Annotated in this window: 50 protein-coding genes and 2 tRNA genes (2 of these 52 only partly in view); 36 read left to right on the top strand and 16 right to left on the bottom strand. The window is 46.8% G+C overall.

All coding sequences use genetic code 11. From position 1 onward, the window contains the following. The 3 genes in view from ESB13_RS03745 to dapF are tightly spaced (at most 1 nt apart) and all read right to left on the bottom strand, a layout consistent with a single transcriptional unit that may run on beyond the window. Nucleotides 1-163 carry the 5' portion of an NUDIX domain-containing protein gene (locus ESB13_RS03745; RefSeq protein WP_129001686.1) on the bottom strand. 323 nt of this gene lie to the left of the window's left edge, so only the first 163 of its 486 coding nucleotides appear in the window; its start codon is at nt 161-163; its stop codon lies beyond the left edge, outside the window. Nucleotide 164: 1 nt separating this feature from the next. Continuing rightward, nucleotides 165-1,103, bottom strand: a complete 939-nt coding sequence (locus ESB13_RS03750) for a magnesium transporter CorA family protein (protein WP_129001687.1) — start codon at nt 1,101-1,103, stop codon at nt 165-167. After that, the gene (dapF, locus tag ESB13_RS03755; RefSeq protein WP_129001688.1) at nt 1,104-1,883 is read right to left on the bottom strand and encodes a diaminopimelate epimerase; all 780 of its coding nucleotides are present in this window, start codon (nt 1,881-1,883) and stop codon (nt 1,104-1,106) included. Between the two features lie 155 nt (nt 1,884-2,038). Between dapF and acnA the strand changes: the two genes are divergently transcribed. From acnA to ESB13_RS03805, 10 genes are all read left to right on the top strand, one after another. After that, complete coding sequence (gene acnA, locus ESB13_RS03760) at nt 2,039-4,762, top strand: aconitate hydratase AcnA (RefSeq protein ID WP_129001689.1); 2,724 nt, start codon at nt 2,039-2,041, stop codon at nt 4,760-4,762. Nucleotides 4,763-4,992: 230 nt separating this feature from the next. Further along, a complete protein-coding gene (locus ESB13_RS03765; RefSeq protein WP_129001690.1) occupies nt 4,993-5,565 on the top strand; it encodes a TetR/AcrR family transcriptional regulator in 573 nt (190 codons plus the stop codon). An 81-nt stretch (nt 5,566-5,646) separates the two neighbouring features. Continuing rightward, the gene (locus ESB13_RS03770; RefSeq protein ID WP_246022434.1) at nt 5,647-6,990 is read left to right on the top strand and encodes a TolC family protein; all 1,344 of its coding nucleotides are present in this window, start codon (nt 5,647-5,649) and stop codon (nt 6,988-6,990) included. Between the two features lie 30 nt (nt 6,991-7,020). Continuing rightward, on the top strand, nt 7,021-8,124 hold the full coding sequence (locus ESB13_RS03775) for an HlyD family secretion protein (protein WP_129001691.1): 1,104 nt from the start codon (nt 7,021-7,023) through the stop codon (nt 8,122-8,124). A gap of 21 nt (nt 8,125-8,145) precedes the next feature. Beyond that, nucleotides 8,146-9,726, top strand: a complete 1,581-nt coding sequence (locus ESB13_RS03780) for a DHA2 family efflux MFS transporter permease subunit (RefSeq protein WP_129001692.1) — start codon at nt 8,146-8,148, stop codon at nt 9,724-9,726. A gap of 11 nt (nt 9,727-9,737) precedes the next feature. Continuing rightward, entirely contained in the window at nt 9,738-10,565 is an 828-nt protein-coding gene (locus ESB13_RS03785) for a universal stress protein (protein ID WP_129001693.1), read from the top strand. Nucleotides 10,566-10,704: 139 nt separating this feature from the next. Next, nucleotides 10,705-11,958 carry a DUF4861 domain-containing protein gene (locus ESB13_RS03790; protein ID WP_129001694.1) on the top strand — a complete coding sequence of 418 codons (1,254 nt, stop codon included), beginning with the start codon at nt 10,705-10,707 and terminating at the stop codon, nt 11,956-11,958. 177 nt (nt 11,959-12,135) lie between these two features. Next, on the top strand, nt 12,136-12,870 hold the full coding sequence (locus tag ESB13_RS03795; protein ID WP_129001695.1) for an ImuA family protein: 735 nt from the start codon (nt 12,136-12,138) through the stop codon (nt 12,868-12,870). Between the two features lie 2 nt (nt 12,871-12,872). Next, the gene (locus tag ESB13_RS03800) at nt 12,873-14,375 is read left to right on the top strand and encodes a Y-family DNA polymerase (RefSeq protein ID WP_129001696.1); all 1,503 of its coding nucleotides are present in this window, start codon (nt 12,873-12,875) and stop codon (nt 14,373-14,375) included. 17 nt (nt 14,376-14,392) lie between these two features. Then, nucleotides 14,393-17,662, top strand: a complete 3,270-nt coding sequence (locus ESB13_RS03805) for an error-prone DNA polymerase (protein ID WP_129001697.1) — start codon at nt 14,393-14,395, stop codon at nt 17,660-17,662. Between the two features lie 43 nt (nt 17,663-17,705). Here ESB13_RS03805 and ESB13_RS03810 read toward each other — a convergent pair whose 3' ends face one another. Next, complete coding sequence (locus ESB13_RS03810) at nt 17,706-18,494, bottom strand: glycoside hydrolase domain-containing protein (RefSeq protein ID WP_129001698.1); 789 nt, start codon at nt 18,492-18,494, stop codon at nt 17,706-17,708. Nucleotides 18,495-18,937: 443 nt separating this feature from the next. On the opposite strand from ESB13_RS03810, the gene ESB13_RS03815 reads away from it, so the two are divergent. From ESB13_RS03815 to ESB13_RS03825, 3 genes are all read left to right on the top strand, one after another. Further along, nucleotides 18,938-19,008 (top strand) — tRNA-Cys (locus ESB13_RS03815). 166 nt (nt 19,009-19,174) lie between these two features. Continuing rightward, on the top strand, nt 19,175-20,230 hold the full coding sequence (locus tag ESB13_RS03820) for a pyocin knob domain-containing protein (RefSeq protein WP_129001699.1): 1,056 nt from the start codon (nt 19,175-19,177) through the stop codon (nt 20,228-20,230). Between the two features lie 156 nt (nt 20,231-20,386). Continuing rightward, a tRNA-Met gene (locus tag ESB13_RS03825) sits at nt 20,387-20,458 on the top strand. A 265-nt stretch (nt 20,459-20,723) separates the two neighbouring features. Here the strand turns inward: ESB13_RS03825 and ESB13_RS03830 are convergent. Beyond that, nucleotides 20,724-21,464 carry a hypothetical protein gene (locus tag ESB13_RS03830; protein ID WP_129001700.1) on the bottom strand — a complete coding sequence of 247 codons (741 nt, stop codon included), beginning with the start codon at nt 21,462-21,464 and terminating at the stop codon, nt 20,724-20,726. Nucleotides 21,465-21,635: 171 nt separating this feature from the next. Between ESB13_RS03830 and ESB13_RS03835 the strand changes: the two genes are divergently transcribed. The 6 genes from ESB13_RS03835 to ESB13_RS03860 all read left to right on the top strand — a co-directional run bounded on the left by ESB13_RS03835 (nt 21,636) and on the right by ESB13_RS03860 (nt 29,538). Then, nucleotides 21,636-23,363: a TMF family protein gene (locus tag ESB13_RS03835; RefSeq protein ID WP_129001701.1), complete on the top strand. Its 1,728-nt coding sequence runs from the start codon at nt 21,636-21,638 to the stop codon at nt 23,361-23,363. A 107-nt stretch (nt 23,364-23,470) separates the two neighbouring features. Further along, entirely contained in the window at nt 23,471-24,538 is a 1,068-nt protein-coding gene (locus tag ESB13_RS03840; RefSeq protein WP_129001702.1) for a pyocin knob domain-containing protein, read from the top strand. A 96-nt stretch (nt 24,539-24,634) separates the two neighbouring features. After that, the gene (locus tag ESB13_RS03845; RefSeq protein ID WP_129001703.1) at nt 24,635-25,924 is read left to right on the top strand and encodes a hypothetical protein; all 1,290 of its coding nucleotides are present in this window, start codon (nt 24,635-24,637) and stop codon (nt 25,922-25,924) included. Between the two features lie 114 nt (nt 25,925-26,038). Continuing rightward, nucleotides 26,039-27,274 carry a hypothetical protein gene (locus ESB13_RS03850; RefSeq protein ID WP_129001704.1) on the top strand — a complete coding sequence of 412 codons (1,236 nt, stop codon included), beginning with the start codon at nt 26,039-26,041 and terminating at the stop codon, nt 27,272-27,274. 121 nt (nt 27,275-27,395) lie between these two features. After that, nucleotides 27,396-28,565 (top strand): hypothetical protein, encoded by a 1,170-nt coding sequence (locus ESB13_RS03855; RefSeq protein WP_129001705.1) that lies wholly within the window; start codon nt 27,396-27,398, stop codon nt 28,563-28,565. A gap of 97 nt (nt 28,566-28,662) precedes the next feature. Then, the gene (locus tag ESB13_RS03860) at nt 28,663-29,538 is read left to right on the top strand and encodes a nucleoside phosphorylase (protein ID WP_129001706.1); all 876 of its coding nucleotides are present in this window, start codon (nt 28,663-28,665) and stop codon (nt 29,536-29,538) included. Here ESB13_RS03860 and ESB13_RS03865 read toward each other — a convergent pair. The 4 genes from ESB13_RS03865 to ESB13_RS03880 form a co-directional block, all read right to left on the bottom strand. Continuing rightward, nucleotides 29,535-29,948 carry a response regulator gene (locus ESB13_RS03865; protein WP_164974086.1) on the bottom strand — a complete coding sequence of 138 codons (414 nt, stop codon included), beginning with the start codon at nt 29,946-29,948 and terminating at the stop codon, nt 29,535-29,537. The two genes, ESB13_RS03860 and ESB13_RS03865, sit on opposite strands and share 4 nt — an antisense overlap. A 314-nt stretch (nt 29,949-30,262) precedes the next feature. Continuing rightward, nucleotides 30,263-31,375 (bottom strand): M42 family metallopeptidase, encoded by a 1,113-nt coding sequence (locus tag ESB13_RS03870; protein ID WP_129001708.1) that lies wholly within the window; start codon nt 31,373-31,375, stop codon nt 30,263-30,265. 6 nt (nt 31,376-31,381) lie between these two features. Then, the gene (locus ESB13_RS03875; protein WP_129001709.1) at nt 31,382-32,293 is read right to left on the bottom strand and encodes a UbiA prenyltransferase family protein; all 912 of its coding nucleotides are present in this window, start codon (nt 32,291-32,293) and stop codon (nt 31,382-31,384) included. A gap of 11 nt (nt 32,294-32,304) precedes the next feature. Beyond that, nucleotides 32,305-32,784 carry a hypothetical protein gene (locus ESB13_RS03880; protein WP_129001710.1) on the bottom strand — a complete coding sequence of 160 codons (480 nt, stop codon included), beginning with the start codon at nt 32,782-32,784 and terminating at the stop codon, nt 32,305-32,307. Between ESB13_RS03880 and ESB13_RS03885 the strand changes: the two genes are divergently transcribed. Further along, a complete protein-coding gene (locus ESB13_RS03885; protein ID WP_129001711.1) occupies nt 32,783-33,796 on the top strand; it encodes a long-chain-fatty-acid--protein ligase in 1,014 nt (337 codons plus the stop codon). The genes ESB13_RS03880 and ESB13_RS03885 overlap by 2 nt on opposite strands. Here ESB13_RS03885 and ESB13_RS03890 read toward each other — a convergent pair. Beyond that, complete coding sequence (locus ESB13_RS03890) at nt 33,793-33,987, bottom strand: hypothetical protein (RefSeq protein WP_129001712.1); 195 nt, start codon at nt 33,985-33,987, stop codon at nt 33,793-33,795. The genes ESB13_RS03885 and ESB13_RS03890 overlap by 4 nt on opposite strands. Before the next feature lie 106 nt (nt 33,988-34,093). Here ESB13_RS03890 and ESB13_RS03895 point away from each other — a divergent pair, with 106 nt between their 5' ends. Both ESB13_RS03895 and ESB13_RS03900 read left to right on the top strand, forming a co-directional pair. Next, a complete protein-coding gene (locus tag ESB13_RS03895; protein WP_129001713.1) occupies nt 34,094-34,789 on the top strand; it encodes an aspartyl/asparaginyl beta-hydroxylase domain-containing protein in 696 nt (231 codons plus the stop codon). Nucleotides 34,790-34,811: 22 nt separating this feature from the next. Further along, entirely contained in the window at nt 34,812-35,789 is a 978-nt protein-coding gene (locus tag ESB13_RS03900) for a sulfotransferase family protein (protein ID WP_129001714.1), read from the top strand. On the opposite strand, the gene cysC is transcribed toward ESB13_RS03900, so the two are convergent. Next, nucleotides 35,770-36,291, bottom strand: a complete 522-nt coding sequence (cysC, locus tag ESB13_RS03905) for an adenylyl-sulfate kinase (RefSeq protein WP_129001715.1) — start codon at nt 36,289-36,291, stop codon at nt 35,770-35,772. The two genes, ESB13_RS03900 and cysC, sit on opposite strands and share 20 nt — an antisense overlap. A 246-nt stretch (nt 36,292-36,537) precedes the next feature. Between cysC and ESB13_RS03910 the strand changes: the two genes are divergently transcribed. From ESB13_RS03910 to ESB13_RS03965, 12 genes are all read left to right on the top strand, one after another. After that, nucleotides 36,538-37,626, top strand: coding sequence for an ABC transporter substrate-binding protein (locus ESB13_RS03910; RefSeq protein WP_129001716.1), 1,089 nt, complete (start codon nt 36,538-36,540; stop codon nt 37,624-37,626). Between the two features lies 1 nt (nt 37,627). After that, nucleotides 37,628-38,557, top strand: coding sequence for a methionyl-tRNA formyltransferase (locus tag ESB13_RS03915; RefSeq protein ID WP_129001717.1), 930 nt, complete (start codon nt 37,628-37,630; stop codon nt 38,555-38,557). 34 nt (nt 38,558-38,591) lie between these two features. Further along, entirely contained in the window at nt 38,592-39,197 is a 606-nt protein-coding gene (locus ESB13_RS03920; protein ID WP_129001718.1) for a phage tail protein, read from the top strand. 31 nt (nt 39,198-39,228) lie between these two features. Continuing rightward, on the top strand, nt 39,229-39,855 hold the full coding sequence (locus tag ESB13_RS03925; protein ID WP_129001719.1) for a phage tail protein: 627 nt from the start codon (nt 39,229-39,231) through the stop codon (nt 39,853-39,855). Between the two features lie 30 nt (nt 39,856-39,885). Further along, nucleotides 39,886-40,491 carry a phage tail protein gene (locus tag ESB13_RS03930; RefSeq protein ID WP_129001720.1) on the top strand — a complete coding sequence of 202 codons (606 nt, stop codon included), beginning with the start codon at nt 39,886-39,888 and terminating at the stop codon, nt 40,489-40,491. Between the two features lie 49 nt (nt 40,492-40,540). Continuing rightward, entirely contained in the window at nt 40,541-41,194 is a 654-nt protein-coding gene (locus ESB13_RS03935) for a hypothetical protein (RefSeq protein WP_129001721.1), read from the top strand. Nucleotides 41,195-41,331: 137 nt separating this feature from the next. Then, nucleotides 41,332-42,909 (top strand): pyridoxal phosphate-dependent decarboxylase family protein, encoded by a 1,578-nt coding sequence (locus tag ESB13_RS03940; RefSeq protein ID WP_129001722.1) that lies wholly within the window; start codon nt 41,332-41,334, stop codon nt 42,907-42,909. A gap of 11 nt (nt 42,910-42,920) precedes the next feature. Next, complete coding sequence (locus ESB13_RS03945; RefSeq protein ID WP_129001723.1) at nt 42,921-44,465, top strand: phenylacetate--CoA ligase family protein; 1,545 nt, start codon at nt 42,921-42,923, stop codon at nt 44,463-44,465. 6 nt (nt 44,466-44,471) lie between these two features. After that, nucleotides 44,472-44,912 (top strand): hypothetical protein, encoded by a 441-nt coding sequence (locus ESB13_RS03950; RefSeq protein ID WP_129001724.1) that lies wholly within the window; start codon nt 44,472-44,474, stop codon nt 44,910-44,912. A 24-nt stretch (nt 44,913-44,936) separates the two neighbouring features. Then, entirely contained in the window at nt 44,937-45,776 is an 840-nt protein-coding gene (locus ESB13_RS03955; RefSeq protein WP_129001725.1) for a hypothetical protein, read from the top strand. Between the two features lie 17 nt (nt 45,777-45,793). Further along, nucleotides 45,794-46,192, top strand: a complete 399-nt coding sequence (locus ESB13_RS03960; RefSeq protein ID WP_129001726.1) for a hypothetical protein — start codon at nt 45,794-45,796, stop codon at nt 46,190-46,192. Between the two features lie 29 nt (nt 46,193-46,221). Next, entirely contained in the window at nt 46,222-46,758 is a 537-nt protein-coding gene (locus tag ESB13_RS03965) for a hypothetical protein (RefSeq protein WP_129001727.1), read from the top strand. A 68-nt stretch (nt 46,759-46,826) separates the two neighbouring features. On the opposite strand, the gene ESB13_RS24160 is transcribed toward ESB13_RS03965, so the two are convergent. Continuing rightward, entirely contained in the window at nt 46,827-48,794 is a 1,968-nt protein-coding gene (locus ESB13_RS24160) for a DUF7151 family protein (RefSeq protein ID WP_164974087.1), read from the bottom strand. 27 nt (nt 48,795-48,821) lie between these two features. Then, nucleotides 48,822-50,198: a T9SS type A sorting domain-containing protein gene (locus tag ESB13_RS03975; RefSeq protein WP_129001728.1), complete on the bottom strand. Its 1,377-nt coding sequence runs from the start codon at nt 50,196-50,198 to the stop codon at nt 48,822-48,824. A gap of 387 nt (nt 50,199-50,585) precedes the next feature. Between ESB13_RS03975 and ESB13_RS03980 the strand changes: the two genes are divergently transcribed. Beyond that, nucleotides 50,586-53,126, top strand: coding sequence for a helix-turn-helix domain-containing protein (locus ESB13_RS03980; protein ID WP_129001729.1), 2,541 nt, complete (start codon nt 50,586-50,588; stop codon nt 53,124-53,126). Between the two features lie 210 nt (nt 53,127-53,336). Here the strand turns inward: ESB13_RS03980 and ESB13_RS03985 are convergent, their stop codons facing one another. Further along, complete coding sequence (locus tag ESB13_RS03985) at nt 53,337-54,089, bottom strand: LytR/AlgR family response regulator transcription factor (RefSeq protein ID WP_129001730.1); 753 nt, start codon at nt 54,087-54,089, stop codon at nt 53,337-53,339. 2 nt (nt 54,090-54,091) lie between these two features. Next, entirely contained in the window at nt 54,092-55,117 is a 1,026-nt protein-coding gene (locus tag ESB13_RS03990) for a sensor histidine kinase (RefSeq protein ID WP_129001731.1), read from the bottom strand. Nucleotides 55,118-55,317: 200 nt separating this feature from the next. Here ESB13_RS03990 and ESB13_RS03995 point away from each other — a divergent pair, with 200 nt between their 5' ends. Continuing rightward, nucleotides 55,318-56,220, top strand: a complete 903-nt coding sequence (locus ESB13_RS03995) for a DUF6268 family outer membrane beta-barrel protein (RefSeq protein WP_129001732.1) — start codon at nt 55,318-55,320, stop codon at nt 56,218-56,220. A gap of 87 nt (nt 56,221-56,307) precedes the next feature. Here the strand turns inward: ESB13_RS03995 and ESB13_RS23900 are convergent, their stop codons facing one another. Further along, nucleotides 56,308-57,671, bottom strand: partial view of an endonuclease/exonuclease/phosphatase family protein gene (locus ESB13_RS23900; protein ID WP_220399541.1) — the 3' portion only. The gene runs 82 nt beyond the window's last position; only the last 1,364 of its 1,446 coding nucleotides appear in the window; its start codon lies beyond the right edge, outside the window; its stop codon occupies nt 56,308-56,310.

Consider the following 57,671-nt stretch of genomic DNA (forward strand, 5'->3'; position numbering starts at 1 on the left):
CTCTTTTTAAACAATCCCGCGTACCCTCGCCAAATTCAAGCCCGCCACCCGGGAACTTAGTGAAATAAGCACCCCGGATAAATTCATCCGAAACCAATACCCGCCTGGCACTGTCTATGAGCAAACCATAAACCCGTACGTTGAACTGTGGCGCACGCTCCATCTTAAAACCATTTCTTTTTCATGAAATAACCACTGATGATAATAGATACTACCAGCGATAATATAACAGGTATATAAAACGCATGCGGCGAATGCTGGTAAGGAATATCCACGTTCATCCCGTAAATGCTTGCCACCAATGCCGGCAATGATAATATGATCGTGATAGAGGTCAAACGCTTCATCACATTATTCAGGTTATTGCTGATGATACTCGCAAACGCATCTAAAGTACTGCTCAGGATATTCGTATAAATATTCGCCATCTCCAGCGCCTGGCTGGTATCCACGATCAGGTCATTCAGCAACTCCCGCTCATCCTCGTTCAAACCCAGGAAATTCGTACGCTCCAGCTTCATCATCAGTAACTCATTACTGCGTAAAGCCGTTACAAAATATACAAGGCTTTTTTGTATCCGCATAAGGTTCAGCAACTCTTCGTTCCGGTTGCTGTCATATAACTTCTGCTCGTATAAATTGCGCTTCTGGTTAATCTCCTTCAGGTATTCCATGAAATTATGGACAATCTTCTCGAATACCTTTAAAACCATCATGTTACGCTTGTCTGGATGGCGCTTCTGAAAGGTGTTTAAAAACTTCTTGATCGCCCCGTTATCAAACGAGTTGACAGTAACGATCTGGTTATGGGTCAGGATAATGCAAATAGGGATCGTAATATAATAAGCATCACTGTCGTTGAACGAATTATTCTCGGTAGGTGTCTTGATAATAATGAAACGTACATTGCTGTCCAGCTCATAACGCGGCCGCTCATCTATATCCAGCGAATCCCGGAGAAACTCGATCGGAATATCCAGCCTTTCACTTACCTCTACAAACTCTTCCTCCTTGAAAGGAGGCACTAAGTTTACCCAGGCCCCGTTCTCTACCTTGTCGATCTCTACAGTATGGCCGTCTATATTCTTGAAGTACTGGATCATTTAATCGATATTAATGGTGCCGCTAAAAACAAAGTTTGCAGGCCCGCATAGCCATATATTCTCAAACTGCGCTTCTCCCTTCTTCTCAAATTCCACCGCTAACCTGCCCCCGGGCGTTTGTATCTCAACCCGGTTAAATCCATTTTCATTATGGGCAAATACCAGCGCAGATGCTGTTACGCCCGTACCGCAACTCAACGTTTCGTCCTCCACGCCACGCTCATAAGTGCGTACATAAATACCCTTAGCCTGCTCCTCCACGAAATTTACATTGATGCCTTCCTGCGCATAGGTCTCATTATAACGGATGGCCTTGCCTTCACCCACCACATCATAATGACGGATATCCGAAACAGGCTTCACATAGTGCGGCGACCCGGTATTTAAAATGGTATCGGTATAATTATGTTGAAGACCGTCTACATCCTTCATCTTCAGATGAACCCACCTGTTATCCTCGATGGTAGCGTCATGAGGCCCGTCAATAGCAATAAAATGATATTTATTACGGCTGATGCCGCGATGGTGCGCAAACTTTACCAGGCAACGCCCGCCATTACCGCACATCGTGCTCTCACGGCCGTCGGCATTATAATACTTCATCTCAAAATCATAACCCTCACGCGTATTCAGTAACATCAGCCCGTCGGCGCCAATGCCGAAACGCCTGTCACACATGTGCTTTACCTGCTCCGTGCTAAAATGTACCTTACCATCCCTGTTGTCTATTATGATAAAATCATTGCCCGTTCCCTGGTATTTGAAGAAATGAATGTCCATTTTGCTCCTTGAAATATTAGCTTATTAGGTTGAAATATCCGGAATAAGCAGTAAAGGTAAACAAATGGCATGGAAGCTGTAAAAGGGATTGTTTAATTTTAAGTTGTGTCCGCTATCCGGGCAAAAACCTATCGTTCACCCAAAATAAGCTCCACATGCCAGCACGTACCGCTTCGTTAACCCAATTACAGCAACAGGGTAAAGACATCGCCAGGCTGCCTTTCTCTATTCGTATCCTCCTCGAAAATGTCCTGCGCAACCACGATCAGTTCGCCATCACCGACGAACACCTCGATACCCTGGTAAACTGGAACCCCGAAGGTACCGACAAGGAAATCCCATTTAAACCGGCCCGCGTGCTCATGCAGGACTTCACCGGCGTCCCCGCAGTGGTCGATATCGCTTCCATCAGGGCCGAAGTCATCCGCAGGGGTAAAGATGGCAGCCGCATCAATCCCGCTATCCCCGTCGACCTTGTTGTCGACCACTCGGTTCAGGTCGATTTCTTCGGAACCGACTACGCCTATACAAAAAACGTGGTCTTCGAATACGAACGCAACCGCGAACGCTACCAGCTGCTGAAATGGGCCCAGCAGGCATTCGATAACTTTACCGTGGTCCCGCCCGGAATGGGCATCTGCCACCAGGTAAATCTCGAATACCTCGCAAAAGGTATTATCGAACGCGATGGCTGGCTTTTCCCCGATACGCTCGTGGGCACCGATTCTCATACGCCCATGGTCAACGGTATTGGCGTATTGGGATGGGGCGTTGGTGGCATCGAAGCGGAAGCAGCATTGCTCGGACAACCCATCTATTTTACCTGCCCCCAGGTGATCGGTCTCAAACTCACAGGCCAGCTGCAGGAAGGTATGACGGCTACCGATATGGTGCTTACCATCACGCAAATGCTCCGCAAATACGGCGTCGTAGGCAAATTCGTGGAAGTCTTCGGCGAAGGGCTCAACCATCTCACCGTTCCCGATAGGGCCACCATCTCTAATATGTCGCCCGAATTTGGCTGCACGGTTACTTATTTTCCCATCGACGATCAAACGCTCGAATACATGCGCCGTACCCACCGGAGCAAAGAACAGATTGCCCTGGTAGAAAGCTATTGTAAGGAAAACATGCTCTGGCGCGAACACGAAGACGCTATCACTTATTCCGATGTCCTGGAACTCGACCTGTCTACAGTTCAACCCTCGCTGGCAGGCCCAAAACGCCCGCAGGACAGGCTTAACGTAAATGAAGTGCATAATATGTTCGGCGAACTGCTGAATAAAGAATATAACCGCATCTACACCCCCGAAGGAAAACGCCGCGATAATGCATGGCTGTCCGAAGGCGGATCCGGAACTACCTTCTCGTACGAAACGCAAAAAACAAATGAAGAAGTAGCCGTAGAGGTCGATAGCCTGCAAACCGTACGCCTTCGCCTTCAAAACGAAGAATATGTGCTTAGCGATGGCTCTATCGTCATCGCCGCCATTACCAGTTGTACCAACACCTCCAACCCAAGTGTAATGATAGGAGCAGGGCTCCTGGCTAAAAAAGCGATCAAAAGGGGCCTCGACGTTAAACCCTGGGTAAAAACCAGCCTCGCACCCGGATCACGCGTGGTAACGCAATACCTCAAAAGAGCCGAACTGCTGGGCGATCTCGAAGCATTACGCTTCCATACCGTAGGTTATGGCTGCACCTCCTGTATCGGTAATAGCGGCCCGCTGCCGCCACACATCGCCGAAGCAGTCGACAAAGGCAAACTGGTTGTGGCCTCGGTCCTCTCAGGTAACCGCAACTTCGAGGCAAGGGTGCACCCCCAGGTAAAAATGAACTTCCTGGCATCCCCGCTGCTCGTAGTCGCCTATGCTATCGCCGGAAGGATCGACATCGATCTCTATGCCGATCCGCTCGGAAAAGACCCCAACGGCGAACCCGTCTTCCTGCGCGAAATATGGCCCACACAACAGGAAATAAATGAGGCTGTCTTAAAAGCGGTTCAGCAGGATGATTATGAGTCTGTTTACAAGGTCATCTTCGAAGGCGATGAACAATGGCAATCCCTGCAAGCCCCCGAAGGCAAAAATTACCAGTGGAGCACCGACTCTACCTACATTAAGGAGGCCTCTTTCTTCAAAGACCTCCCCGATAGTCCCGCCCCTCCACACGACATCGCAGCAGCCAGGGTATTGTTGAAACTGGGCGACTCTGTTACAACCGACCACATTTCTCCTGCCGGCTCCTTTAAAGCAGATACGCCTGCAGGCAAATACCTGCGCGACAAAGCCATAGATCCAAAAATGTTTAACTCCTACGGCTCCCGCCGGGGCAACGAAGAAATAATGGTCCGCGGCACTTTCGCCAACGTCCGCATCAAAAACCAGATCTCGTCGAAAGAAGGCGGCTTCACCACCTTCATACCCACCGGAACGGTCATGCCCATTTACGACGCCGCCATGGAATATGCCAAACGAAACACACCGCTTATCATCCTGGCAGGTAAAGAATACGGTAGCGGCTCCTCCCGCGATTGGGCCGCCAAAGGCACCAATCTCCTGGGCGTAAAAGCCGTCATTGCCGAAAGCTACGAACGCATTCACCGCAGCAACCTTGTAGGCATGGGCGTATTACCCCTGGAATATGTGAACGGCGAAAATGCCGGAACGCTCGGCCTTACAGGCCTGGAAACTTATTCCATAACCGGTATCGCCGAAGACCTCGCCCCGGGTAAATACATGACGGTAACGGTAAAACCTAAAGAAGGCCCCGAAATGACCTTCCAGGTCTGCGCCCGTCTCGATTCCGCCATAGAGGTCGAATACTACCGTCACGGCGGTATCCTGCAATATGTTCTTCGTAATTTCCTGAAAGAATAGATAGCCAGTTTGTCATCCCATACGTATGGCTAAGGAAGTGGGCAGTGTGTAGGAGAGTATAACCGCAGGAAGAGCCTGTTCAAAAACAGGAATTTGTCTTTAATACTAAAATATTTACCAGCAAAAACGGGGACTGACCAGATTCTGAAGGTCAGCCCCCGTCTTATTCGGATGACCGGTCTGTAAATATTTTTGTTAACTGAATAAATATTCATCTAACTTTGTGCGCAATGAAGCCAAGGGACGAGAACAAAGTGAACGAAATATATGCAGCTACGCTCCAGCTGGTAAAAGAGAACGGACTGTCGGGTATTACCATGAGTATGATCGCCCGCAAAGCCGGTTTTGCCACGGGAACCGTATATATCTATTTCGAAAACAAAGAGCAGCTTATCGTTCAGCTCTTCGAAAAATGTTTTCGCAATTACGCACAGGACTACTTCGCAGGCTTCGACCCCTCAGCACCCTTTAAAGTGGCTTTCCATACCATCTGGATGAACATGGTGAAACACTCTACAGCTAAATTCAATGAGCTCATCTTTATTGAACAATGCTTTCATTCGCCTTTTATCTCCGAAGAAACCAGGAAAACCTCTAAAGAAATGCTGAAACCCTGGCTCGACCTCATCGAAAAAGGAAAGAACGAAAAACTCATTAAACAGCTGGAAACTCCATGGTTAATGATCTATATACGCGGCCCCGTCAGGGAAATGATCAAATATGCAGAATACAACAAGGTTAAAATATCAAAGGAACTCATCGACAACATGTTTGAAATGTGTTGGAATGGGATAAGGGCCTGACCCCTTTTTTTGGCGATTTAAGTGAATAAATATTCACCAACGAAGCTTGCCGGCTGAAAATAATTCTAATTAAACCAATATATGAATAGGACGATGAAGCACGTCATCAGAACAGCGATGACCGGGCTGGCAATATTAAGCATAATGCTTACCCGCGCTCAGGATAAAATGCCGCTTACACTGCAGCAAACGATAACCCTCTGTCTACAGAACAGCAAACAACTGAAAATAGACAAGGCTAAGATCGAAGCCGCTACAGCGCAGCTCCGCGAGGCTATGGATAACAGGCTGCCCGATGTAGGTGTTAATGCCTCTTATCTCTTGCTCACCAAACCACACATCGACTTTAAATCCGATGGCGGCAGTGGCAGCGGTGGAAGTTCCATTGCCCAACCCTCACAGGCTACCTATGGCATGGCCACCGTCAATATCCCGATTTATGCAGGATTGAAAGTGCGCTATGGCATCGAATCAGCCCGCTACCTGCAACAGGCGGCCGAATCTGATGCCGGCTATAACAAAGAACAGGTGGTCTCCAACGCCGTAGCCGCCTTCTGCAACCTCTATAAATCAGGAACCGCAGTGCAACTGGTAAAAGAAAACCTCGGCCAGTCTCAGCAACGCGACCACGACTTCTCCAATATGGAAAAGAACGGCCTGCTCGCCAGGAACGACCTGCTGAAAGCGCAACTGCAAACAGCCAATATCGAAATGGCGCTCGTTAATGCCGAAAACAACCTGAAGCTTGCAATGGTAAGTCTTAACCTCCTCGCCGGCCTTCCGGAACAAACTACGCTGCAGCCCGATACTACAGGCTTCTACCTGCAGCAACAATTGCTGTCGGTCGACGCCTACGAACAACAGGCTTTTTTAAACCGCAAAGATCTCGAAGCCATCAACCTGCGCAAAAAAGCAACAGAAGCTTCCGTTAGATCAGCAAAAGGTGATTATTATCCTTCAGTTGGCTTAACCGGCGGGTATGTCGCAGCTTATATTCCCGATCTGCTTACTGCAACCAACGTCGTTAACGGCGGCATCGGCGTCCGCTACAATATCGACGCCCTGTGGAAAGCAAAAGCAAAAGTAGAGACCGCACAGGCCAGCGAACGGCAGATCGCAGCACAAAAGGAAATGCTGAACGATAATATAAGGCTCGGCATCAATAAAGCCTACCAGGATTACCTCTCTGCCGAAAAGAAGATCGAAGTTCAGCAGAAATCGGTCATCAACGCCACCGAGAACTATCGCATCACAAAAAACAAACACGATAACAACCTCGTTACAACAACCGAGCTGCTCGATGCCAATGTAGCCCTCCTGCAGGCTAAGATCAATCTCGAAGAAGCCCGGGCCGACAAGGTCCTCACTTATAATACCCTGCTCGAAAAAGCAGGCATCCTGGTAAATAACCAGCCAAAAAATTAATGATAACCCAAAGGAATAAAATAAAGTCGTATGTCAACAACAGGTACAGAAACCAATAACGGCAATAAAAAAAGAAATAAGAAATTCACCATCATCCTGGCCATAGTGGTTATCCTGGGTGGCTGGTTTGGTATTAGCAAATACCTGCACGCTTTGCATCACGAAGAAACCGATGATGCCCAGGTAGAAGCCAATATCAGCCCGGTAATACCCCGCGTTTCAGGATATGTTACCGCTGTAAGGGTAAAAGACCACCAGAGAGTCAAAAAAGGAGATACGCTTATCATCCTCGACGACAGGGAAATGAAGATCAGGCTCGAACAGGCCGAAGCAGCGCTCGCTACCGCAGAATCCAACCTGGCATCTGCACAATCCAGCGCAGGCGCAGCACACGCCAATATCGCTACCAGCGAAGCCTCCGTTTCTACCGCCGATGCCCAGATCGAAACAGCTAAGATCAATGTATGGAGAGCCACAGAAGATTTCAAACGTTACGAAAATCTGATAAAGGATCATTCTATCACGCAACAGCAGTACGAACAGGCCCTTGCTGCCAAACAAACCGCAGAAAAACAACTGCAGGTCTTACAACAGCAAAAGGCGCAGGCCGCTAAACAGGTGAATGCCGTCAGCTCTCAAAGTAATGCCGCTACATCTCAGATAGGGATCGCCGCAGCATCCATCAAACAAAGAAAAGTAGATGTCGATGATGCAAAGCTGAACCTCTCTTACACGGTGATAACCGCAGCCGAAGATGGGATCGTCTCCAAAGTAACCACCCAGGAAGGACAATTCGTGCAGGCCGGCGCAGCCCTCTTTAGCATCGTCCTCAACAATGAGCTTTGGATCGTCGCAAACTTCAAGGAAACGCAGGTAGAGAAAGTAAGGGAAGGGCAGAAGGTGCTGGTTGAAATAGATGCCTTCCCAGCCCATAAGTTCGAAGCCCGCGTAGGTTCATTTTCTCCTGCAACAGGCGCCCGCTTTGCGCTCCTGCCGCCCGATAACGCCAGCGGCAACTTCGTGAAAGTAGTGCAACGCCTTCCCATCAGGATCGAATTTACCAACCCGCAGGATTCCCTTATCAAAAACCTGCGCGCAGGCATGAACGCCGACGTGGATATTCACCTCGATTAGTTGAACTGATTATTATCGATTATGATAGAACAAAATTCGCTGGTAGAGTATGGCGCCAGGAGGGTGATTATTACCATCACCGCCGTCGTCTGTGCCCTGCTGGAGATCATTGATACTACCATCGTTAACGTAGCCATCAATGATATGAGAGGTAGCCTCGGCGCTACGCTCAACGAAGTGAGCTGGGTGATTACCGCATACGCCATCGCAAACGTGATCATCGTCCCCATGACCAGCTGGCTTTCCCAGCAGTTCGGACGTACCAACTACTTTGCCACCTCCATCATCCTGTTCACCGTATCCTCCTTCCTGTGCGGTAATGCTACCTCCATAGGCGAGCTCATTATCTTCCGCTTCATGCAGGGCCTGGGAGGAGGTGCACTGCTCGTAACATCTCAAACGATTATTACCGAGATCTATCCCCAGGAGAAACGCCCGATGGCGCAGGCCATCTATACCCTGGGGGTGATCGTCGGCCCCACGCTGGGCCCGCCCCTGGGAGGTTATATCATTGAACATTACGCATGGCCCTATATCTTCTACATCAATATCCCGGTAGGTATCATCGCTGCCCTGCTTACCATGGTATATGTGAAAAGCCCCAAATACGCCGAAAAACGGAAGGCAAGTGAAGTCGACTGGCTCGGCATCGGACTGCTGGCGCTTGCCGTAGGATCCCTGCAATACATCCTCGAAAAAGGACAGGAAGAAGACTGGTTCGCTAACAATACCATCGTAGTCCTCGCCATCCTTGCAGGCCTCGGTACTTTCTTCTTTATATGGCGCGAACTTACTTATAAATATCCCGTAGTAGAACTCCGTGTGCTAAAGAATAGTAACCTGCGCATAGGAGTGGTCTTGTCCTTTATCATGGGCTTTGGCCTCTATGGCTCTACGTTTGTAATTCCGTTGTATACCCAGTCCATCCTGGGCTGGAATGCACAGCAGGCAGGTCTGCTCATGGTGCCAAGTACGCTCGTGGTAGCGTTTATGATGCCTATAGTGGGACAGCTCATCCAGAAAGGGGTATCGCAAAAACTGCTCATCTCCGGCGGCATGCTCATCTTCTTTATCTACTGCCTGGGCTCCTATAAGATCATAACCCCGTCCACCGGGGGCGACAACTTTTTCTGGGTGCTCATGATCCGCGGCGTAGGCCTCGGATTCCTTTCCGTACCCGTGGCAGTAATGTCGCTGTCTACTTTAAAAGGTCCTCAGATAGGGCAGGGGGCCGCCTTCTCAGGTATGATGCGTCAGTTGGGCGGCTCCTTTGGCGTGGCGCTCATCTCAACATTTATCTCGAGGCAGAACATGAAACACCGAAGTAACCTGGTGTCGAAACTAAACATCTACGATCCCGATGTGCAGCATCGCATCGCCAGCCTCAAAGCAGGTTTTATGGCCAAAGGCATGCCGTCAAATACCGCAGAAGCTACAGCCTATAAACTGCTCGATGGAAGTATCTCTCTTCAGTCAACAGTCCTTTCCTATATGGATGTGTTCCTCTGGGTAGGTGTTATGTTCCTGGCCTGCGTACCTATCGTTATCTTCTTCGTTAAAAGCGCTAAAAACAAGGTCAGCCTCTCCGATGCTGCCCACTAAACCCAATAGCTATGATCCCAACCATCCTGGTCATAACCAATATTTCGCCATCTTCTCAGAATGCACTGAACTATACCTGCCAGCTTTTCCAGAACCAGCAGGCACGTATTATCGTGCTGCGCATATTTGCATTGACATCCGGTTTTGCAGGTGACGGACTGGCAATGGCCGCCATGGCCGAAACTGTGGCCAGCCACGAAAAATGGCTCGAAATAGAAAAGGCAAGTGTAATGGAAGCTTTCCCCGGCCTCGATATTGAAACCCGCATGGTCGCTGGCACATTCGATGAAACGCTGAGAGAACAGATAGCATTGGAAAACGCTGCCGCTGTTGTTTTTGGAGAAGAAGGTGATCATAATGCATTGCTCTCCTGGGATAACTATGTGTTGAATGCATTTATCGACCTGCCGGTACCTGTGCTGCTCGTGCCGGCAGGCGCCCGCTTCAAAACTGTCAGTCATATTGCATTCGCATGTAACTATAAAAGAGAAAACCTGCACGGACCTGTCGATACACTGAAAAAGATGATGACAAGGTTAAACTGCCAGTTACATTTTGTACATGTAACCCCCGAAAACAAAGGCCTTTCCGCCGAAGAACAAACCTGGAAACAACGCTGGCAGAACGAGCTGCACGAATATCCTGTATACTTCGATGAACTCGAAGATAACGATGTGGTGACAGCGCTCGATAGGTTTTGCGAAAGCAGGGAAGTCGACTTGCTTGCCATACGCCCGCATCGTGCGGGTATATGGGCCAGTATCTTTGATAAAAGCCAGACCAGGGAAATCGTAAACCTGAATAAACTGCCTGTACTCGCGCTTCGCTCAACGCCATAATAAACTTGTCCGCAGCCGGTATTTGATCTGCTATAACCTGCACATCCCGCTGCTATCTGCTATCTGTCTTCGCCATCTGTTTAAAATCCTTTAGCTTTATCCATCACAAAGCACCTGGCAGTGAACTAAAGAAAGTGGTATGAAAAAAGTCTGGATAATAATCGTAGCGGCATTGGCGGGAAGCGTCTCTTTCGCTCAGTCAAAAAAACTCACCTTAACAAATCGCCTCGCGCAGCAGCGCCCCGATGAACGCATCGTCTTAACACGCGATCAGGTGAACAGTAAAGTAAAACTCTCCGCCGAAAAACCTTATTGCATTATCACCACCGAAAGTGGTGTCCCCAAAGTAATACAGTTCGATGACCTCGATGGCGATGGCAACTGGGACGAAGCAGCATTCCTGGGTACCTTTGAACCCAAACAAAAACAGGTCTTCCTCATCTCCGCAAGTAAGTCGCCCGCAACAGTAAAAGCAGTAGTGCGCGCCCACGTCCGCCACCGTCATAAAAACGCGGATAATACTTTTGCCGATGCGGTAGATACCGACACCATGCCCTATAATAACCAGCCTACCGATTTCTCAAAGCAGAAACTCCCTCCATATCTTACCGAAGGCCCTGCATGGGAAAACGATAAAGTAGGCTTCCGCAAATATTTCGACGTCCGCAACGCCAACGATATCTGGGGTAAAACAACAGCAAAGATGGTCCTGGAAGAAGTAGGAGCAGACCCCTCCGTATCCTACCACCATTTCAACCCCGCATGGGGCATGGATATCCTCAGGGTAGGCAAAGCCCTGGGCGCCGGAGCCCTCGCCCTGCAAATGCCTGTCAATGGAAAAGACAGTGTCTTCCGCTTCGGCACCAACGTAAAACAAACCACCTATAAGAAACTGGCCGATGGCCCCGTACGCGCCATCTTCCGCATCAGCTACCAGTCATGGCAGGTCGCAGGCCAGTCAGTCGATGTTACGGAAGAGATCAGCATCTGGGGCGGTCAGTATTTCTTTGAGAATAAAGTAACACTACAAAACGCGCCGGCCGGCGCACGTCTCATCACAGGTACAATAGACTTTTATGAAACCGGCTTCCACCCCGTAAAAACAAAAGGGATAACCGGCCTCTATACATTCGGAATACAAAGCGAGAACCACGATAAATTGGGCCTCGCCATCCTGGCACCTGCAAAACAGGTCATCCATACAGCTCCGCTGAATGCAGGCGGCATCGCCAATACCTTTGGCGTTTGGCTCAACCCTCAAAAACAAAAAGCCGTCTATCGCTTTTACAGCTGCTGGGAAAAAACAGATCCCGTTTTCAGCAACGAAACCGCCTTCACAGCATTATTACAACAACAATCCGACGCATGGAATAACCCCATCCGCATAAAATAACCGGGAAACCAGTTCACAAAAGAACAGGGCTGATCAATTAAATGGTCAGCCCTGTTCTTTTTAATCTCCCCGCAGTACTTTACCCCCAAGCGCATAATCTTAACAGAAAAGAAGAATGTATTAGTCTTGTTTGCTAAAAATATTAGTATTTTCGTGTAGCAAAACCGTTCCTTATCCATGAAAGCAGAGATCATAGCACGGCTTCAGAGAGAAATTCTCCCGCTGCAGGGCTTCAAACCCGCGCAGGAGCCGGCTATTGATATGGGATGGAATGAATTGAATAACGCTTTCCCAAACGCCACCTTCCCGCTCGGGGCCGTCCATGAATTCCTGAGTAATACCTCCGAACAGGCCGCTGCAACAGCAGGATTTGTAAGTGGTATAACTGGTCATCTCATGGCACGCGGCGGAGCCTGCCTCTGGCTTACCTCCTCGCGGAATGTCTTTCCGCCCGCGCTCTCCAACTTTGGCATCGATCCCCATCGGGTCATCTTTGTCCATCCGCGTAACGAGAATGAATGCCACTGGGCCATGGAAGAAGCCCTCAAAACCGAAGGCCTCGCCGCTGTCATAGCCTCTTGCAGTAATATCAGCCTCACCGCCTCCAGGCGCCTGCAACTGGCTGTAGAACAATCCGGTAATACCGGTTTCCTGTTACGCCACCAGCCGGCAGGTTTAAACCCCGTCGCAACAATCGCCCGCTGGCGTATCAGCCCGCTGGCTACTCAAACAGATTACAATCTGCCCGGCGTAGGTTTCCCCCGCTGGAACGTCGAACTCCTTAAGATCCGTAACGGCAAACCGGGAACCTGGCAACTGGAATGGACCGCCACCGGCTTCCGTAACATCCCGTCACAACCCCAGGCAATCTCTGTACAGCAGCCCTGGTGGCAGCAGCAAAAAACTGGATGACCATGCAGCAACGCTTTTTATCCATATGGTTCAGGCATCTCTATGCCAATTGGTGCTGCCGTAAAAACCCGGCATTAAGCAGCCTCCCGCTGGTAATTGCAGAACCTCAGCAAGGCCGTATGGTCATCGTTGCCGTCAGCGCAGTCGCATCAGAACAGGGTATTGCCGAAAACATGACCGTTGCCGATGCCAGGGTCTTATGCCCCGCACTTCATGTCCACGACTTTCGGCCGGAACTGCCGCAGCAGTTGCTTACAGCCCTCGGCAAATGGTGTATCGGTTTTACGCCCGTAACGGCAATAGACCCGCCCAATGGCCTCATGCTCGACATCTCAGGATGCCCGCATCTCTGGAGAGGAGAGGGCAACTACCTCAAAACCATCGTCACACGTCTTAGCCACCTCGGCTACGATGTCCGCGCCGCCATCGCCGGCACGCCCGCCACAGCATGGGCTGTCGCCAGGTTCGGACAAACAACACCCATTATTCCACAGGAGCAACAGCTCCAGGCATTACTTCCCCTGCCACCGGCAGCCCTGCAACTCGAACAACCTGTGCTCGATAAAATGCTGAAACTGGGAATGTACCAGGTTGGCAGCTTCATTCATATGCCCCGCCCGGTCCTCCGCCGCCGCTTCGGCGAACACCTGTTACTGCGCATCGATCAGGCCCTGGGGTATAAACCCGACCCGTTACTGCCATTAATACCTCCCAACCCCTGGAGCGAACGCCTGCCATGTATTCAACCCATCGTAACTGCCAAAGGAATAGAAATAGCTATCCAACATCTCCTGGAACGTATTTGCCACCGCCTGCAACACGAAGGAAAAGGCCTCCGCACTGCCACCCTCAAAGCCTGGCGCGCCGATGGTCAGATCCGCCAGATCTCTATCGGCACCAGCCGCCCCGTGTCTGCCATCCAACACTTGTTCCGCCTTTTCGAACTCAAAATAGATACCCTCGAACCCGGTGAAGGAATAGAACGCTTCGTAATGGAAGCCCCCACGGTCGAAGACCTCCCGCCGGCACAGGAATGCCTCTGGGGAGGAACAGGCGCCTCAGCCGGTCAGCACCTGGCAGAACTGGTCGATAAACTCACCGGTAAACTTGGTATTAACAATGTCCGCCGCTTTCTCCCACAGGAACACCACTGGCCCGAACGCGCTGTCAAAAAAGCCTGCTCCCTGAACGAACTGCCCGCATCCACATGGAACCCGCAAAAACGCCGCCCCGTATTCCTGCTGCCCACACCCGAAAAAATTGAAGTGGCAGCCCCCGTACCCGACTACCCACCCATGCACTTCCGTTATAATAACCAGTTGCACAAGATCAAAAAAGCCGATGGCCCCGAACGTATCGAAAGAGAATGGTGGCTCGAAGAAGGCCCCCACCGCGATTATTATACCGTAGAAGACGACCAGGGCAACCGCTATTGGCTCTTCCGCTCCGGCTACTACTCCGCCGGTAAACCTCACAGCTGGTTTATCCACGGCTTCTTTGCTTAAAACAAAAACGAATACGTATGCCCACAGAACCAAACATTACGGAACATATAACTATAAATGATACGCATACCGCAATACAACCGGAACAAAAACAACCCTATGCCGAGCTGCAGGTAACAACAAACTTCAGCTTCCTGCGTGGCGCATCACATCCCGCCGAACTCGTAGAACAGGCTAAAAACCTGGGCTATACTAAAATCGCAATAACCGACAGAAATACACTGGCAGGAGTGGTGCGCGCCCATGCCGCCGCCAGGGAACACGGCATAACTATCATCCCGGCCTGTCGCCTCGACTTGCTTGATGGCCCATCCCTGCTCGCATATCCCACCTGTAAAACGGCCTATGAAAGTCTCTCTACCTTACTTACCAAAGGCAACCTGCGCACCGGAAAAGGCCAATGCGAACTCTATAAGGCCGATGCCTTCCAGCACGCAAAAGGACTGAAGTGGATCATATTACCACCAGGTTCACTCACCGCATCTTTCGAATGGGATCCCATATTCCTCGCTCAGCTGAAAGAATACAAAACCACCTTTGGCAACGACCTCTACCTCGCCGCTACCCGCTTTTACAACGACGATGACTTGAAAAAACTCCACCGCCTCTCTCTTCTGTCACAGGAATTTAACATCCCCCTGGTGGCCACTAACGATGTCTATTATCATATCCCCGATAGACGCCAGCTCCAGGACATCGTTACCTGCATCCGCGAAAAATGCACCATCGGCAAAGCCGGCTTCCGTCTCCAACAAAATGCAGAACGTTACCTGAAACCGGCAGAAGAAATGAACCGCCTCTTTCGTCATTACCCGCAGGCTATTACCAACGCAACCGCTATCGCAAACGCCTGCAACTTTTCCCTCGACTCCCTGAAATATGTCTACCCCGAAGAACTCACAACGGAAGGCCGCACGCCCCAGCAGGAACTAACCTTCCTCGCATGGCAGGGCGCCAGGGAAAAATTCGGAGAACATATCCCTGAAAAGATCAGTAGCGCTATTAATTACGAGCTACGTTTCATGGAAGAAATGAACTACGCCTCTTATTTTTTAACGGTCTACGATATCGTCCGCTTCGCCCGTAAACAAAACATCCTTTGCCAGGGGCGTGGTTCCGCAGCCAACTCTACCGTCTGTTATTGCCTCGGCATTACCGCCGTCAACCCCGATAAATTCGACCTGCTTTTCGAACGTTTCATCTCCTCTGCCCGTAATGAACCACCCGACATCGATGTCGATTTCGAACACGAACGCCGCGAAGAAGTCATGCAATACATCTATCAGAAGTATGGCCGCGACAGGGCTGCAATAGTAGCCACCGTTACACAACAACACAGCAAAGGCGCCATCCGTGATGTAGGAAAAGCAATGGGTTTATCCGTCGATGTCATCAACCGCATCTCCCGCGCCCTCGGTGAATTGAGAGACGATGAATTCGACGAAAAGCGCATGCGTGAACATGGCCTTGATATAAATGACCCATATCTCAAAAAAGTACTGTCACTCACCCAACAATTTAAAGGCTTCCCCCGTCAGTTGGGCCAGCACACCGGCGGTTTCGTCATTACCCAGGGCAAACTTTCCGATCTGTGCCCCATCCTCAATGCCCGTATGGAAAACCGTACCTGCATCGAATGGAATAAAGACGATATCGATACCCTTGGTTTCCTGAAAATAGATGTCCTGGCCCTCGGTATGCTCACCTGCATGCGCAAAGCCTTCGACCTCATGGCTAACCACCATCATAAAAAATATACGCTCGACACCATCCCCGGAGAAGACCCGAAGGTCTATGAAATGATCAGCAATGCCGACACCATCGGCGTCTTCCAGATAGAAAGCCGCGCCCAGCAATCGATGCTGCCAAGACTACGACCCCAGGAATTTTATGATCTGGTAATAGAAGTGGCCATCGTTCGCCCTGGTCCTATACAGGGCAATATGGTGCATCCTTATCTTAAGCGGAGAAATAAAGAAGAAACGGTGAGTTATCCTTCTGAAGAACTTAGAGAAATTTTACACAAAACCCTGGGAGTGCCGTTATTCCAGGAACAAGCCATGAAAATAGCCATCGTGGCCGCAGGATTCTCCCCCGCAGAAGCCGATGCCTTGCGCCGCAGCATGGCAACATTCAAAACTGAAGGCATGGTCGCAAAATTTAGAAAAAAGCTCGTCGACGGTATGCGCAGCAAAGGATATGAAGAAGAGTATGCATTGAGGATTTTCCGCCAGTTGGAAGGCTTCGGCAGCTACGGCTTCCCCGAAAGCCATGCCGCCAGCTTCGCACTCCTCGTTTACGCCTCCTCCTGGATCAAATACTATTATCCCGATGTCTTCGCCTGCTCCCTGTTGAACAGCATGCCCATGGGCTTTTACCAGCCCGCCCAAATTATTACCGATGCCCGTAAACACGGCGTCACCGTCCTCCCCGTCGACGTCAACCATTCCAGCTGGGATAATACGCTCGAAGAAAAACAAGGCGACTATTGCGCCCTCCGCCTCGGCTTCCGACAGGTCAAAGGATTACGCCAGGAAGAAATGCAGCTGCTGGCCTCCGCCCGCTCACAGATGAAAGAAAAGGCAGTAGCCTTCACCACCATTACCACCCTGCACGCCGCCGGCATCTCCCAGTCTGCCCTCGAATGCCTCGCCGGTGCCGATGCATTCACCTCACTCGGCCTCAACAGGCGGCAGGCCCTGTGGGAAGTCTCCGCCCTCCACGATCACCCCACAGGCGTTTTTACCGGGCAACCCTCCGAATCCGAAACAGAACAAAAAGTACCACTCCCCATCCTTACACCCGCCGAACACGTCCTGCTCGATTACAACGCAATCGACCTCTCCCTGAAAGGCCATCCCGTACAGTTCGTCCGACCACAATTGCAAATGCTGCAGGTCACGCCCACAGCCAACCTGGCAAAAATGAAAGACGGCGACTATGTTAAAGTAGCCGGGTTGATACTCGTGCGCCAGCGCCCGGGCACCGCAAAAAACGTATGTTTTATAACCATTGAAGATGAAACCGGCAACAGCAATCTCGTCGTTTTCGAAGAGCGCTTCATCTGTTACAGGAGAGAAATACTCCAGTCAAAATTGCTGATGGTAGAAGGAAAATTGCAACGCGAAGGCGACGTCATTCATGTAGTGGTAGAAGCCTGCTATAACCTGTCGCAGCTCTTACACAAACTGGCAGCCCCAACGCTGCCCGCTACGATAAACAAACGCGCCCAATCTCAAACCAGGCCTGAAGAATCAAAACTCCCCGCCTCAAGAGATTTCAAATAAACGGTCCCCGTCTGCGAATACCTGTTGAAACAAACCCAATGAATTATCGCTTATTGCCTGTAGTAGGTACTATTTTTAAATGATAGGTCCTGGTCTCGCCTGCATTGATAGGTTGCGCCCCGCTGTTATGTTCCAGTAACATCGACTTTCCTTTAATACCTATCCAGAAACCAGCCTTATCCGTTTGTTTCCACAACTCGGGTAATTGTAATTTCAAACCAGCTGTACTGTTACCTTGCCATAACGTAGCTTCCTTTGTGTCTGGATGATCCTGCCACTGCCAGCGCAAAGTATCTGTCTGCGCGCCATATTTTCTGCCCAGGCCTTCCAGCATATCAGCCCACTGAATACTGTAAGGCAGGTGTAACTTGATATCATCAAGCTGTATATCTTCCAACGCAGTAAAGGTAACCGTAAGCGATAGCTGCTTTTGCTTTTCCAGTGTCCCGCTTACCTTCATAGACAGAGCAGGAGAGGAGCTGGTCGACTCCCAGCTGATCTTACGTTTATTCCACTGGGTATAAATGATCTCATTACTGGTAAAGCGGATATCCTTATGCGTAGCCCCGCTTACAACATGCAAATGAATAGGCTCGGTGAACAACGAATCCCCCCGCTGATCTCTTATCTGTAAAGGAAAACCGCTTTTATGTAAAACAATGGTTTGCTTAGCTTTTAATATCGTATCGGAAACAGGATTGACACAGAGGATACGTATTTTATCTCCGTTTGATTTGGTCGTATCAGGAATCGCCTTTTGGCCAAATGCACAAACAGAAGAAACACATATAACCATCAAAAGGCAACGCAATACAGTACTGGGGAATGACATAAGGTTGATTTAGGTCCGCTAAGTTAATACATCCCCTGGTCCTTTCAACCAAAGAAAGGTAAACCGTCAAATATCTTCAGCGGGATAAACCGCTTCAACATGATCCGCTCTGCAAACCCATCCCAACATGTCAGCCATTTGCAGTTATGGCAGTAGCAAAACGCACTATGTCATATTTTACAGCTGGCCCTGCTTTTGCTGCGATGGCATTTATACTATGTTGCTTCACACAAAGCAGGCAGCAACAACCCCTGTTCAAAACCAGTCCGGGAAAAAGTACGCTTTATATACCTGCTTACAAGCTGCCTTAAAGCCGCCTCAAAACTTCTTCCTATCGAATTCATACTCAAACAACTCGATTCCCTTTGATTTTTAAGAAAAACTGCAATTGTATTTTGAAATTCAATCTAATCTCTTATTTTTGCAACCCTTCCAGTACAGAAGGTCGGATGGCCGAGTGGCTAGGCAGAGCTCTGCAAAAGCTCGTACAGCGGTTCGAATCCGCTTCCGACCTCAAAACGGACAAAGCAAATCACATCTCTTTGTCCGTTTTTATTTTACACCACTTCGCTTAATTCTTATTGTCACGGATCAAGTCGATTTGTTGGGGCTGATAAATATTATGCATATAGTTTCGCTAGTTTATCTTCCCCGGAATTCTTAAACCTAAACTCTATACTATGAAAAAGATGCTCCTGCTCTTTTTGCTGGCATCGATCAATTCGTTTGCTCAAAACCTTTTACCCATCCACAGCGACTCTTATGCTGCCTCTATCAACCTTACCGGTCAGAATTTGGACTCAGTTACTGCAGTTGGATTTTATCGTGGTACTTCTATGGTAAACGCTCCCGGAGGAGGGTGGTGGTACATGCTGGTCGAATCGCATAATAATTCCCGCGGAGCGGATGGTTGGACAAAACAAACAATTACAGCTTATGGAGCAGGAAATACTTTCCCTGCAGGAACTACATTTATCAGAAATCAGATAAATACATCATGGACGCCCTGGATGATGCAGTTGCAATTAAATAGAGATGGTAATGTTGGAATAGGGACTACTTCTCCCGTTTATAAGCTGGATGTAAATGGCAGTGTAAGAGCTACTAACCAGACAAACACTGTTTCCGGCGTTTCCTCGATTAATTTTGCGACCTTATCCGATAGTTCCTATAATCACGGCAATTATGAAGCAATCGTAACAACTCAAAGTTTTGCTGCTGGTACACGGCCTGGTTATGGATTTCATGTTGTAAATACTTTTGGCTCCTATTTGTATGCGAATGGACCTTTAGAACTAAGATTAAGAACTGCCGGAGGCGCGGCGGCAACTTTATGGACTTCCGCCAATTTCACTCCGGCAAGTTACCTTCAGTTATCGGGCGGCAGTATTTCTGGCAATTTAACCATAGGAACTACCGCCGCTCAAAAGGCGCTTGACGTAAATGGACCCGTTAAAGCTAGAAGAGTAAAAGTAACTCAGGCAAATTGGGCCGACTATGTCTTCGACTCTTCCTACCAGCTCCCATCGCTTCTCCAGGTCGAAGCCTTCATAAAAGAAAACAAACACCTCCCAGAAGTCCCTTCCGCCGTTGAAGTGAAGAAAGAAGGCCTCGACCTCGGCGATAACCAGGCTATTCTTTTAAAGAAGATAGAAGAACTTACCCTCTATATCATTCAGCAGAACAAAGAAATGGCAGAAATGAAAAAGCGTTTGGCTGATATAGAAGCAAAATAATTAAACTAAATACCAAAGACTCCGCAAGCAATATACGAGGTCTTTTACCATGCGTTTTAATCTCCGATGGTTTGTTTTAGAAACTATTTAACGATATAAACAATGATATAATTGGATTGTATATCAATATGTTCTATATTTGCACTCTAACAACATCGCGAAGTAGAGCAGCGGTAGCTCGTCGGGCTCATAACCCGAAGGTCGGGGGTTCGATCCCTCCCTTCGCAACAGAAAAAGATCAGTAAGATCTTACAATAAAAAAGCCTATCCGTTTTGGATAGGCTTTTTTATTGCTCCTGCTGTACGGTTGCAATAAGAGAGAGATCATGTACAAAAGCTGTGGAGGCGTATAAAATTTAGGATCAAATTGATCCTTGAAACCTGAGAGCTAATGAAGGTACTGTGTTCGCTTGAAGAAGCTCTTGAGTATACTGAAGGTTCGTATTTAAAGCGTAGTTCTTCGTAGACGGGCGAATGTGATTGTTTTATGTAGCTACAAAAAGTTAAAGGGTAGAAAATTGTTCCCGGGAGTATTTTCTTGGTGTTTCGGGGGCTGTTTTGAAGAGTAAAGTAGCCCTGTTTGACAGGTATGGACATAACAAGTCCTGCCATTAGAATGACTGGTTGTTACAGGAGTGCCACAACAGAGGTGGCAGGCGCTGGCTGTCAGGGTTTCTGTTTTTTGAGTACAGCCGGCAGTGGCCATTGGGCTGCCACGGGGTGGTTGTATTATAAGCCACGACCTGAAGGGAGATTGACTAACTGTTATGTTAGGCGACTGTGGCATTACCAACTGATGGAGCACAAGCTTTGTAAATACCGGTTTGGTATTCAGTGAAAGTGTTGCTGCGAAAGAAGAACGTATGGGTTTCCTGTTAGGGTCTGCGGCCTCCAGTTTGCGGAGGTAGCGGCTAATGGTGAAATGCAGGACTTTATTCACTTGCTGTATATCATATCCTTTGCAGAGCATATGCTGGGCTACGCCCACCAGCTGTTTGTAGTGGGAATATTTACGGTGCTGTTCCGGAATGGTTTGATAGAATGCACTGGCGAGTTTAGCTGCCAGCGCTAAACGGGCGGCACTTTTGCGGCTTCCTGCGAATACGGGGTCGGAACGCCAGCGTTCGGCGGTGAGGTTGCTTTTCATACGTACACAGCCAACGCCGCATCTCTTGTAAAAAGAGACGGGATCTATGGTTTTTTCCCAGATAACGGGACCTGTTTGTTTGGCCATGTTTTTTGTTTACGCGTCAATTGTACTATTTTCTGTAAAACAAAATTTAAGTGCTGCATAGTGCTAATGATTTTTTTTATCAAATCGTAGAAAAAAGGGGTGAATGGATAAAGAGGCTTTGTTTCGAACAATACTTACATTGCATTATCATAAACCCACAACCCTTAAACCATGAAAAGAATCCTTTTCACTTTATCTGCATGTCTTATTACAACTTTTGCCTGCTTCTCCCAGGAAACCTTGCAAACTGTTACCGACAGGGGAAGCTCAACAACTAATAATATATCAATAACGGGAACCGGGTCCAATTATATCAATGGCAGAACTACAGCCGATAGTGCATGGACATTCAAGAACTCGGTATCTATAAATTCCGCCTTGCTGGGCGCAATTGGAGCGCCTGCTTTGTTTTCAAGCTGGACTTGGTATAAACCTTATATTTCCGGAATTACCCCCTCTATGATGGTAATCAGAAAGGGGCAAACCGATGTAAACTCATATTTGAAAGATGGATTGTTACTCGTAGATACGCTAAAATGGATCTCTAATGTAAATACATCTGGTTTTAACCAGCTTCAGTTAGCCCCGGTTTTAAACCTTAACGGCTTCTCCGGCATAACCAGGGGCTTGTATGTGAATCCGGTATTAAACAACATTACCAATTTCAGGGCAATTGAAACCAATGTAGCTAACGGACAAGGTATTCAGATCATGGCCAATGGTACAGCTCCCAACTATTTTAGAGGAAGAACAACTGTCGATAGCATATGGGTATTTAATGATATTGCCTATTTTGCAACGCAAACATTTGCTACGGCAATTAAGAGTAATAGCTTAACCTATTATAATCCGAGTTATGGTATGACTATTCAAAAGTCAAATACTGTAACTAATTTTCCTTTTACCAGCGATGCCTTAAGGATCTTTTCGGCTGGTAGCACTAATATCACGAATACTAACTGGAATGGAGTTGGTTCTTATGATTCTATTACCGTCACACAGGATATCACATCTGCTTCAGTTAACCAATTCAGGGTAGGTGGAAAAATTACTCAAACTGGTTTCTCCGGCCCGGTGCAGGGCATTAACGTAAATACACAACTTGTTGGTGCAACCAACTTCAGGGCAATACAAACGAATACTAATACAGGCGCTGGTTATCAGATCTATGCGGCAGGCACAGCCCCATCGTTTTTTAAAGGAAACTTGAGCATCGGGAAAGACACAGCAAGGGCAGTGCTCGATGTGGCGAAATATGTAAGTAATGGCGCCTTGGGAACCGTTTTAGCAAGACTATATGAAGGTGATTCCCGCGCCGATGGAACCTTTCTTGGAGTAAGATCCTGGGGTACTCAAAACAATGAGTACAATGGCAAATCATTTTCAATAGAACACAGTTTTTACGGCGCACTGAATAGTGCTATAAACTTTTACAGAGGATCTTCCGATAAGGGCGGCTATATAACCTTTGCTACATCAGATGGCACTGAAAAAATGCGTATCGATCAAAATGGCTATGTAGGAATCGGCACCGCCAACCCTCAAAGCGCACTCGCAGTAAAAGGCACCATTACCTCGATGAGCGTAAAAGTTACCCGGACAGGATGGGCCGACTACGTCTTCGATTCCTCTTACCAACTCCCGTCACTCGCCCACGTTGAATCCTTCATAAACGAAAACAAACACCTCCCCGAAGTCCCCTCAGCCACCGAAGTAAAAACCAACGGCCTCGACCTCGGTGACAACCAGGTAGTTCTCCTCAAAAAGATAGAAGAACTAACCCTCTACATCATCCAGCAGAACAAACAGATCTCTCAGCAGAGCGAACAAATCACTCGCCAGAACAAAGAAATGGAACAAGTGAAAAAAAGACTCGAACAACTTGAAACAAAAAAATAAATCGACGAATAATATTCTAAGCCGCAGGCCATACCTGCGGCTTTTATTTTTAAGATACCGTTACACTTTTCTTACATTGCAATCCTATAAAACCTAAACTCTTAACTATGAAAAAAGCGATCGGCCTCCTGGCATTCTTTCCCATTTTAAACGATTTATATTCTCAGGAAACATTGAAAAGCGTTACTACACAAGGCGCAGCCACAGATCAAACTATTTTTGTTACTAATAACGTCAGAACCAGCGGTTTGCCGTCAGGCAGGGCGCTAGGATTACAATATGGTGTAAACGAAGACTGTGGCGACATCTTTGCATACGACTTCGCAACATCCACATATAAGAATATATCCATAGCCGCTGGTGGAGGAAATGTAGGCATAGGTAACCAGTCTCCTGCTTACAAGCTGGACGTCAATGGTACAGGGAACTTTTCAGGAGCACTTAGCCAGTCAGGCCATCAGGTTTGGCACGCAGGAAATTTGAATCCGGCAAGGATAGCTAACCTTGCTTTTACAGGAGCTGATGTAAATACCTATACGTTACCTGGATTATATGAGTACGATGGTGTAACTGACGTAGTGGTTAACGCTCCTAACGGTAGCCCCAATGTCAGGATACTCTCAATTGGAAACGAGAACAGATGGACCCAAATGTCATTTCAATATGACGGGCCGGAGGTGTTTTTTAGGTATAAGCTCGATAATAGCTTTAGCGTCTGGCATCGCATATGGAATTCCGGGAATTTCAATCCTGATAATTGCTTTATGTCTACTGGCGGCAATATCTCCGGCAACGTGGTCATCGGCCAATCAACTTCCCCCAGAAGTCTTGATGTAAACGGCAACATCAAAACCCGCAAAATAAAAGTCACCCAAACCGACTGGGCCGATTATGTCTTCGATTCCTCCTACCAACTCCCGTCACTAACTCATGTTGAAACCTTCATAAAAGCCAATAAACACCTCCCTGAAGTCCCCACCGCCACCGAAGTAAAAACCAACGGCCTCGACCTCGGCGACAACCAGGCCATACTATTAAAAAAAATAGAAGAACTCACCCTCTACATCATCCAGCAAAACAAACAGATCTCTCAGCAGAGCATACAAATCACTCACCAGAACGAAGAAATGGAACTTGTGAAAAAAAGGCTCGAACAACTTGAGACCAAAAAATAAATCGACGAATAATATTCTAAGCCGCAGGCCATACCTGCGGCTTTTTTTTGAACAATACATACATTGCAAAATCATTTAATAAACAACACCTAAACCATGAAAAGATTTTATTTGGCCTTGCCTGTCTGTTTTATCTCTTTGGCAACCTTTTCTCAAACGCAGCTGCATACAGAGAAGATCAATATCTCTGGTCCCTCCGGAAATGTCAAACTTCATATTTCTGGAAACGATGCTTCTTATACTGGCGCAGACTTGCTTATACGCCGATACGGAACCAATATAGGAGTGGGGAAGGGGGCAGCAATACAACTGGAAGACAGCTCGGCTACACTCAATAGTCACATCATCCAGGGCTCTGCCGCGGGAATCCAGTTCTTCAACGGCCTGGCTGAAACAGGTTCATGGACCGAGCATATGAGGATTACCATGGATGGTAATGTAGGTATAGGAACAATATCTCCTGCACATAAGCTGGATGTAAACGGAGATGCTAGGTTTTCAGGTAATATACGATCTGTTTTGTCTACAGCTGAGGGAGGAGCGCTATTTCTCGATAATAATTCGAAATCTGGCTCTGATGCTGCTACTTGGGCAATATATAATATGACCGGAGGGTGGTATGGCAATGCTCTTCAATTCTGGCGTTACAGAGCTGATAATAAAGAAGGAATGCCTGCTTTGAAATTATGGGACGACGGCAACGCTGAATTCCTGGGGGGAATTATTTCCGCCGGACAAACAGTTGCACACGCTGGCTTTGTCTCGGGCACAAGTAATGCTGAAGGATTTCACATGAGTCATAATGGAGCTTTTATTAGTGGCTGGAATAGCACCAATACTGTACGCACTGGTTACCTTCAATTCATTGCAGGAAGTGATGTCAGGCTTGATGCAGAAAATGGCGCACGTTTGAGCTTCAGAACTAATGGCCATGAGCGTATGAAAATAGAAGAGAATGGAAATATTGGTATTGGAACAGAAGCTTCTTCCTATAAGCTTGCAGTAGATGGTACAATCGGCGCCCGCAAAATAAAGATAACTCAGGAGGCTTGGCCCGACTACGTCTTCGACTCCTCCTACCAACTCCCGTCACTAACTCATGTTGAAACCTTCATAAAAGCCAATAAACACCTCCCCGAAGTCCCCCCCGCCACCGAAGTAAAAACCAACGGCCTCGACCTCGGCGACAACCAGGCCATACTATTAAAAAAAATAGAAGAACTAACCCTGTACATCATCCAGCAGAACAAACAAATAAACGACCAAAATACCCAGATCATCCAGCAAAACAAACAAGTCGCTCAGCAGAATGCTCAAATCATCCGCCAGACCGAAGAAATGAATCAGGTAAAAAGAAGATTAGCTGAATTGGAATCCAGGCTATAAAACTAGATGCCATTAACATATGTTCAAAGCCGCAAGTGCCAACCTGCGGCTTTTATTTTTAAGTAATCCCTGCGCTTTCTTACATTGCAGCATTATAAACCTAAACTCTTTTCTATGAAAAAAACAATTAGCCTGCTGGCTGTAACAACTCTTATTTGCAATTATGCTTTCTCCCAAACTCCAACGTTGCAGGAGGTAACATCACAGGGAAACATAACCAGCAAGCCAATCATACTTAACTCCACATTTAATAGTAACCCGAATAATACAGGAGGAGATGCTATTTACAATTCAATAGACTTCCTTTCAGGCTTTAATATCCCGATAGCCAGTATTCAGTCTTTTGTCTCTAACGGCCATTTTCAGGATAGAGGCGGACTGAAATTCTACACTAATTCAAATGGAACTTTAACGCCCAAATTAACAATTGAAGACGGAACTGGTAATGTAGGTCTAGGTACCACTACTCCTGCCTATAAATTGGATATAAATGGTTCGGCAATTGCTCATGGAGAGTTGATAAGTAGCATAGATGATCTGGGTGGTGGAGGTGGCCGCATTACTCTCGTAAATCCGGGAAAAACTGAAGCAGGAGCAGCTAGTACCTGGAGGATCTTTAATATGGGAGGATCGTATAATAATAGTCTTCAATTCTGGGCATATGATAATGCCGGCTGTGGTTCGGGATTATGCGAAAATAAATTTACAATTTCGGACAACGGAAATGTGGGAGTTGGTACAATGAACCCTGCATATAAAATGGATGTAAATGGAACAGGAAGGTTTGGTATTGCCAAAATAGGATCAGGTATTGAACAGGGGTTTTACCAGGATGCTAGCAACGGCGCATACAGGTCACTAAATAATGGTGACAATGGCTTTTACTTCCAGGACAATGGTGGCGCCAATACAAGCATGTTCATTGGATTATTTGGACCTTTCTCTGGCAGAGTTGGAATTGGTACCATCCGTCCCCAAAGCGAACTTGCTGTAAAAGGAACCATTACCTCTATGAAAGTCAAAGTCACCCAAACCGGCTGGCCCGACTACGTCTTCGACTCCTCCTACCAACTCCCATCCCTCCCCCAAATCGAAACCTTCATCCACCAAAACAAACACCTCCCCGAAGTCCCCTCCGCCACCGAAGTAAAAACCAACGGCCTCGACCTCGGCGACAACCAGGCCATCCTATTAAAGAAAATAGAGGAACTCACTCTCTACATCATCCAACAAAACAAACAAATCGACCAGCAAAACAAGCAGATAAACCAACAAAATACACAACTCATCCTGCAAAAAAAACAGATGGAACAAATCGAAGGACGTTTACAAAAGTTGGAGACCAGGTAAGTAAGAACTGGATACAATTAAACTTTCTTTAAGCCGCCGCGTCCTTCGGTATTTCTGGCCAGCGGCTTTACTCAGGTAATACTTTCTACTTTACTTTATTACTTTAATCTAAACGCTTAATATGATACATCTACTCCGGTTCACATCAACTGAATTAACACAATCTGTCACTTGTCTTCTGCCATCTTCTGCTTTAAATAAAGCTATCTGCAGGGTAGTATCTCTGTTTATTATGGTATTGTTTTTCGGAAGCATCTTCGCTCAGAATACATTTCCTTCTACCGGAAATGCAGGTATCGGAACTACCACTCCCCAGGCCCCACTTCATATAGTCAACGGATACCAGGATATCATGTTGGCAACAGGCACCAATTCATCAGGTTACGTCCTGACCGTAGGCCTAAACGACGACGGAGTGAATTTCGTAAACAACTCAACCGAACGCGGATTCAATTTTACTAATGCACGTGGATCGCGCCTTTCATTAGGATATTGGGGAGGTTTTTCTTCTGTTAATAACAGTGGCAGCTTTATCTATAACGGTCTTGGTGATGTATCGTTCCGGATGATAGAACGTGGCTCAGGAGGAAGGGCCATAGTGCATGGATTCGATAATAAACTCGTTCTTAACTATGATGGCGATTTTACCGGCGGCACCCAACTGGGCAACAGCGTTTATTTCCCGGCTAATACCGGCAATTCCTATATTAATGGAGGTAACGTTGGCATAGGCACAAACTCTCCATCTCAAAAGCTGGAAGTGAATGGTAATGCATTTGTCAACGGTACACTGATATTGCCATCTGGAGATATCTATTCTGATGGAAATAATATGGCTTATTTCCATAATGGGGGCTTCATATGGGCTAATAGTAACAATACTCAAACAAAAATGGAATTAACTGCGCAGTCCAATTTACTCCTTTACGGAAATATGTTTGTTGGCACTACGGCAGATCAGAGAAATCTCGACGTAAATGGTAATGTTAAAACAAGAAAGATAAAAGTCACCCAAACCGGCTGGCCCGACTATGTCTTCGACTCCTCCTACCAACTCCCATCCCTCCCCCAAATCGAAACCTTCATCCAACAAAACAAACACCTCCCCGAAGTCCCCTCCGCCACTGAAGTAAAATCAAACGGCCTCGACCTCGGCGACAACCAGGCCATCCTTCTAAAGAAAATCGAAGAACTCACCCTCTACATTATCCAGCAAAACAAGCGAATGGATCAGCAATCTGCCGAACTCGAACAGGTCAAAAAACGCCTCCAACAACTGGAACCCAAATAACAATAAACGCGATTTTACCACCGCTTAAACGCTCCCAACTCAATTTCTACCATCTATTCTCTATTTTTGCCCTTTACTAACCCGTTATCATATAAGCATGAATATTATTCCCGAAAGCGAACTCATTATCAATAGCAGGGGTGCCATCTACCACCTCGACCTGCGTCCCGAAGAACTCGCACCCACCGTTATCACCGTAGGTGATCCCGACCGCGTAGCCGCCATCAGCAAATATTTCGATGAAATAGAAGTCAAAAGGCAACACCGCGAATTCATCTCCCATACAGGACGCCTCGGGAATAAAAGGATAACAGTCGTGTCTACAGGCATCGGCCCCGATAATATCGATATCGTATTGAACGAACTCGACGCCCTCGTAAACATCGATTTCACTTCCCGCACCATAAAACCTGAACTCGCCTCCCTCCAGATCCTCAGGGTAGGCACCAGCGGTTCCCTCAAGGCCGATATCCCCGTTGATGCCTGCGTCGCCGGCACTCATGGCCTCGGTATCGATAACCTGCTCAACTATTACCGCCACGAAAACAACGACGAAGAAAAACTGATCATAAAAGAATTCGTTACCCATACACAACTCGATAGCCAGTTTGCGCAACCTTATATTACACAGGCCAGCGCATCTCTGTTAAAGCACTTCGTCACAGGCTTCCACCAGGGTATTACCGTTACCTGCCCGGGCTTCTACGGACCGCAAGGCAGGGTATTACGCCTCGGTCTTACCAACCCCGAACTCATTAACAGGCTCACCGAATTCCAGTACGGGCCTTTTAGAATATCGAATTTTGAAATGGAAACCAGCGCTATATACGGACTGGGTAAACTATTGGGACATCATTGCCTGAGCCTGAATGCCATCGTAGCAAACAGGGTCACAAAGCAGTTTACAAAAGATGGAGCAGCAGCAGTAGAAAACCTGATAAAGAAAGTATTGGAGCAGTTATCGGCATTTTAGATAACAGCCCCCTGTATAAGATCATAGATCGCAGCGGAAAACCGGTGGTAATCACTAAATACCATCGGTTTTTCTATGCAGGCGCTTGCCCCCATTTCCATAGCCTTATTGATCGTGTATTCAGAAAAAGAAACGGAAATAAGAATAACAGGTATCTCCTGGTAAAGCTTGTTGTGTTTTAATTCATGTAATATCTCCAGGCCATTCTTCCTTGGTAAACTTAAATTAACCAATATCAGCTGCGGTAATTGCCCTGGCTGTAAAAGCCTTAATAAACCATCGTAATTTGGAGCAAACCCTGCTATCTCAAAATGCCCGTCCAGATGCTCCCGCATAAGACTGCATTCATCCGCATCATCCTCCACAATAAGGATGCGTTTTCGGATTACAGATGTTGTTAACTGGGTCATAGTAGTATACTTTAACACATTAAAACTATCCATTTACCCCATCATCCATTAACCTTCCAACCCATTTTAAGTGTCATTTATAACCCCATCCCGCTCCTTTAAACCCCTTTTAATAATATCCACCCATCTTCACCCGTCTTTAAGCTCCTGGTAATGCAATCGCTCCCAAAAATCGTCCTCAGATCCGCTTCCGACCTCCCCAAAAACAAAACCGGCGATTCAATAAGAACCGCCGGCACTTTATAAAAAAATCAATGAACAATAAATGATCTGAAACAGAAAATGACAACAATTAAATCCTGTCGCCTATATCCCTAAAAATAACTCAGGTTGGTCTTGGGCGTCAGCTTCAGCAACGTCTCGTACATCAGCTTGATGGTATGCTCAATATCATTCTTATGTATCATCTCAACAGTCGTATGCATATAACGTAACGGCAGCGATATCAGCACAGAAGGACAACCATCATTCGCATAAGCAAAACTATCGGTATCCGTACCGGTACTGCGGCTTACAGTACGCAGCTGCACAGGAATTTCTTTCTCTTCAGCTACTTCCTGAACCAGGTCTAACAACTTGTTATGCACCGCAGGACCATAGGCCAGCGAAGGACCACGGCCGCACAATACATCGCCTTCTACAATCTTATTCACCATAGGGGTATGCGTGTCATGCGTTACGTCGGTGATGATCGCTACATCAGGTTTAATACGGCGTGCAATCATCTCTGCGCCACGTAAACCAATCTCCTCCTGTACCGCATTTACAATGTATAAAGCAAAAGGTAGCTTCTTCTTATTCTCTTTTAATAAACGGGCAACCTCGGCGATCATAAAACCTCCCGCACGGTTATCCATGGCACGGCCAACATAATAATCATACGCCAGCTCCTCAAACCCTTCATCATACGTAACCACGGCACCAATATGAATACCCAAAGCCTCCACTTCTTTCTTGCTGCGCGCACCGCAATCCAGGAACAGGTTTTCCACCTTGGGCTGGGGCTCTTTATTGTCGTTGTTGCTCAAACGTGTATGAATGGCAGGCCAGCCAAAAACAGCCTTTACAGCACCCTTCTTGCCATGTATCAGCACACGCTTGCTGGGAGCTATCTGGTGGTCTACACCGCCATTACGCTTAAGATAAATAAGCCCCTGGTCATTGATGTAGTTCACAAACCAGCTGATCTCATCCGCATGCCCCTCTATCACCACCTTGAATTTCTCCTGCGGGTTAATGACGCCTACTGCCGTACCATAAGGATCGGTAAAATAAGTATCAACATAAGGTTGAAGATAGTCCAGCCATAACTTCTGCCCGCTGCTCTCAAAACCAACAGGAGAAGCATTATTGATATAGTTCCGGAAGAATTCTAATGACGATTCGGTCAGCACACCTTTCTCTTTCGCCTTTTTTTCTTTTGCCATATAATTTTATATTTTAATAAGTGTTATGCCTATGATACCGCAAATAGCCTTTACCATCATAAGCCCGTCAATGACCGCAAGATAATACAGAATATTTTTACGCTCGTGTAACGACCAGCCCACCCATACCATCCACACAAAAGGAATAGTGTTGGCTACAATTCGCCCTGCCGGGAAATGATTCAGCGCCGCAAAACAAAAGAAACTGAATAACCCCAGAACAGTAAGCGGTATAATGATAAAGAAAAGCGTCTTCCGTAACCCCACGCGAACAACAAAGGTCTTAAGCTGCTTGTTCGAGTCCGACGCGTAATCCTTAATATCGAACATGATACAAAGTACCGTAATGAACATCCAGTTCTTCAGCGAAAACCAGGCGATATGATACGGGGATATCTTCCATAACCCCGCTTCCGCAGCATGCCATATAAGCGGGTATATCGCAACTGCCCCCGTCCATACAAAGCCTATTACAAAGGGTTTCATCCAGCCTGTACGGCGCAGGTTCAGCCGCAGCGGCCGGAATAGCGGAATGTCATAATACAGGGCAGCAACAACAGGAAATAGGAAAACCAGCCCCCAGTAACCAACAGGTAAATGCACCAGTGCTGACCCATACCTAAATAGGAGATAGGCCGTACAAACAACCCCGGTAATCCCCAATGTCCATTGCGAACCACGTATAAAGTGGGCATGATGGTAATACCACAGCGCACGGGCATTTTGCACGTCAACATAATGCTCATTTATATACGCATAGGTGTAGTAAACCACCGATCCGCAGAATAAGGCGATGTAAAACGCCGGATGATTCAGGGTAAGTCCAAGCTGGAGATTGGTCTCTATAGCAAGCGCAACAGCACAGCAACCATAAAAATAGTTGCCGAAAAGAAGCAGGTCAGTGAAACGCTTCCACAAAAGAAAATGCTTTATTCTATGACAATAATGCCCGTCTTAACGGTATCGCTAACGTTCCGGGCCCTATCCTGCACCCATATCTTGTAATAGCCGCTGTCTGTTTTTTCCCCGCTGACGGAAGCGCAGAAATTACTGATAAAGGCATTGTAATTGGGATTATCAAGACCATTGTAGAAAGTAATGTCTATCTCAGCCTTCAGGCTGCCCTGGGAAGGGAAATCGGCTATTTTATACTTGGTGATCTCGTTCGAAGGTTCACAGGAATAACGGACACGCTCCATAAATAAAGTGTCCTGTATATCGCCTTCCTTATCGGTAACGTCTAAAACGATGTTCAATACCTGGTTTTGCGATACCCTGTCAGTGTTCACACTCTTCAGCTTGATCTGGGGTTTCGTCGTAAACTGATCTTTTTTACAGGCAGCAACTCCTACTCCTATCAATATTACCGCAACTATCAATAATTTTGCTTTCATTTTGTCTGCTTTCATGTCAAATTTAAACAAAACAACGTATCCCGGATTACTCCCTTCATTGTTTGTTAACAAACTTTTTGAAGATACCCTGGCTTTCGACGCCGCTGCCTTGTCGCTGGCTGCATTTCAATACCAGCACAATAAACCCTATCAGCAATGGTGCCAGCTGCTCCAAAAGCCCGATCCCACGGCCGCAGGCCTTGCCGGCATCCCCTTCCTTCCGGTGTCTTTCTTTAAAACACAGGAAGTAATTACAGGCTCGTTTACACCTGAAATCGTCTTCGAAAGCAGCGGTACAACCCAAACCGTCAACAGCCGCCACCTGGTAAAAGACCTGTCTGTCTATGAGAAAAGCTGCATCACAGCCTTCGAAAGGCTTTATGGCCCCATCGCCGATTGGTGTATCATAGGCCTCTTGCCAGCCTACCTCGAACGTCAGAACTCCTCCCTGGTACATATGGTCAACAGGTTCATGGAACGCTCCGGCCGCCCCGAAAATGGCTTCTATCTCTACGATCACGCCCAGCTTCATCAAACCTTGCTGTCCCTCGAAGCCCGTAAGCAAAAAACACTGCTCATAGGCGTAACATTCGGCCTGCTCGATTTTGCAGCAGCTTATCCCATGCAGCTCGGGCACACCGTCATAATGGAAACAGGTGGCATGAAAGGCCGCCGCGCCGAACTAACCCGCTACGAACTCCATGCATACCTGCAACAGCAACTGGGCGTCTCCGCCATTCACTCCGAATACGGTATGACCGAACTCCTCAGCCAGGGCTATTCCCTGGGAGAAGGACGCTTCGTCTGCCCCCCATGGATGAAAATACTGGTCAGGGATGAAGAAGATCCGTTAGTTGTCTCCCTGCAGGGCAAAGGCATCATCAATGTCATCGACCTTGCCAACATCTTCAGCTGTGCTTTCATCGCCACCGACGATGTAGGCACAGTTTACCCCGATGGTTCATTTGAAGTCTGGGGCAGGGTAGATGCCAGCGACATCCGCGGCTGTAGTCTCATGGTGGTTTAAGAAGGCCTGTCCTTCGTATTCTTGATCAGGCCAATACCGGCAAAAAAGAAGATGAGCCCCAGGATGGAATAAATGGCGATAGCCTTGATATTCCTGACGCCGCCCGACCCGTTCATGAACTGTACGGCCGCCAGTATTAATCCCAGTGCCCCTAATAAGGAAAAAAGAATACCCAATACGCGCTTTTCCATAGTGTTTTTTAGGAAATACAGGTTACAAATAATATGCTATGATTTAGGGGGATATTCCCTTTATTCATTATATTTGATCAACCTTACACCTATAACCTGATACACTATGATTCGCTTTGCTTGCCTTCCACTATCCGTTGACCTTCCATCCATACAACACGAGGTAACACAACTTACTACAGAATGGATGCCTCACCTCAACACAAAATACTATACCGGTAATTGGGATATAAAATCACTCCGTTCGCCGCGCGGTGCAGAAGATAACAGCGTTCCCGACCTTATGAGCGCCGGCGATACCTATCTCGATACCCCCCTCATGGCGCGATGCCCCGCTATACAGGAATTTACCGGTAACCTGCAATGCAACATCATGTCCGTAAGGTTGATGAACCTGAGAAGTGGTGCCGTCATTAAACCACACCGCGACTACGACCTCTGTTTCGAAAAAGGAGAAGCCAGGATCCATGTCCCTGTATTCACAAACGATCAGGTTACGTTTTATTGTGAAGAACAACTGGTGCCCATGCGCGAAGGCGAATGCTGGTACATCAATGCCAATAAAACACATCAGGTCGCCAACCGCGGAACTTCCGACCGCATTCACCTCGTCATAGACTGCGTGGTGAACGACTGGATGAAAGACCTCTTCGGGCGTGCAGAAAAAAATGAAGTGCCTGATATCCTGGATGTGCAGGAAACCATGGCTTTGATTGCCGCATTGAAAACGCACCATACAGAAATGGCAAACACCATGGCAGCTTCACTCCAAGCGCAACTCGAAGCGCAGGCCACAGCATAACTAAAAAAACACTCGAACCTATATGACAACCGCTTTACACCAGGCTGCATTGGCCGGCTGGATACCCTTTAAATTACGCAATGGTACAGAAGTGCAATGGCTATACACCGGCACCCAACCCTATACCGATCCCTTCTTCGATGAAACCATCAGCAAATGCAAGTCTTTCCCTGAAAATAATCACTTGAAACGTAGTGCCAGCTCCTGCGATATGTTGGAGGAATGGTCGCTTGTGGGCGATACATTGCCGCCTTCTGCCGTCATTTTCCATGTCTCACGCTGCGGATCTACCTTGCTGGCTCAACTAATGGGCCTCGATAGCAATAATATAGCATTGGCGGAAGTGCCTTTTTTCGACGACCTGCTCCGGGCAAAATATAAACCGGGTGGCAAAGACCTTTCCCACCTGCTGCCACATGCCGTCTCCTTCTATACGCAAAAAAGAAGGGGTGGCGAAAAAAAGGCCTTTATAAAAGCCGACAGTTGGCACTTATTCTTTTACGATCAGTTGAGAGCGCTGTATCCAAACATTCCCTTTATCCTCTTATATAGGCGCCCCGATGAAGTGATTGCTTCACAGGAAAAAAGAAGAGGAATGCATGCCGTACCGGGTGTCGTCGAAAATGAAATATTCGAATTAGGTGAACTGCCCGATTATACGCATCCGCTTAATACCTATATGGCGGCAGTATTACAACAGTATTACCAGAAAATGCAGCAGATCCGGGCTGTTGACGACTTATCTTATTTAATAAATTATAACGAAGGGTTCGTTGCCATAACGGAAAAGCTCTACGAATTAACAGGTACAATATTGACGCCCGAAGCCCGGCAGTCTGTTGCTGAAAGATGCAGTTACGATGCCAAGGAACCCTATAAGAAATTTAGCAGTGAACTTTTAGATGATAACGCCCCATCTGAATACATGGAAAAAGCATTTGAAGAATATCATAGGCTCGAACAATTGAGGAAAAAAGACATTATAAATGTTTCTTTATAAAATCTAAAAAAAACGCAGTAGCCTCTTCAGGACTCGATAAGGAGGTGTTTAATATGAGATCCGCATGCGAAGGGTCTTCATAAGGATCGTTTACGCCCGTAAGGTTGGTAATATATTCAGGATGGCTTGCATCTAACAAGGCTCTTCTGTATAATCCCTTCGTGTCCCTTTCTATTAACACACGAAGCGGGCAATGTATGAATACAGTCTTGGCTTTATATAGCGATGCCAATTCATCTCTTGCTTCCTGGTAAGGGTTGATGGCGGCTATGATGGCAACCATTCCTTGTTGGCAATAAGAACTGGCCACCTTTCCCAGTCGCCTTATATTCTCGCAACGGTCAGCGCGCGAGAAGCCAAGGTCTGCACATATGGTTTTGCGATATTCATCGCCATCGATAATAATTGTAGGTATGCCTTCGTCCAATAATCGTGTCTTCACCATATTGGCTATCGTGCTTTTCCCGGCGCCGGACAATCCCGTGAGTTGAATCAGTAACATAAACAAATACTATTGATAGTATGATCTATTATTTAATGAAAATTATAAATATTTTTTAAATTAAGGAAGGTATAATGTAGTATTTATAATATAAATGTTTTAGATTTGGAGAAGTTAAAATTTACGCCTGCCATTTCTTTATTACTATATCATGAAAACTTAACCTCTATCCTTATTGCCGCTTTCCTGCAGTCGGATCCTGTGAAATAAGATACCCCATATGTAAACCTAAACAACAAATATAGAATGAAAACACTGTCTCTGGGCCTTCTGCTGCCCACGTCTACAATATTGCCCATAAGCAAGGATTTTGAACGCGGAGTGAAAGATGGATTTAATACCCACTCCCAGATAATAGAAATAGAAATTATTAAAGAGTTTATTGGACAGGGTGGAGCCAAACAGGCAGAAGATGCTTCTGGCCGCTTCTTCAATTACCACGATGTAGATGTAGTGTCGGGTGTGCTATCGCATAAGGTGGCCGACGACCTGGCGGAACAATTTAAAAAAAGAAAGATCCCTTTTATTGTGAACGATCTGGGCGGGCATATCCCCCAGGTAGATAAGCTGAACGATTATACCTATCTCAACTCATTACACCTGTGGCGGCATGCCTGGTCTATTGGTAAATGGGGCGTGGAAACCTTTGGTAAAAAAGGAATGTATATAAGTGCAGTCTACGACTCCGGGTACGCATTTTCACAAATGTTTCATGAAGGTATGATGGCTGCCGATCCGCGTGCGGAATGGTCCTTTTCTGTTTGCCCCATGCCCGATGCAGGAAACCTGTCCGATATGTCGGTGATATTCCCTTTTATGGAAGAATATCAGCCCGACTTTATTTTTGCTACATTCTGTGGCGCCGAAACAACTTTGTTCCTGAACGAATGCATTGCAAGAGGATGGCATAAAAGAACCAATATTATAGGTCTCCCTTTTATCACCGAGCCACTGGGACCACTGCATGCCGATGTAACGGTCTATTCTACTATAGCCGCGCAGAACGCAGAAATGATTGTACCCGAACGTTCATTTTATTACCTGGGTTACGAAACAGGAGCGATGCTTGCAAAAGCAGCAGCCAAAGGAGGTGACCTCAATACACAGTTGCAGGAATTATATAAAGGACTCAGGCTGGTAGGGCAGGAGCAGGCGTTGAAATACGATGAGTCATATGAAGTCATAATGACACGCAATTCCATTAAAGCGGGCGACACCGGTAAACACTCGGAAGTAATAAGTACGCTGCCCGTTTTTACAATGGAGATGCAGTCAATGAAATCATTAGTGAACGATATTCACTTCGGTTGGATGAACCCTTACCTCTGCATATAATATGAACACCATTCTGCTTTGCAATTCCGATACGCTGGCCATTCCTGCTGCCCTGCACTTGCATCACGCAGGTCAGTTGGCTGCAGTTGTGATCCCCGAACGTTCCGCCGCTGTTTTGAAAAACAGTTTCGCTCAGGTGATGATTCCACCGGAAAAAATACAAGTGGTCTCCAGGCAGCAGTTGGAAGCAACACTCACGAACCTGGTAACAACTACAAAAGCAGACCTGCTGCTTACCATGACTTTCCCCTGGAAATTGCCGGATGGCGTATTGTCATTACCCACCTTCGGATGTATCAATTTTCATTTCGGACTACTGCCCGTTTACCAGGGCGCCGATCCTGTTTTTTGGCAATTGCGCAATGGTGAAAAGGAAGGGGGTATTACCGTACATATAATGACTTCCCACATCGATAACGGGCCCGTATTGCATTATGCAAAGTTGCCACTTATGCCCGGTGAAACCTATGGTATACATTGCGAGCGGCTGGGGCATGCTGCCGTTGCTGCTATGCAAAAGGTCATGAATATTTTGCAAAACAACACCGGTACGGCTACACCACAGGAAGAAACGGTACCAGCTTATTATAAGGCGCCCGGTTTCCACGAACGCACCATTCAATGGAAGCAACAGTCGGCGGCAGAAGTAATTCAACTCGTAAATGCTTGTAACCCCAGGTATGGTGGCGCCATCACTACCTTTCGCAATATGCAGGTGAACCTGTTGGAAGCCATTCCCGTAGAAGTTAATAATCCACCCGAACAGGTCTTGCCCGGCACTATCGTGCATGCCGATATTGTTTATGGCATCATTGCAGCCTGCTGCGATAACAAATTTATAAGGATAAATATCGTCCAAATGCGCGAAGGCTATCTGTCAGGCAACAAACTGTCTCAAATGGGATGGCAAACAGGAGAACGATTTATCTGATAAACTCATTTCTTAATCATAAAAACAAACATCTATGGACGGAACAGTTGGCGAAATAAGATTGTTTGCTGGTAGCTTCGCACCCAGAAGCTGGGCTTTCTGCCAGGCGCAAACAATTCAGGTTAGGGCTAACACTGCCCTGTATTCTATCATCGGAATAATGTATGGCGGTGACGGAACTACGACTTTTAAGCTCCCCGATTTTGCAGGAAGAGTGGCTGTTGGGGTAGGTCAGGAGAACGGCCTTTCCCTGTATGCACCAGGACAGCAGGGAGGTACTATCGCTGTAACGCTGGCTGCCAGCGACATTCCTGTACACACGCATCTGGCAACTCCCACCTTAGCGTCTCAGGGGTCGGGAACGGCTACGTTGAATGCTGTCAATGGAGCTACTTTATCAACCCCGGGAGGTAATTATATTGGAACCGATTCCAATACCAATTTCTTTTCCAATGTAACACCAGCTGCGCCGGCGCCCATGGCATCTGCGTCGCTCGAGGTGTCTAATGTGGTGGCTCCTCAGATAACTTCCGTTACCCTGAGCGCTATAGGAGGTAACACTCCTCACAACAATTTGCAGCCATACCTGGTAATGAACTTCATTATTTGCATGTTTGGCGTATACCCTTCACGTAACTAATCATCAATTAACTAGAACTAAATTATTTATTATGGAAGGATATTTTGCTGAGATTCGGTGCTTTTCCGGAAACTTCGCACCTAAATATTGGGCGTTTTGCTGGGGGCAAACTTTGCCTGTTTCCACAAATCAGGCCCTGTTTGCACTCTTGTACACCACCTTTGGTGGTAATGGAATGCAAACTTTTCAATTGCCGGATTTTAGAAGCCGTGTTCCTGTTGGTACAGGTGTCCCATCCTACAATACCAATCTTAACTTTGTATTGGGACAAAAAGGAGGCGAGGAAACGCATACGCTGATCACCTCTGAAATGACAATGCACACACATGGCGTTACGGTAGTGCAAGGCACAGGAGCGCCGGTGGTGGGTGTTACATTGAACGGAACCGCCAGTAATGGCAACACCGCCGACCCGCAGGGCGCCTTGTTGGCACACGACGATGGAAGTTCCACTGTTAATATCTATGCAAATGCTTCTAATGCGTCGGCCAAAGTCGCTATGGCTCCAAATTCCGTTACATTGACTAACCTGGTTGCAGGTATACCCACTGTTAACATCAGCCCCAATGGGGGAAATCAGCCACACAACAATATTCAGCCGGTATTGGGTATGCACTATGTTATTTGTACGCAAGGCATATTCCCCTCCAGGAACTAATTATTGAATAATTTATTAAAAAATATTTTTATGGAAGGAACTATAGGTGAAATCCGAATGTTCGCAGGTAATTTTAATCCGCTTTACTGGTTGTATTGCCGCGGCCAGCAGGTCGACATAAACCAGTATATTGCCTTGTATGCTATCGTGGGAATAACCTACGGAGGCGACGCACAAACTAAGTTTAACTTACCTAGCTTGTGTAGCAGGGTGCCAATAGGCGCTGGCCAGGGTACTGGTTTATCCAACTATGAACTCGGCGAAAAAACAGGAACCGAAACGGTGACGTTAACGCAGTTGCAGATTCCATCGCATACGCACATCCCCACGGTGGCTGTCAATTCTGTTACCCCATCCGGTACCGTTACATTGTATGGTGTCAATAGCGCTGGCGGCGACAATACGCCGGTAGGAGAATTGCTGGGCTCCGATGGAAACACTTCCTGTTATGCGCCAGCTACAGATCCAACGGTGCCAATGGCCGCGGGTGCTATAACTGTAAACAGTTTTGCAGGGCCGCTCCCTACCGTAACGGTAGCTACCTATGGCGGCTCCACACCACACAATAATATTCAGCCATATACCGCTGTCAATTATGTCATTTGCGTGGAAGGAATCTTCCCTTCAAGGAATTAACATGCTCCCTTGAAAAATCCCTAATCTATATAACCTAAAACACAGATCCATGTTTCCCCTTCCCATTAAAGTAAAAAACGTTAAACTCTATCCTTACATCAACTGGCCGGGCGGCGGCGTTGGCCCCGCCATCCTACCCGTCATTGAAGGTGCTTCAGGCGTTTACTCTGTCGGAAGCCTTTTTACCAATGTACTGTACAGCTTAAGCCTGCACAACGGTAAACAAAGCGGCCACTTGTCTGTTCACGATACCTATATGGCTATCGGTGAAACAGAAGCCGGCATACCCTTTACCTCTCACTGGATGTATTGCCTCAAAACAGGGGAAGAGCCCTCTTTCGGTCTTACCATCAATGCCTTTTATGTACCCTACAACTACCTGCCCGGCGCAGTCGCGGCTCCCCCGCATTTTAACCTGGCTCCGCTTACCGATATTACAGTAAGCCAGCTTTTTGCGCCGCCGGCTGTAGGACAGTATGCGCTTATTACAAAAGGCACGGGTAATATCATCGCCACTAAAACAGGTACGCCAAATCAAATAGGCGTCGAAGTAACAGGGGGCGAACGTTCAGGTGTGTTTTACGCCGGAAGCCAGAACATCATTATCACCGGTAAAAATACAGAAGGCGACCTGGTAACCATAGGCTCGCTTACATGTAGTAATCCCGGGCATCCCGCTGTCTTCTTACAGCAACTGTTATAACACTATTTTGTGATGCACCTCAGGCATAAAAGAAAGTTCTGGCTAAAACACCGGCACAGAACTTTCTTTTGCCTGAATACGCCTATGCATTGAATTGTTGCTTTGAAAAATATCTTTCATTACAAACAAAACACCCCATGCCTGATAACCAAAGTGCTGCGTCTCTTAATTACCAACTCCATTATTCAAACCGGCAGACTCCCGAAAACATCTCCTATGAAGAAGCCTTCTCTACCAAAGAATTCAGGAAGATCTCCGATATAGTAGTCGCTTCACTGGAACAGTACCTCCAGCAGATCGATCCGGTTTGTGGTTTGAACTTGACCGAACCCGCCATCCTCATCGAAAAAGCCCGGAGCTTAATGACGCATGAATCCGAAGAAATCGCCGCATTCGATGAAACCCGGCTGAGAGATATTATAGAATTATACACAAAAACTGGTATACAGGTTCATTCTAAAGGATATATGGGACGCCAGTTCTCAGGCGTATTGCCGCTCTCCGGCATCTTCGATCTGGTGAACGCTACCGTTAACCAACCCTCTTCTTTCTATGAAGCTGCACAATTACCCAATGTGGCGGAACTGATTATGCAGAACGAATTGAATAAGTTTATCGGCTACACAGACAACAGCTTCGCCATGGTCACTACTTCAGGTGGCTCGCTGGCAAACCTTACAGCATTACTGTCCGCTCGTAACTACAAATACCCCAATGTTTGGAATAGCGGTTTGCATAGGCTGCACGAAAATGCAATACCGGCTGTAGCCATCAGTGAAAATGCACATTACAGCATAAAAAGAGCAATTGGCATCATGGGCATTGGTGAAGACCAGCTGGTAAAACTGCCCGTAAATGGTAAAAACCAGATCGACAGCAGCAAGGTGGAATCCTGTCTCAAAAAAGCCAGGGAACAAGGCCTCCGCGTTTTCTGTATGGTGGCATCTGCCTGCACTACAGATACAGGCTCTTTCGATCCGTTGGATGAATTGGCTGCTATTGCACAGGAACATGATAGCTGGCTGCATGTCGATGGCGCCCATGGCGCCAGCCTGCTGTTGTCCGAAAAACACAGGCATAAACTGAAAGGACTCGAAAAAGCCGATTCCTTTATCTGGGATGCACATAAAATGCTGTTCACGCCCGGAACCTGCACGCTCTTGTTTTATAAAAATAAAGAACGTAGCTACGGCGCCTTCCGGCAGGAAGCCAGTTATGTTTTCGAAAAACAAGCCGACATCTATACGTCGCTCGATAGCGGTGAACAGAACTTTGAATGCACCAAAAGACCGGTGATTATGAACCTCTGGGTGTCATGGGCCATGCACGGCAAAGCTGTCTTCTCAAAAAAGATCGACCATCTCTGTCATCTTGCCAACCAGGCCTGGAATATACTGCTGCACGAAGGCGACTTCCAGGTCATCCATGAACCACAGGCCAATATTCTTTGCTTCCGCTATACACCCGCTAACCTCGATCTGCAAACGAATAAGCACTTCCAGTTATATATACGCAATAAAATAAAGGAAGAAGGTAGGTTTTTCATTTCTAAGGTCGAAGTGAATGGAGAGGAAGCCCTGAGAGTGGTTTTTATGAACCACGAAATAGAAATGATACACTTCCGCATGTTATTGCAGGAAATAAGAAAAACCGGCCAGGAAATGATAATCAGCCAAACTAATATTCAACATCAGGCAATCCCCATATCGCAATAAATACTTTATACATGAAACCCAAAAAGACAGGAAATAGATCAATAAAGGAATGGGTAAATAAATTGATCCCAGACGCGGAATGGAAACCCCGCAGTATCGATGAGGTGATCCAACTCCCTTCCTTTTATAGTAAACTCAAAGAATGCGCAAAAGGATTAAATGTGGAATACAGCGCCGTCGATATAGAAGTGCAGAATGCACTTACATTCCGCAGGCTGCAGCAGCTTACCAATATTTTGCTGCTGAATCCGCTCTGGAAAGGTTATATCGCAAAAACAGGTTTGAATGCCGCTCCCAAAAATCTTGAGGAATGGCAGCAGTTGCCCATCTCCGATAAAAAAGCGCTCTCCACATTTTTCATGGGCGCACGTCCCGGCATGGTCGTCCCGCTTCATCAGGGTGGATTCGAAATAGTAGCAAGCGGAGGTACTACCGGCGGAGGTCTCTCCGAAACGGTATACTCACTCCATGAACTGCAGGATACCTACGAAATAGCAGGAGAGTTTATAGGTAAACATATGCTGCATAAATACCTCGCAGGAAAGCAGCCCAAATGGGTGGCAACAACGCTTGCCGACTATCAAATGTGGAGCAGCGGTACAATGGTAGGAGGGGTGTTGCAAAAAATACCAGGCATCAATTATATAGGAGCCGGCCCCCTGAATAAGGATGTCTACCAGCATATGATGAGCTACGAAGGCCCCAAAGCTATCATGGGTATTTCACAGGGAATTGCCTTGCTGAGCGAGTTGGGTATAGGTATGCCCGAAGAAGCGCGCAAAAGCCTTAAGGTAGCCATGTATGGCAGCGGCTTGCTTACGCATCTGCAACAGAAAGCGCTGAAAGACCTTTACCCTAACCTAGCTATCCTGAGCTATTTCGCCGCAACACAGGCCGAAGCCATCGGCTTGCAGCTCAACCATGAATTGCCCGGCCTGGCCGCTGTTCCCGGCTTGCATTTTATTGAAATAGTAGATGAAAACGGTAAATGGGTGGCCGAAGGCGAAGAAGGCGAACTGGTCGTAACCAGGCTTCACGCCAATGAAGTGCCTGTGATCAGGTATAAAGTAGGGGACAGGGTCATAAGAAGGTCCGACATTGTAACCGATGCGCTTAAAACCTTTCAGTTCGAGTTTTCAGGAAGAAGCGGCGACATGATCCACTTGGGCGATACACAATACTTTGCACCACTTGCCTACGAAGGAGTAGCCGCCGCCCTTAAAGAAAAAACTATCGTCGACCTGAAAGAACTGGCACAGGAAATCCAGTTCGTGAACTACAGGAAAGATTCCAGGCTGGCGCTGTTGGCTACTGTCGACGATCCGGCCAAATACACAGGCAAACTGGCCGCCGCATTATCCGATGCTGCCTTGCAGGAATTGTTCTGTAACGCATTTGCATCCTCACTGTCCCTTTTCAATAAACTCGAAGCCAATACAAGCTCCATCAAAAACACAAAATACCAGTTCCAGCTTAGGTTTATCGCAAAAGATAGCGAAGAACTCCACAAAACCAATGTAGGAAAGGTGCCATTGATTAGAGATATTTTTAAATAGTAAATAATGAAGTACAATATTAATATCATTATATCGGTAGATGTGGTGAAAGCATTGTCCGACAAAACGCTGCACAATAGCATCTATCTGATGGACGATAGCCCCTGCGCCAGCTATGGCAAAGGAACAGCCAACCTGGTAACCAGGTGTCTGCCAGGACAAACAATTAAATGGACCAGCTATCCTGTCGATTTGCAAACGCCGGTTGCCATCAGTAGAATCGACTTCCTCCCGGTTGCCGGAGTGGTTTTGCCGCCTCCGGGGTATCCGCCGCAAACAGGCACGGGCCTGCAGCCCGTAAACCCAGATCTCTTTGAATGGACGGGTATCGTTCCTTATTACCTCGTACCCGGCATTCCTTATTATTACCGTCTGCAGTTGGAAATGGGAGAGGGGAAAAATGGCACCATGCATATCAATACCGCAGCGATCATGACAACAGCTTAATTCACATAAAAATACCAGCTAACAATGGCACAGGAAATCACTATAATCATGTTGATAGATATTCCGGCAGCAATACAGCAGGGAACGTTGGACGGTAATATCTATATGGTCGATAACCTTAAAACCGAAGGCTCGGAGAACGAAGCCACCGGTAAACTTATTTCCGCAGTGAATGGCACGTATTGGGCTACTGGCGCACAGGCCAGCGAACAATTGATCAATTGGCTGCCCTACAGCGTTTCTTGCTTGTCGCCCAATCTGCCAAGGTTTTATGCGCAGGATCGTCTCGAAAAAACAAATGACCGCTTACTGGGGCTGCTGAGAAGTAGTTCCGGGCAAAATCAAACGATGCTCTTACAGGATGCAGTGGCGGCGGCTCCCTTAACAGTGCCTGCCCTGAGTACAGTAGCGGACAAACAGGGCGCACCAATAACAAATGAATTGCCCCTGATGGATGTAAGAGGAAAGTTCTTGACGGTAAACGAAGTAGAACCCGTACTGTTGAAATTTTCGTCTGATGAAAACGGGAACGAAGCGGTGGACATTTCTTCCCTAAGTTACCTCGCTCCTCAGATCTATAACATCACGGGGGAAGCGGTCGATAAAGGCGTCATCTACCCAGCACAATATGGCTCACCCGCGCCTATTAAAGGGGGATGGTACTGGTGTGCATCTGTTAATACTTATATGATTGGCACCTATTCCTACACCATGCACATCACTCTCTATAAACCAGAGGTCAACGGAACGAATGTCGTATGGACGCCGGTTAATTTTACGTACGACGCCAGGATAAAAGTCACAAGCGACGTTATGAGAAACGGCTTCACAGGCGCAGGTCTGGGAATGCTCCCCATTGTGTAATCATAAATCATCACCAAATGAAACCGAAAGAAATTATCATAATGTCGCTTGTCGATGTGGTAGGCGCATTGGCCAGCGATAATATAAAAGGCAACCTCTATCTCTTCGATAACAATAAATCCGATGGCTCTTTAGACGAAGGTACCGGTGTGCTGAAAACAAAAGTAAAAACCGGCGATGTTCTCATATGGACGATCATGTCCATGGAACCCGAATCCTACGCTGCCATTAGTAACATCACGATCGATCCGGAAGTTTGCAGCCCCGTAACGGAAATGTATCCCGATTCCGATGTGTCTTACTGGCAAGCGACGGTGCTGAAAGAGGTCACATCTGTTCCTTATAAAATAACCTTCGAAGTAGGTGTAAAAAAACAACAGGTAGAAACAAGGGAAACGCCTTCATTGATTGGTTAATGTAATTACCATACTCCAAAATTATTATAATGACGCATCAAAAATCAAATGATACAGGTCTCTTTGCTTTTAACTCTGTCCAGTTGAACCTGGTCACATTTGTTGACGTGGCGGCAGCCAATGCTTATCAAACACTGGATGGCAATGTTTTTATGATGGATAATTGCATCGACAGCACCCATCAGGGCACCGATCACCTGCAAACCGTTTGTAAACAAGGGCAGATCCTGAACTGGATCATCTTCTCGATGGACGCAGCCCAGCGTCCCGACGGCTCCTTCCCGCCAATGGCAAGGATCAATAATATTGTACTGCTCAATGAAAACGGTACCGATGTCGCAAGCGATCCAATCTTCAGGGAACTGAAAATTCTCGGCGGCCCCGACAAAATTCGTTCTAAATACACTTCCGTATATAGCTACTGGGCAGGAGCGTTGTTGACCGATATACCAGTGGGCGTCTACAAATACAGGTTCATACTGGAACTGCCTACCGAAGACCCTACGAAGAAAAACTACTTCAATCTCAACACGCCTTCACTGAAAATAATAGATATAGCTGGTTAAATAAAAACAGGCATAAAAAAAGAGGTTGTATCAATTGATGCAACCTCTTTTTGTTTTAAGATAATTTATTACAATTTAGTGATAGTGAAGATGGTGGCGCCTCCTGCTACTAGCGTTTGCTGGGTGCTGGCATTGAAATTATACGCTCCTACCTTTATAACGGTATTGGCTGTTAAGTGTTTCACCGTTGTAAGCGTAGATCTGGAAATATAAGTGCCATAGCTCGTGTTACTGGCTTGAACACTCAGGTCTGGAGCCGGGTTGCCATTTATATATAGGATAATGGGTATTTGAGGTACTGCGGTGCCTACAAAATTTACCACTATCATATAGTTTCCTTCGGTACCAACAGTATAACTGAGAGTACCTGTATTATAAGAGCCCACCGTTGGTGATACCGTTACAGAAGTAAACTGAACATCGGTAGTACTTGAAGTAGCTAATGTTTGGTTAGAGGTTAGTGTTGCAATAAGTTCTACGCCGGTACTGCTGCCGCCACCGCCACTTGGCGTAGACCAGCTACCGTCTCCTCTTAAATAAGTGGTAGCGTCTTTAGTGCCGCTAGCTGATATTTTAGCAACCGTAACAGCGTTATTGGCTATCGTTGTTACGCCTGTTGAAGAAAGCGTTACATCTCCCGATATGCTTACAGGATTGGTTGGTGCATAAGGAGCAGAAGTTCCTGTTACATAAACCTGGGTACTGCCAGTGCCATTGGCAAAGCCAGATCCAGTAGCGCCCGTCGCCCCTGCCGGTCCCTGGGCCCCCGTCGGTCCTGTTGCTCCCGCTGCACCTGTAGCCCCTGCTGGTCCTGTTGCTCCCGTTGGTCCTGCCTCACCGGTCGCACCCTGAATCCCTTGAATACCCTGGGGACCCTGAGGCCCTGTCGGTCCCGTTGCTCCCGCTGCACCTGTAGCTCCAGTGGGTCCTGTTGCTCCTGCTGGTCCTGCCGCACCCGTCGCACCCTGAATTCCTTGAGCACCTGTTGCTCCGGTTACACCTTGAATCCCTTGAATACCTTGAGGTCCTTGGGCCCCTGTCGGTCCTGTTGCTCCTGCTGCTCCCGCCGCACCTGTAGCTCCAGTGGGGCCGGTTGCCCCTGCTGGTCCTGCCGCACCCGTCGCACCCTGAATTCCTTGAGCACCTGTTGCTCCGGTTACACCTTGAATACCTTGAGGTCCTTGGGCCCCTGTCGGTCCTGTTGCCCCTGCTGGTCCTGCCGCACCGGTCGCTCCCACTGCACCTGTAGCTCCAGTGGGGCCGGTTGCCCCTGCTGGTCCTGCCGCACCCGTCGCACCCTGAATCCCTTGAGCACCTGTTGCTCCGGTTACACCTTGAATCCCTTGAATACCTTGAGGTCCCTGAGGCCCTGTCGGTCCTGTTGCTCCTGCTGGTCCTGCCGCACCGGTCGCACCCTGAATTCCTTGAGCTCCTGTAGCACCTGTTGCTCCAGTAAGACCTGTAGGCCCTACCGCTCCCGTAGCGCCTGTCGCGCCGGTAGCTCCGGTAGCACCCTGAATACCTTGAGGGCCTGTTGCGCCGGTAGCACCGGTAGGCCCCACAGGACCCGGTACGCCGCTACATATGTAAATGGTGAAATTGATATTGATCTCACTTGCATCAAGTACCCCGTTATTATTCGCGTCAACACCTACTTCTATTTTAGAACCGCCGGTAGAACAGTTCTGTCCTGCAGGCTCTGCTGTCGTCTTAACAAGTGCATTGGATCCCTTTTCCCCGGCAGGCCCCATCGCCCCCAGGTATTGCCAGTCAGGTGTCGTGGCCGATCCTTTGTTGAAATAAAAGCCTGAAGTGCCGTCTGTCTGATAAATGAGCAGGCCCGTAGCAGGGCTCACAATAGCAAGTCGTTGCGTGGCAAGCATTCGTGGGATCAATAAACCTTTTACGGTGCTTTTTACATCCAGCATGGCACTGTTATCTGGTGTAGAACCATCACCATTAACACCTACGTTTTGCGCAGTCGTCAACAGCGAGAATAGCAGTAAAAGGGCTAGGATAGGTAGTTTTAATTGCATGTTTTTCAGAATAGATGATTGACGTGATTATTGCTTAAGTATTTTGTATGCCTGCTTAGCGATACCAATAAGGCGTACATAATAGGTTCCTCTTGCTACATGGCTGATATCACAGCTTATCAGGTTAGCACCTGTTAAAGCATTCATCTCGGCTTGCGCTACTATACTGCCAAGGTTGTCCAGCACCTGCAGTACAACACGCTGGTTTTTGACGCTGCTGAAACGCACATTTACCGGGCCGTAACTCGGACTGGGATATATACTCAGCACTTCGCTTGGATAACCTTCAGGAGCAACGGATATGATGTTAGAGTAACGGAAACTGCCATCTTTGAAGATTACTTTATAACGATAATATCTCGGACTGGTACCAAAATAAGGGCCTTTAAGTGGCTCCGGATCTGTGTAATTATAATCATTGGGCGTAGCTACCGTGCCTGCTGCCGGCACATTGGCAAACCGCTGGAAGCCACTGTTGCCTACCGCTCTTTCCAATTCAAAACGGTCGGCATTTATTTCATAGAACGTGCCCCAGCGAAGTAAAGCCCTGCTATCTACCGGGGTTACTGTAAAGTACGAAGAACGCGCAGGATCCGAAATGGTACTGGCCGGCACAAATACGCCCGCAAGCGCAGCGCCATTGACTTCTACATAGTTGGCGATAGGATCCGTGAAACTTTTTATCTCAAGCTCCCCGCCAGGTGTAACAGATGTAACCGAATATACCCCCAGCTCACTCTCACTCACACCGCCCAGCTCTTCATCAAAATAATGAAAACGCAGCGTGGCATTTTCACCTATGTTGTTGGCAGCAGTAATATCGTAATACCGGTGTATACCAAAGCCGCCCGATAATTGACGGGACTGATGCCCTCTTTTAAGTGTTACCAGTCCGGGGTTGGCCGACGCAGTTATTTCAAGTCCTATATTGCCCGGGTTTGCCTTGTTGGGAGCATTTAATATAGCAGAACTGATTAAGTATCCGCCATTAGGACCTATCACTCTTGATGCTGGCTTTTCCCCGGTTAATGAACCCGTTGCACCTAGGTCAAGATCAAACCCATTCAGGTTCAAATGCCCGGTTTCCATAGTAAGCGAGTGAGTTACGCCCACATTATGTCCCAATGTTATAAAGCTGCCGGGTTTATTAACTGTCAGATTGTAAAAAGAAGAAGTGGAAGCGCCTGAAAGGGAAGCTGTAGAGGTACCTGTAAAAACAATAGTTCCCGTACTTGCATTAAAGCTCCCTGAGTTGTTAATGCCGCCATTGTTAATCACAATACTCGTGGCACCATTGACAACAATATTGCTACCATTACTAATGACAAGTCCCTGGGAAAAAAGGAAATTAAATTGGTGGAAAGCAATCAGTGTTATAGGTAAAAGCAAAAGTTTGGTTTTCATATTTTGTTAACGGCTGGTTAGGTTTGATTTGATAAAAATATGTTATTATATTTTATAAACTAATTTATTTTAAGAATTATTTTATCATAATCGTCAGAAACATAAATACTTTACCATTAAATAAATGATTGTATAATAACGGACAGCTTGCACTGCGCAATTAATGCAATAACATCAATGTTGTGTTCTTTCTTTTTAAAAGGCTTTAAATCGCTAAGTCTATACTGGAAATGGATTAACGCAACAACACTGATCTTTCGTTTGCTTTGCCTTTTTATTCTCTGCCGGCACATGCGCTGCCTTTATCCGGCTTTTGGCTGCAAATCTCTCTTTCAATATATTTACTGCCAGGGCTTACCATCATCATTTTTACAAGCCCCCTTGCCGATGAATCGATTGATAATAACAATATCCCTGCTGGTAACGGCATTGATTGCCAAAGCAAATGACTTTGTATTCACACCTGTTGATGTATCACATGGATTAAGCGATAATCAGGTACGTTACATCCTGCAGTTGCACGACGGCAGAATGGTATTTACAACAAGCGGGAACCTTAACTTGTTTAATGGTGCACAGTTCAAATACATTCACCGGAAAGAAGAACATGTGTACCCGCTTAAAAACTACAACGGTCACTACCGCGTTTATCAGCAGGGCGATTCTCTTCTATGGATCAAAGACGCACACAAGTTAATGTGCGTTAATCTATATCAGGAAAACTATAGATCCGGTCTCGATGTTCATCTTAAAAAACTGGGCTTGCCGCAGCCGGCAGAGGATCTCTTTGTCGATGCAGAACAGCGCCTCTGGCTATTAAGTGCCGGCAAATTATGGTGTAACAGCGCCATGCAGCAACCATTGGATCTATCCGGTAACGAGGGCGCACTGCAAGACCTGATGGCAGATAAAAATAGCCTGTACCTGTTTTATAATACCGGCGAAATAATAGTTTACAACCTCGAAACAGGTAAACCACGCTGCAGGAAAGCGGCTTATCCTAAAGAGCAGCAGCCATTTTTTAAAAACACCTCCCTGGTGGTCAAAGGGAAAAATGGATTCTACCAGCTTCGTAACGGCAGCAAAGGCGGCCTCTTCTTTTTCAATCTTCAGCAATGTACCTGGGAAAAGATCCTGGAAACAAACTACACGCTTAATACATTGGTAGTTAAAGATGAAACCGCTTACGTCAGTTGTACAAATGGATTCTGGATCTTGGATCGTAGTAAGGGAACACAAGAATACCTTCCCACATTGAAAACTGTCGACGGCAAAATTATCGATACCGAGATCAGTACGCTCTTTTACGATAAACAGGGGGGATTCTGGCTTGGCACGCTCAATCAGGGACTGTTATACTATCATCCCGGTAGGTATAAACTCTCTTACATAGGGCGTCCATATTTTCCGGCGTCATCCACAAAAGATCTTATAGTACAGGCGTTTGCCGAAGACCGGAAAGGAAATATCTTCATAAAATGCAGTTCAGGAATTTATAATTACCACCCGGCTTCCGGGAGCAGGTCATTAACCCGGGTTGCAACCTCTGTTGTATCGAAAGAGATCCTGGATAAGCTTTACCAGGATCCCGGACAAAACAACCCATATACCGATAGCCGCGGATGGAAATGGATCGCAACAAAAGATGGCCTGAAACTTGGCAGACCCGGTGAGGCCCCAATTACTTATTACACAGAACAGGGCCTGGCTAATAACTTCGTTCATGCCATCCTGGAAGACCGCAAACACCGTCTTTGGATAACTACAAGTTATGGTCTCTCCAAAATAGAGATAGATCCCGCAGATAATAAAGCGCATTTTACCAATTTCAATACCTACGACGGCGCACTCGAAGGTGAATATTCCGGCGGCGCCGCATTCGAGTCCGCCAACGGCACACTTTACTTTGGAGGCATCAATGGCTTTAATATCCTGAACCCTGACCAGATCGCCGCTCTCCGTCAATCGTTCCAACCAGTATTTACCAATCTCTTCCTGAAAGGGGATAAAGTTGAGCCGGGAAGATCTTACGACAATAATATTATCCTTTCCCGGGCAACACCCTACACGCAGCAAATAAACCTTGCTTACAATCAGAATTTTCTGACATTCGAGTTTTCAGGTGTCAACTACCTGAATCCCTCACAAACCCGCTATCGGTATCGCCTCCAGGGTATCGACGCCGGCTGGCGCGAAGCTACAGGAAGCCAGCAGGCAGATGCCAGTGGTATCCTTCGTATTTCCTATACTAATCTGCCCCCGGGTAAATACGTGCTTAAGGTAAGCACAGGCAACCAGCAGGAGACTGGTACTACCCTGACAATTACGATCCGCCCCCCGTGGTGGAAAACAACCTCCGCCTATACCTTATATATAATAGCCGTCATTACCATACTGGCCGGGGGGATATGGTGTTATACCCGTTTTACCCGCAAACGCATGGAGCGGCTTCATAAAGAAGACATCCTGCTGCTGCGCATCCGTAGTCTGATAGAACAATGCAGGCTGCTGGAAGAAGAACGAGAAACCCGTTCCGTTCAAACTGATGCCGATGAAAAACACGCGGAAGAAACAACTCCACTCAGCCCGGCCGACGCGGCATTCCTGGCAAAGGCAATAGAACAGGTGGAAAAGAACCTGGAAGAACCAGGTTATTCCGTAGAAATGCTGAGCCGTGATCTTTGTATGGATCGCACCGGGCTCTACCGCAAACTAATTGCCCTGCTCGATAAATCACCCTCCCTATTCATTCGTAACATCCGTTTGCAAAATGCCGCCCGCCTCATACTCGAAGAGGAGCTTCCTATCGCCGCCATTGCCGGAAAAGTAGGCTTTAACAGTGCAAGCTATCTAAGTAAATGCTTCCAGGAAGTGTACGGCTGCCGACCCTCCGAATACGCAGCAAAAGCAAAGAAGAAATCAACTTAGTTTTGACGTATTCCTCTGGCCGGTATCAAATTTTAATTTAAATTGCATCCTCTTTTCGGGTCTTCGGGCCGGAATGGAAAAGGAGGTAGCGTAAATCTTGTTTAAAACAAAGTCAAATATCCGCAATGCCAGAGTAATACTGAGGGCTTAACGGATTAACCATTCTTTTTGAAACGAGTTGCATACCTCCTTTTTTATGTCTGCTCCTTTCTATTTACTTATCAGGTTCTTATACACTACCGCATTTAACAGGTCCTGCCGTTTCGGTTTTGCAATAGGCAAATGATGCCCGCTAATACTAACATGCCCACCCGAAATTTTATGAATATGCGATATGCTGATGAGGTACGACCGGTGTATCCTGAAAAAATGATCCTTGGGTAATATCTCCTCCAGCGAAGCCATCGTCTGATGAATGGTCAGTACCTTATCCTTAAAATACAATTTTACATAGTTCTGCATTCCCTCCGCATACAGAATGTCTTCCCAGGCTATCCGTAGAAAAGCGTCTCCCTGCCTGATATACATATTCGAAACAGTTCCTTCATGCTCATCTTTCAATATCAGTTGCGAACGAAACAGGGTTTGCGCTTTGGTCACCGCCTGGAAGAAACGCTGGAAAGCAATAGGCTTCAGCAAATAATCCACAACATGCAGCCTGAAGCCCTCAATAGCATATTCCGAATAGGCGGTGGTTATGATCGTTAACGGAGGCTTTTCAAGCGCTTCCAAAAATTCCAATCCTGAAAGATGAGGCATATTGATATCCAGGAACATAAGCTCTATCTCCGTTTTTTTGAGAATTTCTGCCGCCTCCAGCGCAGAGGAGCAGCAGGCGGTAGCTTCCAGGAAATCCAGCTTGTCTATATAATTCACAATCCCCTTTATGGCAATAGATTCATCATCAACGATCAAACATTTGATCCTGGAGGGAGTAACCTGCTTTGATATTAGTTCTGCCATTGTTATAATTGTATGATGAGTTTTGTTCGATAAACACGGTCGGTCTCCGCAACAGATAACTCATATTTCCCGGGATATAATATTTCAAGACGCTCCTTTGTGTTTTTAAGTCCCACACCGCCTGTATTCCTTTTCTTTATAGATAAGGTCGATTTTGAGTTCTCTACATGAAAACAGATCCTGCTCTCCGCTTGTTCAAAACCTATATGAATATAACCTTTTTCAAAATCAGATTTCGATACATGTTTAAACGCATTTTCAACGAACGTAATAAAAAGAAGTGCAGGTATCTCTTTCGTGGCATCTTCTATTTTCCACGAACTGGAAACGGTTAATTTGCCTTCCCATCGTATCTCTTCAATAGCAATAAAATCTTTTAAAAATTGAATATCCTGCTCCAGTGTTACATGCTGCCTGTCCCCGTTATACAACTGGTAACGTAATATTTCAGAATATTTGATGAGCAGATCAGAAGCAAGATCAACATCGCTTTGCATCAGGATATGAATATGGTTCAATACATTGAACATGAAATGGGGAGTGATCTGGTGCTGAAGCGTACGCAACTGGTACTCTATAAGTGTTTTCTTTAGCTTCAGGTTTTCCTGGAAGAACCGTACCCCGCAGATGCAAAGATTGATCGCAATTCCCGTTGGTATTAATACAAATACATAGTACGTCGGAATATTCATATTAAAATACTCCGAAAGTGGAAAGACGCCTTCATTTTCCAGGAATGCAAAAAGGTACATGTAAAGAAAACGTACCACCCCTATCAGAACAGAACATCCCAGGAATTGAAAAACAAAAACGACGACAGTTTTATGTTTGATGGCCTTAGGTAATAATGTGTTACTGAGATAGGTGGTGATCGGCGATACGGTCAGTAACGTTAATGTAGGATATAAAGTTGCTTCGGTCAGCGATGTTGTCTCGGGTATAACCTGTAGCCACAAAGCAAAAAATAACATGACCCAGCACGCCAGGATAGTGTAATTGTCTTTTATGCGCTCCTTTACGCTCAGCATGATCTTTTATTATGATAAAGCTTTTGTTTCCCCTGGAAAAGCAGGTCGTTTAGCGCCGGTAAAATTACCGGATAAATAACTGCAATGCATATCCGTTCGTCAAAGGCAAAGCTATGGTTCGTCAAAAAGAGTTCCCCAGGCCCCCTCGTACAGATAGTTTTGACAGCAAATCATTGACTATTCATTATAAAAGCATTGAAATGAAGAAGCTGTTGTTTATCATAGGCATCATTGCAGCATATCCTGGCCTTTACGCACAGGTGAAGCTTAAAACAGAATACTTTGGCAATTCAAAGTATCATTTGCCGGATGCCGATACCGGCAGAAATACAGGGAATGGCGAAGGTTCGGCAATTGTTTATCAGGGAAGCGTTAACATTCCTCTGTCCACAAAATTAAATGAAAACAAACGCCCCACGATGTGGGCAATCAATATAGGCGGCGCCTATGCCAGACTTAACAATAAGAATTTTACAGAACCACTGGTCGTCGATGAAATAATGAATCTTGGCGTAGGCCTTATTTATTTGAGGCCGCTAAAGGGTAAATGGTCTTTAATGACAACTATCGGCGGCGGTGTTTATATGCCAGGCACTAATTTCTCTCAAATGAAACTGAAAAACGTCCTGGCCAGTGGCGGCGCTGTTTTTATTTGCCATCTGAGGTCAAATCTCGATCTGGGGGGAGGGCTTGCCATAAATAACTCTTTTGGTTATCCAATGTTATTCCCGGCTTTTTACTTCAACTGGAAAACAGAAGGCAAATATGCGGTAAAGGTCTCTGCAATGAGAGGTTTGGAAATGGCGGTGGAATATAATGCAAACAAGAACCTGGCTTTAAGCTTTGTCTTCGAAATGAACGGACAAATGGCCCTCCTGGAACAGAACGGCGAAGACAAGATCTTCACACACCAATACCTCGTAATTGGTTTGCGCCCCGAAATTAAACTAGGCAGGGTATCGATACCCCTTACGGTAGGTTTTAACGCCACGCGTCCCGCCAGGATGATGGACAGAAAACTGAAAAGTATGTTTCAGGAAGAAGAAGGACACTATTTCCGTATAGCCCCCCATGCATCGCTGGGTTTAAATATTAAACTCTGATCCTCCAAACACCAATGCCGGGATGCTGTAATACAATATCCCGGCATGGTGGCTGTGGTCGCATCGCAGATGGAAACAGCTGCGTCATTAAAACCGGATAACGCAAACCACGGGGAAATGGTCCGACGGGAAACGCAGGTCCCTGGAATCTGTTAATACGGCATAGTTCAACACTTCTATATTGTCATTCACGAATACAAAATCTATCCGGCCTTCTGTAACCACCTTGGTCCAGTTATGATATTTGAAATCCTGGAAGGTGCTGTCGGGACCATAAGGCTGTGTTTGGGATACAAGTTTCGCATCCCGGAACTGCTTCACAATAGTACCGTAAGCGCTGGTCTCAGGACTTGAATTGAAATCGCCTGTGATAATAACAGGTGTGTTCCTGTCACTCAGCTGGTGTATCTTTTCAAGTATCATCTTAGCTGAATTTTCCCTCGCCAGAACACCTTCATTATCGAAATGGGTATTGAAAAAATAGAATTCCTTGCCGGTAGTTTTTTCGCTCAAACGCGCCCAGGTACAGATCCGGATATAAGCAGCGTCCCAACCCTTGGATGGTATCTCAGGCGTTGGCGATAACCAGAAATTCCCCGACTTAACCAGTTCATATTTCTCTTTATCGTAAAAGATAGCAGAAAACTCGCCGCCTTCTTTCCCATCATTTCTTCCAACGCCAACATGGGCATAAGTACCCATGGCATCCAGGTCACGCATCTGGTCGGCAAGCGCTTCCTGTACCCCAAATACATCGAACTGATGATACCTGATCAGGTCTTTCACCATTTCTTTACGGTGAGGCCAGGCATTGGCGCTGTCAAACGCAATGTTGAGACGCAGGTTAAAACTCGCAACTTTCATGGTGCTTATCACCTGTTCAACAAGATGGGGAGCAATAGCCTTCTGCCAGATGCGGTAGCCCGCCGGTTTCATGTGCAGCTGGTCTTCTCCGAAGATGGCGGCGTTGATAGAACCATCCGCACGTAACATCTTACTGTATACATCAATGAAAGAGGTATGGGGCTGCTTCAACAGAAATTGCTGGATCGCTTTGTTGCTTTTTTGTGTTTCAGCAAGCAGCCTTACCCGGCTGGGACTCGGTTTTATGGAAATATAGCTGATCGGAATGCCAGGCATTTTTTTCCGGATCAGGGAGAATAATGTCTGAAAACGTTTCAATAATAACGGCGCCTTTACAGTATCGGATGCCAGATCGTTCTCTCCGCAATAAATAACGATCTGTTTAGGACGATAAGCGAAAATAACGTCGTCGGCATAGTGAATAACATCCAACAAATTGCTCCCGCCAAAACCACGGTTGATAATGCGGTGCCCCGGAAACCAGTTGTTAATACCCTGCCAGTACGTGAAAGAAGAGCTCCCGATGAAAAGTATTTCATCGCCGGCCGGCGGATGGATCGCGTCCTGTTTTTTGAACGCCTGGATAT

The organism is Filimonas effusa (assembly GCF_004118675.1).
Lineage (GTDB): Bacteria > Bacteroidota > Bacteroidia > Chitinophagales > Chitinophagaceae > Filimonas > Filimonas effusa.

What these genes read in the sequence shown, in the direction of transcription:
- ESB13_RS03750 (WP_129001687.1), bottom strand. Translation starts at nt 1,103, where the DNA reads ATGATCCAGTACTTCAAGAATATAGACGGCCATACTGTAGAGATCGAC.
- dapF (WP_129001688.1), bottom strand. Translation starts at nt 1,883, where the DNA reads ATGGACATTCATTTCTTCAAATACCAGGGAACGGGCAATGATTTTATC.
- acnA (WP_129001689.1), top strand. Translation starts at nt 2,039, where the DNA reads ATGCCAGCACGTACCGCTTCGTTAACCCAATTACAGCAACAGGGTAAA.
- ESB13_RS03765 (WP_129001690.1), top strand. Translation starts at nt 4,993, where the DNA reads ATGAAGCCAAGGGACGAGAACAAAGTGAACGAAATATATGCAGCTACG.
- ESB13_RS03770 (WP_246022434.1), top strand. Translation starts at nt 5,647, where the DNA reads ATGAATAGGACGATGAAGCACGTCATCAGAACAGCGATGACCGGGCTG.
- ESB13_RS03775 (WP_129001691.1), top strand. Translation starts at nt 7,021, where the DNA reads ATGTCAACAACAGGTACAGAAACCAATAACGGCAATAAAAAAAGAAAT.
- ESB13_RS03780 (WP_129001692.1), top strand. Translation starts at nt 8,146, where the DNA reads ATGATAGAACAAAATTCGCTGGTAGAGTATGGCGCCAGGAGGGTGATT.
- ESB13_RS03785 (WP_129001693.1), top strand. Translation starts at nt 9,738, where the DNA reads ATGATCCCAACCATCCTGGTCATAACCAATATTTCGCCATCTTCTCAG.
- ESB13_RS03790 (WP_129001694.1), top strand. Translation starts at nt 10,705, where the DNA reads ATGAAAAAAGTCTGGATAATAATCGTAGCGGCATTGGCGGGAAGCGTC.
- ESB13_RS03795 (WP_129001695.1), top strand. Translation starts at nt 12,136, where the DNA reads ATGAAAGCAGAGATCATAGCACGGCTTCAGAGAGAAATTCTCCCGCTG.
- ESB13_RS03800 (WP_129001696.1), top strand. Translation starts at nt 12,873, where the DNA reads ATGCAGCAACGCTTTTTATCCATATGGTTCAGGCATCTCTATGCCAAT.
- ESB13_RS03805 (WP_129001697.1), top strand. Translation starts at nt 14,393, where the DNA reads ATGCCCACAGAACCAAACATTACGGAACATATAACTATAAATGATACG.
- ESB13_RS03810 (WP_129001698.1), bottom strand. Translation starts at nt 18,494, where the DNA reads ATGTCATTCCCCAGTACTGTATTGCGTTGCCTTTTGATGGTTATATGT.
- ESB13_RS03820 (WP_129001699.1), top strand. Translation starts at nt 19,175, where the DNA reads ATGAAAAAGATGCTCCTGCTCTTTTTGCTGGCATCGATCAATTCGTTT.
- ESB13_RS03830 (WP_129001700.1), bottom strand. Translation starts at nt 21,464, where the DNA reads ATGGCCAAACAAACAGGTCCCGTTATCTGGGAAAAAACCATAGATCCC.
- ESB13_RS03835 (WP_129001701.1), top strand. Translation starts at nt 21,636, where the DNA reads ATGAAAAGAATCCTTTTCACTTTATCTGCATGTCTTATTACAACTTTT.
- ESB13_RS03840 (WP_129001702.1), top strand. Translation starts at nt 23,471, where the DNA reads ATGAAAAAAGCGATCGGCCTCCTGGCATTCTTTCCCATTTTAAACGAT.
- ESB13_RS03845 (WP_129001703.1), top strand. Translation starts at nt 24,635, where the DNA reads ATGAAAAGATTTTATTTGGCCTTGCCTGTCTGTTTTATCTCTTTGGCA.
- ESB13_RS03850 (WP_129001704.1), top strand. Translation starts at nt 26,039, where the DNA reads ATGAAAAAAACAATTAGCCTGCTGGCTGTAACAACTCTTATTTGCAAT.
- ESB13_RS03855 (WP_129001705.1), top strand. Translation starts at nt 27,396, where the DNA reads ATGATACATCTACTCCGGTTCACATCAACTGAATTAACACAATCTGTC.
- ESB13_RS03860 (WP_129001706.1), top strand. Translation starts at nt 28,663, where the DNA reads ATGAATATTATTCCCGAAAGCGAACTCATTATCAATAGCAGGGGTGCC.
- ESB13_RS03865 (WP_164974086.1), bottom strand. Translation starts at nt 29,948, where the DNA reads ATGACCCAGTTAACAACATCTGTAATCCGAAAACGCATCCTTATTGTG.
- ESB13_RS03870 (WP_129001708.1), bottom strand. Translation starts at nt 31,375, where the DNA reads ATGGCAAAAGAAAAAAAGGCGAAAGAGAAAGGTGTGCTGACCGAATCG.
- ESB13_RS03885 (WP_129001711.1), top strand. Translation starts at nt 32,783, where the DNA reads ATGTCAAATTTAAACAAAACAACGTATCCCGGATTACTCCCTTCATTG.
- ESB13_RS03880 (WP_129001710.1), bottom strand. Translation starts at nt 32,784, where the DNA reads ATGAAAGCAGACAAAATGAAAGCAAAATTATTGATAGTTGCGGTAATA.
- ESB13_RS03890 (WP_129001712.1), bottom strand. Translation starts at nt 33,987, where the DNA reads ATGGAAAAGCGCGTATTGGGTATTCTTTTTTCCTTATTAGGGGCACTG.
- ESB13_RS03895 (WP_129001713.1), top strand. Translation starts at nt 34,094, where the DNA reads ATGATTCGCTTTGCTTGCCTTCCACTATCCGTTGACCTTCCATCCATA.
- ESB13_RS03900 (WP_129001714.1), top strand. Translation starts at nt 34,812, where the DNA reads ATGACAACCGCTTTACACCAGGCTGCATTGGCCGGCTGGATACCCTTT.
- cysC (WP_129001715.1), bottom strand. Translation starts at nt 36,291, where the DNA reads ATGTTACTGATTCAACTCACGGGATTGTCCGGCGCCGGGAAAAGCACG.
- ESB13_RS03910 (WP_129001716.1), top strand. Translation starts at nt 36,538, where the DNA reads ATGAAAACACTGTCTCTGGGCCTTCTGCTGCCCACGTCTACAATATTG.
- ESB13_RS03915 (WP_129001717.1), top strand. Translation starts at nt 37,628, where the DNA reads ATGAACACCATTCTGCTTTGCAATTCCGATACGCTGGCCATTCCTGCT.
- ESB13_RS03920 (WP_129001718.1), top strand. Translation starts at nt 38,592, where the DNA reads ATGGACGGAACAGTTGGCGAAATAAGATTGTTTGCTGGTAGCTTCGCA.
- ESB13_RS03925 (WP_129001719.1), top strand. Translation starts at nt 39,229, where the DNA reads ATGGAAGGATATTTTGCTGAGATTCGGTGCTTTTCCGGAAACTTCGCA.
- ESB13_RS03930 (WP_129001720.1), top strand. Translation starts at nt 39,886, where the DNA reads ATGGAAGGAACTATAGGTGAAATCCGAATGTTCGCAGGTAATTTTAAT.
- ESB13_RS03935 (WP_129001721.1), top strand. Translation starts at nt 40,541, where the DNA reads ATGTTTCCCCTTCCCATTAAAGTAAAAAACGTTAAACTCTATCCTTAC.
- ESB13_RS03940 (WP_129001722.1), top strand. Translation starts at nt 41,332, where the DNA reads ATGCCTGATAACCAAAGTGCTGCGTCTCTTAATTACCAACTCCATTAT.
- ESB13_RS03945 (WP_129001723.1), top strand. Translation starts at nt 42,921, where the DNA reads ATGAAACCCAAAAAGACAGGAAATAGATCAATAAAGGAATGGGTAAAT.
- ESB13_RS03950 (WP_129001724.1), top strand. Translation starts at nt 44,472, where the DNA reads ATGAAGTACAATATTAATATCATTATATCGGTAGATGTGGTGAAAGCA.
- ESB13_RS03955 (WP_129001725.1), top strand. Translation starts at nt 44,937, where the DNA reads ATGGCACAGGAAATCACTATAATCATGTTGATAGATATTCCGGCAGCA.
- ESB13_RS03960 (WP_129001726.1), top strand. Translation starts at nt 45,794, where the DNA reads ATGAAACCGAAAGAAATTATCATAATGTCGCTTGTCGATGTGGTAGGC.
- ESB13_RS03965 (WP_129001727.1), top strand. Translation starts at nt 46,222, where the DNA reads ATGACGCATCAAAAATCAAATGATACAGGTCTCTTTGCTTTTAACTCT.
- ESB13_RS24160 (WP_164974087.1), bottom strand. Translation starts at nt 48,794, where the DNA reads ATGCAATTAAAACTACCTATCCTAGCCCTTTTACTGCTATTCTCGCTG.
- ESB13_RS03975 (WP_129001728.1), bottom strand. Translation starts at nt 50,198, where the DNA reads ATGAAAACCAAACTTTTGCTTTTACCTATAACACTGATTGCTTTCCAC.
- ESB13_RS03980 (WP_129001729.1), top strand. Translation starts at nt 50,586, where the DNA reads ATGAATCGATTGATAATAACAATATCCCTGCTGGTAACGGCATTGATT.
- ESB13_RS03985 (WP_129001730.1), bottom strand. Translation starts at nt 54,089, where the DNA reads ATGGCAGAACTAATATCAAAGCAGGTTACTCCCTCCAGGATCAAATGT.
- ESB13_RS03990 (WP_129001731.1), bottom strand. Translation starts at nt 55,117, where the DNA reads ATGCTGAGCGTAAAGGAGCGCATAAAAGACAATTACACTATCCTGGCG.
- ESB13_RS03995 (WP_129001732.1), top strand. Translation starts at nt 55,318, where the DNA reads ATGAAGAAGCTGTTGTTTATCATAGGCATCATTGCAGCATATCCTGGC.